We start from the raw sequence: 57671 nt of genomic DNA, 5'->3' as shown, positions 1-57671 counted from the left end.
TATGTGGACATCGAGGTCAAGCGCAGCAACCGCGTACGCAACCACATCAACCTGTATGACTTCCTGCTGAACGGCAACCTCAGCCTGTCGCAGTTCGCCGACGGCGACGTGATCGTGGTTGGCCCGCGCCAGCACACCGTCAGCGTGCAGGGCGAGGTGTTCAACAGCTATGACTTTGAGTTCCGTGACGGTTCGCTGCCGGTCAGCGAAGCGCTGAGCTGGGCACGCCCAAAACCGGGTGCCACCCATATGACCATCATCCGCCAGCAGGGCACCGTCAAGCGCAGCGAGTATTACCCGCTCAGCCAGGCGGGCGGCCGTGTGCTGCAGGATGGCGACCAGCTGATCGTCAGTGCCGACCGCTACGCCGGCACCATTCAGGTGCGTATTGAAGGTGCGCACTCCGGCGAACACGCCGTGGTGTTGCCGTACGGGGCGACCATGCGCCAGGTGCTGGCACAGATCCGCACCAACAGTATGTCGCAGCTCAATGCCATTCAGCTGTTCCGCCGCTCGGTGGCGGAGCGCCAGAAAGAGATGCTCAACCTGTCGTTGCAGAAGCTGGAAGAGGCGTCGCTCTCGGCCCAGTCCGCGACCTCTGAAGAGGCCAACCTGCGGATGCAGGAGGCGCAGCTGATCAGCCGCTTTGTGGCCAAGGCGCGCAATGTGGTGCCCAAGGGCGCGGTGGTACTCAATGAGAACACCCTCGACCAGGTGATCCTGGAAGATGGTGACATCATCAACATCCCGGAGCGCACCTCGCTGGTGATGGTGCACGGCGAAGTGCTGTTCCCGAATGCGGTGGCCTGGCAGAAAGGGCTGTCGCCGGATGACTACATCGCCAAGGTGGGGGGCTTCACCCAGAAAAAGGGCAACGCGAAGGTCATCGTTATCCATCAGAACGGCGAGGCGGACGACGCCGACAATGTTGACACCCTGCAACCGGGTGATGAGCTGATGGTGCTGCCGAAGTTTGAATCGAAGAGCATTGAAGTCACCCGCGGTATCTCGACCATCATTTACCAGATCGCCGTCGCCGCCAAAGTTATTTTGACGCTGTAAGGAGAGGGGATGATCGGCATCTTTTCGGCAGGTATTGCGCGTATTCCCCATCTCGGGCAACTCCTGCCGGAAGGGGTAGCCAGGCTGGCGTCCTACCGGCGGGTTCCGGCATCGGTCAGCGCCATTGCCGTCTGGGGGCATCGCCCCAGCGGGCATAAGGCAGTGGCCGTGGCCCGCCGCCGGGGGATGCCGGTCTGGCGGCTTGAGGATGGGTTTATCCGTTCACTCGGATTGGGTGTAGCCGGAAGCCCGCCGTACTCCATCGTGGTGGATCAGGCTGGCATCTATTACGATGCCGCCCAACCCAGCACACTGGAATACCTGATCCAGGATCAGGCGGGCAATGCGTTGCTGTATCCGCAGGCCAGTGAGGCAATGGAAACGATCACCCGGCTTGACCTCTCTAAATATAATCAGGCCCCGCCTTACTGTGGTGTGGTGCCGGACGGAGAGGTGGTGCTGATAGTCGATCAGACCTTTGGAGACAAGGCGGTAACGCATGGCGGGGCAGGGCCGGAGGATTTTATCCGGATGCTGGAGACGGCCCTGGAGGAGAATCCGGACGCGACAATTTGGGTCAAAGTCCATCCGGATGTCTTGCACGGTAAAAAAGCCGGCTATCTGGCTGAGGCTGCCCGCAAGGCAGCTGAACGGCACCCACGCGTTACGCTGCTGACCTGCAATGCCAGCCCATACTCTTTGCTGCAGTATGTCAGCCGGGTTTATGTGGTGACTTCCCAATATGGGTTTGAAGCGCTCATGGCCGGAAAAAACGTCACCTGTTTTGGGCTGCCATGGTATGCCGGTTGGGGGTTGACGGAAGATCGCCACCCCCAGGCTTCATCCCTGTCTCTGCGCCGAGGCCGGGCAACCCTGCCCGATCTGTTTGCCGCCGCCTACCTGCGTTACAGCCGCTACCTCGATCCGCAAAGCGGCAAAGCAGGCACGCTGAATGATTTACTGATGTGGCTGGGTATGGCGCGCGATCATTGCCGCGCACGGCAAGGAACGCTGGTGGCACCTGGCCTCTCTATGTGGAAACGGACCATTTTATCCCCCTTTTTGCAGACGCCGGATAATCAGCTGCGGTTCAGCCCATCGCTTAAAGGGGCCACAGCCGGGGTGGTGTGGGGCATCAAAGGGGAGCAGCAGTGGCAGAATGCCGGTTACGACGCAGCATTGCCGGTCTGGCGCATGGAGGATGGCTTCCTGCGTTCCGCCGGGCTGGGTTCCCATCTGCATCCACCCCTGTCGCTGGTATTGGATAAGTGCGGCATCTATTACGACGCTACCCGGCCAAGCGATTTGGAAACGTTGCTGAATCGCGGTGCGTTGACAGGCAGCCAGCATGAGCGGGCGGCCGCGCTCCGCCGACGCCTGCTGGCCGCCCGCCTGAGTAAATACAACCTGGGCGCCGCCTTTTCACGGCCGCCGGCGGCTGCCGGTAAGCGGCTGCTGTTGGTGCCGGGGCAGGTTGAGGATGATGCCTCGATCCTGACCGGCACCGTAGGGATCTGCAGCAACAGCGCATTACTGCGGACGGTACGGGAACGTAACCCGGACGCCTATATCCTCTATAAACCTCACCCGGATGTATTGGCCGGTAACCGTAAAGGTGCCATAGCCGCACAAGATGTGGCGCGCTGGGCTAATGAAATGGTGCTGGATGCCGATATTATCCACTGTATCCGGGCAGCAGATGAGGTACACACCCTGACATCACTGGCTGGCTTTGAAGCGCTGATGCACGGCAAGCCGGTGACCTGTTATGGCATTCCCTTCTATGCCGGCTGGGGATTAACGCAGGATGAATACCCGTGTTCGCGGCGTACACGCAAAATAACGCTGGATGAGCTGGTGTATCAGGCGCTGATCCGCTACCCCAGTTATATTCACCCGGCTACCGGCAAACCTATTACTGCGGAAGCCGCCGCAACTTATCTGGAAATGCTCCCGCGTGGAGAGATGTTTATTGCAAAAAGAAAATTCAGCAGCGCCATCAATGCGTATAAAAAGATAAAAATGCTGATTAAAGTCAAATTAAATTATAACGCCGCCCAACACCTTTAATTAATCTGGCCATGCCAATGATGCGGTACAGCTGAAGGCATGAATAATAAATAAGGTTCATAAATGGGGCCTGGCTTTTTCACGTTGGTGTATATGGAAAATAGCGCCGTCACTTTATTACTTTCTGGTAAGAAATACCTGCTGTTGCAAGGGCCAATGGGCCCATTTTTCAGTGATGTGGCACAGTGGCTGGAAACGCTCGGGCGGGAGACTGTCAATGTGGTATTTAATGGGGGAGATCAGTTTTATTGTCGCCAACGCACGGTGCTTCCTTATCGGGCCACCCCCAAAGAGTTTCCCGGCTGGCTGAAAGAGGTCTATCGTCATTATGATTTTGACACGATACTCTGCTTTGGTGATTGCCGCCCCTTGCACCGTGAAGCAAAACGTTGGGCACAGGCAAAAGGGATCCGTTTCCTGGCATTTGAAGAGGGCTACCTCCGGCCACACTTTATTACTGTAGAGCAAGGGGGCGTCAATGCCTTTTCCAGCATACCGCGTGAGGGAGAGTTCTACCGGCAGTTACCTCCCCAGATATCTATGGACGTCACCGATCTTTCCCCCTCTTTTTCATTGAGGATAGGGCATGCCATTACCTATTATTTGATGGGGAGCTGGCAGCGCAAGAATTTTCCACAATACCGGCACCATAAATCGTTTTCCCCAGTTTATGAGGGCCGTTGCTGGCTCAGGGCCGCCTGCCGGAAATATTGGTATGGATTCCGTCAACGGGATATTATGCCCAGGCTGCGCTCCACGCTTGATCAGCGATATTATCTGGCCATCCTCCAGGTTTATAATGACAGCCAGATCCGTCACCATAGCCCCTATCATGATGTACGCGACTATATCAATGATGTGATTTACTCTTTTGCCAAAAAAGCCCCGGCGGATCAGTCTCTGGTAATTAAACACCACCCGATGGATCGCGGCCACCGGCTTTATGGCCCGCTGATTCGCCGCCTGAGTGAACAGCACAAGGTCAGCCGACGGGTGTTTTACGTCCACGATCTGCCGATGCCGGAATTGCTGAATCATGCCAGAGGGGTGGTGACCATTAACAGCACAGCTGGGATTTCCGCACTTATTCATAATAAACCGCTTAAGGTGATGGGCAGGGCGCTTTATGACATACGCGGGCTGACGTTTCAGGGGCACCTGAACCAGTTCTGGGGATCAGATTTCAAACCGGATATGAAACTGTTTAAGCAGTTCCGCACCTATCTGCTGAATACTACCCAAATCAACGCAGTTTATTATGGGGAGAATTATCACTTCATCCCTGACAAACCCGCCCCAGGGGCTGACGCATTGGATTCGCAAAAGGAACAGCAAGAGACATTGTAGTCCTGACATGATGCGGAACCGACAAGAATAGGAGGCGCGCAATCTGTATGAAATGGGGAACGTGGCTGCCGGAAGGCAGCCACGTGAGGAACATCAGTTATTCTTTTCCAGTATCTTTAACCCACGCATTGAGCTGATTAACTCGGCATGGTAAAGCCGATCCCAGCTTTCCGCCGGGGCATTATCTGGGTAGTAGCGCAAAACCGATGACCAGGCATGGCTCGCTTCCTGCCAATCTCCTGCCAGTTGTGCCAGTTCCGCCCGTAATAGCCACTCGTCCAAATCGCCCGGCATACCGTTGTGGCTGCCTAACAGCAGAGCCAGGCCTTCTTCCGCCATGCCCAGCATCCGATAGGTATAAGCCAGCCGGTAATACGCCTGGGGTTCGTCGTCGAGTAACGCCATCCACACTTCTGCGGCCTTATTCCATAGCTTCAGGGCAATAAATGCTTCGCCTAACTCCGGTAAAAGCAAAGCATGCCGTGAGTGCTGTTCCGGTAACTGTGCGAGATAAGCGTGCAGTACGTCATGCTTTTTCTGATGACGCAGCGCTTGCAGATATGCCAATACCAGCGCACTGTCCTGCTGATCCACCGTCAAGCCAGTTTTCAGCACGGCGGCTTCCACTTCCTTCCAGCGCTTTTGCTGCGCGGCAATCAGTGCCAGCTCAATATCAGCGCTGATACCGGCGTTACCCTGGGTCTGACACTTTTTCAAGGCTTCCAGTGCCGGTGCAAACTCACCTTTTTCCCGGTTAAGGCGGCAACGAAGCAGATCGACCCGGCAGGCCATGCGCTCTTCTTCTGTAAAACCGGCCACGTGCGCGTCCAGTAATGTCAATGCATGGTCATGGTCACCTGCGGCAATAGCAGCCCAGACATCTGACATCACATTAAGCGCTGCCGTATCATAGTGCCGGCGCTGGTGACGGACAATTTTACGCAGTACAGCAACATCGCCTTGCTCAGCAACAGATTGCATATGTGCCAGCAGCTCTGGCGGAGTCAGAACCGGCAACACCTGCCAGCAGGCGGCAGCCTTTTGCCATTGGCGACAGGCCATATGCAGGTTTGCTTCCTCGCCGATCAGGATGTTGTTGCTTTCCCTCTCTTCAACGGTGAAGGCGTTCGCCAGATAGTGCAGGGCCTCGCCAATTTTTCCGCCCTCGCGCAGGGCCGTCAGCAGCGGAAGCCGGGCGTGTTGTCGCTGTTCTGCGCTACCTTGCTCCACCAGCTGTGACCAGCGTGCCGTAGCCAGCGCCCATTGCCGGTATTGGGATGCCTGCCGGGCATAGCTTTCAAGGATTTCTGTATCAATTGCACCCTCTGTCAACGGTTGGTCGAGGGCGACAATTGCGCGGTAGGTTCTGGCGCAGTTGCCGCCATCCCGGTGCGGGAACGTCTCTTCAATACGTTGCTGAATAGCAGGAAGGGTCAGGCCCCCGCGTGCCATCATGGTATCCAGTTCGGCCAGTACATCAGATTGTTCCGTGACAACCGGGCCAAACCCATTTTCCCGGTAGCTGAAATAGCCTTTTCGATAAGTGTGACCACCAGAAAAGACTTCATCTTCATCAAATTGATAATAAATTGAAGGCTTGCGCTGTACCGCCATATCAAATGCTACGGAGGAGTAATCCGTCAGCATAAATGTGGCCTGCTTAAAAAGTGTCTGAATAGCCATATCTGCATGGCCCATAACGCTGATGTAATCAGGTACCTGGAATTTCGGCAGGTAAGGGGTCAGGTTAGCATGAGGGAAAAATACCACCTGATAGCCATATTTTTTAGTGAGCTGCGCTAATTCTGGCGCATTGAGTAATGACATCCAGGCTTGGGCAAAACGGGTAGACATAAAATCAGGGTTAATCTCCCGCTCATGACCAGCACCATTGCCGGCACCTACAATGTTGGAGCGCCAGGTCGGCATAATCAGCAACATTTTTCCGTTAACTTTCTGATTATTTACCAATTGGTCATAACGGGGCAGACCGGACAATACGACTTCTTTTTTACCGTATTTATAAGGTGAACCTTCACCACAAACTGATAAATACTCCGCTTTAGAGGAGGTGACGAAACAGTCAATATGTTCTTTTTGATTCAGCCAGACTGAGAGGTCATCCTTAATTACACCATGTTGTAAGAAGATAAAGTGGCGGCCTGATAGCATTTTAGGCCCAAGGTAATTTACTACACACTGATCTGCATGAGAGCTGATGATTTTTGCACAACTCTTCAGGACTGCCTCATGCCGGGTGCTGCCAAATGCGACAAGATTAAACCCTTCCCGGTCTAATCGCGCCCAGTCGTGCGAATGCTCGCTGAGGGCAAAAATGATTTTTTGCTCAGGATGGTTATCCCGGATATAGCGATACAGATGCTCCGCATTGTCATCAGCCTGTGTTTCACGATCCATCAACAGCCAGTAGTCATCAAATTTACCTTTTTTCACGTAGTCCGGTTTTTGATCGCGAAAATGCTGGGTGATGAGGTTGCCTTTAAGCCCCTGTTGATGATGCTTACCGGCCAGCGAAAGGCGAGTAGGCACGTTATTGATCGTTATCTTCAGCAGGCTATTCTCTTCCAGCGGCACCCATAACCTGCGCTCTTGCACAAAAAGCCGCTCGCCAAAGGGGTGGTTCATGGTCTTAACGTAGTGGGGCACGCAATCTTTGCCATTGACCGAGATCGCTTCCAGTCCTGCTGCCCGGGTGAAATAACGTAGCTGGACCAGTTTTTTTGGTGCATCGTAAGATTCGATATACACAATCTGAAACGCGGGATCGCTATTTTTAAAGCAGCCCAGGATCCCTACCTTATGGAAGAACCAGCTCCCGGCCAGATCAAACTCCATAATAGTTTGGGTATCTATCCGCGAGTAGATCTCATCCACCAGCCGATAAAATTTCTTTTTCTGAGCCTCGGTAAGGAAATTAAGCGCATGAGGCTGAGAGTGCAGCCGCTTGATATACCAAATAAGATGGTAGGCCATGGTTAGCTGCACATGGTAAGGCACCGGCAGGCCTTTTTCCTGATAGCGGTTCAGGATGTCGAGGCACCCCTTTTCCAGAACTGCATCAAACAGACCGGGCTTTTCCCAGGAGGTGTCCAGGGTGGAGGTGCCGTCACCGCGTTTACGGTAGTAATAGCGGGCAGATTTTAAGAACCCGGCGCTGCCGGTGCCTACTGACATCAAATAGTGCGCAACGAAATGGGCGTCTTCAAAGCTGGGCTTAATCTCAGCATTAAACTGAAGCTGATGTTTAATAATATTGGCAGTGCGGAAAATCGCGGTACTGGCTGATAACTGCAGCTGTTTTTTCAGGGCATCGAGCGGGAAAAGCTTGTCCCCACCTGCAAAACGGTATTTCAGCGGATGGGTATCTTTGATCATGTTAGTCTCGTCAAAATAGAAGACGAAATTACATGCCATCATGTGCAGGTTACTGTTTGCATGGGCTGAGGCAAAGGCATCTGCTGCAAAGAAATACTCTTTATCGACAAAGTCATCCGGATCAATGAAAGTGACCCATTCGGTATTAACATGCTGCAGCCCAAGGTTGCGCGCTGAAGCTTGCCCGCCATTTTCTTTCCAGAGATAGGTAATATTTTTCGGGTACTTCGCCTGCCACCGCTTAATGATCTCTGCCGAATCATCGGTAGAGCCATCATCAACCAGCACCAAATGAATATGAGTTCTGAAGTCCAGCCGCTGCGCTATCAGGCTCTGGAAATACTCTTCCAGATAACGCCCTACGTTATAAATTGCCGACACTACTGTAAAGTGGTGTTTACCATCATATTTTTTAGGTTTTACCGCCGCGACTTTTTTATGTTGCTTTAGCAGCATATCAGAGAAAAAAAGCTTTGGATCACGGAAAAGTTTGCGTAGCTTTCTGTTAAACATGTTAATTCTCGTTTTCAATGTGGTACTGAAGTGCAGAATTCAATAAGGCGTGGTAATTGGCCAGCGGGGGCTTTTGGGTATTGAAATCATTGGCACAAAATGAGTGAGGAAGCAGACCAGTGCGCTTACCGGCGCGCAGGGCGCGGTAATGGCTGGTGGCCGCAGGGGAACGGATATTAAAGTAGTAACAAATATCACGTGCCGGTACTGCCTGCCCGTAGATATAGGTCAGCCAGGGAACCAGGAACGTTGCCAGATTCAAATCCTGATCGGTCCGGAATTTATTAGAAATAAACGCATCAATCTCCTTGCGATACAACCTCCAGCTCTCTTCAAACATGCTTTTACGTAATGGGATATAGGTGTGGACTAGGGGGGTGTCAATAAAGTGCTGGTGATGCGCAGCAAGCAACGTTTGACAATGCAACGAGGCTGACAGGGTAGGCGTGGAAATGCCCCTTTGTTGCATGGACTGCAAACTTTTCGATGAAACAAACAATGAGGCTATACCATTTCCCTTGAAGAAATGGCCGGCGGCTAAATTGCGCGCGACGAAGACGTCATCGTTGAAATAGATAAAGTGCTCGGCCAGGCCGGGAATACGGTGTAAATGCGCTTCAATAACATGGGAGTTAAAAGTCGGTAAGCAGGCTTCATCCATAATATCGCGATGATCAACAAGTGTGACCTGTGCAGAGGGTTTGAACCAGGCAGGCACCTGATTATCTGTCACGATAAAGATATTACGCACCCATGGAAGATGTTTCTGCACGCTTTTCAGAGAATAGTAGAGTTCGTCATGGTTACTGAAGCGTGCAGCATCCGTGGCATACCGTCCTACGTTAGTTCCTGCCTGACCTTTATGGTGCTGATAGCGTTGTTGCCATTGTGGATCGCTGTTATCTACCCAGGTGAATACCACATCAATGGGGAAATTAACCGCAATCAGGCTTTCCAGGGCATCATCATGCGCAATTAAAATACGCTCCTCTTCCTGAGGGCAATTAATCTCATTGCGCACAATCGGGTAACGCTTATTGAAATAATCCCGTAAAAAAAGTGAGGGACTTTTAACGAATTTTTTTAGCTTACGCATGTAGGCCCATTTCCCTGAGAGTAAAAAGCAAGCTTATGTCTTGCTGATGCCGCGGAGATAAAGAGAGCAGTGCTTCTTCTATTACAGCCCCTCTTCCAACTGATACACCGTGATGGCGTCATCCACGGAATCGTAATAGGTGACCTGATTATTCCGGCCGATCAGTAGCGCCACATCGCAGAACTCGCGCAGGCTGTTGAGGCTGTGGGAGACCATCAGAAAGCTGGATTCGGCATGGCGCGCCTTGAACAGCTCCGCGCACTTCTGTTTGAAGCGCGCATCACCCACGGCGGTGACTTCGTCCACCAGGTAGTAGTCAAAGCGGAAGGCCATGCTCAGGCCAAACCCCAGGCGGGATTTCATGCCGGAGGAGTAGGTTTTAATCGGCATGTCGAAATATTTGCCCAGCTCGGCAAATTCCTCCACGAACGCCACTTTTTCTTTCAGCTCTGAGGCCTGGGCATAGAGGCGCGCCACAAATTTCACATTTTCACGGCCGGTCAGGCTGCCCTGAAAACCGCCCGCCAGCCCGACCGGCCAGGAGATGCTTTTGCTGGTCACCACCCGGCCATGGTCCGGCCGGTCGATGCCGCCAATCATCCGCAACAGTGTGGATTTACCCGCCCCGTTGCGGCCCACCAGCGCCACGCTTTTGCCTTCCGGCAATACCACGTTCAGGTCTTTATAGACGTAATGGCGCCCGGCAGGGGTGCGGTAAGATTTGGTCAGGTTCTCAATGGTAATCATGATGTCAGCATGGCCTCTTCGCGTACCCGGTAAAGGGCCAGCCCGATAAACAGCACCACCAGCGTGCAGAGCGCCAGGTAGCCGAGGCTGACGCCGTCACTGACGTAACCGGGCATCACCGACTCACGGCACAGCTCCACCACATGCACCAGCGGGTTCCACAGCAAATAGGGCCAGTACTCTTTGGGAATGCTGTGCAGCGGGAACATCACGCAGGAGATGAAATAAAGCGGCTTGATCAGGATCGGCAGGAACTTCTCCGTCTCCGGGAAACTTTTGCCCACCACCATAAAAATCAGCCCGACGCCGGCAGCAAACAGCACCAGCAACAGCCAGGTGGCGATCAGGGTGATGAGTTGGGTAACGGCAAACTGTTCCCCTAATAACCCGACGCCCAGCATCAGCAACAGGTAGACCACGCCGTAAATCACCAGCTCCAGCCCGGCGCGCGCAACAATGGTGTCGATCGGTTTAACCGGGCGGTAATTAAACAGGCCCTGGTTGGCTTCTATCGCGCCGATGGAACGGTTGCTGATATTGCTGAAAATAAAGAAGGGAATAATGCCGTTGATCAGAAATACCGGGAAGGAAATATCCGGCATGGTGCGGTGCATGATGTAGCCGAATATCGTCAGCATAATCAGAATATGCGCTGCCGGCTCCAGCGCCGCCCACAGATACCCCAGGCGATACTTACCGAAACGTGTCTTTATCTCACGTAAAAACAGGGCCTTAACTGCCGCTTTTTGTACTTCCAGTCCACTACGGGCCATAAGGAGTCCATCTGGTCATAAAAAGTGTCCATGCGCTGCCCGCCCTGTGATAACCCATTACCCAGGACAAAGTGCGTGACAGTAAATCTCGTCACAGCCGGGCCGGAGAATGCACAGCCGTGCCGGTCAGAAGATAATAATTTGATTTAAGGTGATGTAATGCGCGGATAAAGGCACAGAAATCATAGTTATTTACGCGACGGCTTCTGGAAAAACAGCGGCAGCGAACCTGTTAATTTCCATCAATACACGTAAAGAAAGTGTGGCGCACGTTACAGGGTATGACCGAAAGGAGTAAAGCTGCTTTGCACTATCAATAAGGGTAAATTCATTCATAAACCCTATCAATTTAAGATAATTCTTAATAATTATTAAAAAAGCAATTTATTCAATAGGTTATAGAATGATGTTTCGCCAAAAAAAACAGGCAACCCAATGGGTTGCCTGTCTGGCCGGCCCGGAGGCCATCACGATCAAAGAACAGTTCTACAACGCCGTGGCGCGGCGCGAAACAGTTATTCGATGTTGGATTCAATGAACCACAGGAATTTGTCCAGGTCACGGGACGCGGCGGTCAGGATGTCAGCGGTGTCTTCGTCCTGCACCTGGGTAATCGCTTTACGGGTTTCGTTCGCGGTCACGGCATAGCGGTCAGCCAGCGCTTTGACATGTTCCTGCACGCTGTGGATATTGGTCGGGTAGCTTTTCAGCGGGGTCTGATCATTAACGATCTGTACGGTACCCAGCGCCACGCCGCCCAGCTGAACAACACGTTCTGCCAGCGTATCCTGATGGTCAGTGATGGTGGTACGGAAGCCGTCCAGCATCTCATGCACACCGATAAAGTTGCCGCCGCGCATGTTCCAGTGCGCCTGTTTGGTGATCAAAGAGAGATCAATAAATTGCGCGACCAGACGGTTCAGAATCTTGATGGTTTCAATTTTGACGTTTTCGTCTACGTCGTTACGCGTATAGAGGAGTTCAGAAGAATTCGTTTTTACCAGTTTAGCGGTACTCATAATAGTTATCCTCTTGATTGTCGGTTGCGGATTCAATACTGGGGTTAAGTATAGCAACCTTTTTAACGTCTGCCGGAAATGATTGCCCGTGGTAGCACCTATCACAGTAATAGGCTTCGGCATCCTCTCCTTTTCCAGCGTCATGATTTTTTCAGTGCAATCACGCTGCTGCTAATAAACCTAAGGGCGGCCAACAAAGAATTCAACCTCTTCGGGTACATATTTTTATAACTTTTTGTTTTTTCGTGGTATTAATTTTAAATGCCCGCCAGAAACATTATTTTTCTAAACGGCTGTTGAGAATAAAAATGACTGATTTTTAAGAATTGCCTTAAACGCAATAATGCCCGCGCCATTGTCAGAATAAATTCACTTCTGTGTAACAAAACATAACCATGCGTGCCCGGTAAATAAGGCACTGACAGGCAGGGGAAATAACCCGCCAGCCCGCAGACAGGCCGCGCATTATATTTTGCGGCGGGCGACCAGAAATAGCCGCGGGAAGGCCAGCAACACATTGCCGTCACGGCGTTTCGGGTAGGCCAGATCGATCTCTGACTGGTAGTGCTGAAGGAAGGTCTGTTGGCCCACGTGGTCCAGCGGTGCCAGGAACGGGCGCAGGCCGGTGGCGCGTACCCAGTCCACTACCGCTCCGGAGGAGGGCAAAATGTGGAAATAGGTGGTGCGCCAGAGATCCACGCTCTCGGCCAGCGGGGCCAGCAGGTCGTAATAGTCGCCGGGGGACAGAATGCTGACCCGGACAGCGGCCGCATCGCCAATCTTCGCCTTCCACGGCTCCCGCGCCGCGACTTCACGCATCAGGCGGTGGGTCGGTTCGTTGCGGTTATCCGGCATCTGCACCGCCAGCGTGCCGCCCGGGGCCAGGTGGCCCATCAGGCGCGGCAGCAGGGTCTGGTGGTCAGGCAGCCATTGCAGCGATGCATTGGCGTAGATCAGGTCTTGCGGCGCGGCGGGTTGCCACTGGGCGATATCCGCCTGTTCAAAGGCGCAGCCGGGCAGGCGGGTGCGCGCGCTCTCCAGCATGGTGCCGGAGGTATCAATGCCGGTGAGGGCCGCTTGCGGAAAGCGCTGTTTCAGCAGCTCGGTGGAGTTGCCGGGCCCGCAGCCCAAATCGGTGATATGGCGGGCGCTCTGGCCTGTGACCCGCGCCAGCAGCTCCTGGGCGGGCCGGGTACGTTCTGCTTCAAACTGGCGGTAAAGCTCAGGGTTCCAATCCGGCATAGTGATCTCCTGTTAATAGAGGTAGGTGTCTTAACAAGCGTAGATCGCTTTCACCGGATCAGCGCCGGGCGGTCAGCGTCGCCCCGGCAGAGGCGCAGATAATCGCGCTCAGCGCCAGCCACTGGATCACACTCAGGTGCTCATTCAGGAACAGCATGCCGGAAAAGGCGGCCAGCGCCGGTTCCAGGCTCATCAGCGTACCAAAGGTGCGGGCGGGCATTCTGGTCAGCGCCACCATCTCCAGCGAGTAGGGCAGGGCGCTGGAGAGAACCGCCAGCGCCAGGGCCAGCGGAAGCAATGACGGGGCGAACAGCGCGCTGCCGCTGGCGATAATGCCGATCGGGCAGTAGATGAGTGCGCCAATCAGTGACCCAAGCGCCACGGTGGCCGGGCCGTTGTGGCTGCCGGCGCGCTGCCCGGCCAGAATATAGAACGCCCAGCAGGCCCCGGCCCCGAGCGCCAGCAGGGCACCTTTAAGGTCAACGCTGCCCAGCGCATGGCCGAGCGGCAGCAGGAACCACAGCCCCAGCACCGCCAGCAGCACCCAGAGGAAATCCACCGCCCGCCGCGAGCCACAAATCGCCAGCGCCAGCGGCCCGGTGAACTCCAGCGCCACCGCCACGCCCAGCGGCACGGTGCGGATCGCCTGGTAGAACAAAAAGTTCATGGTGCCGAGCGCCAGCCCATAACAGAGCAGCGGCAGCCGGTTACCGGCGTGCAGCCGCATCCGCCAGGGCTTGAAGATCACAAACAGGATAATGGTCGCCAGCCCCAGGCGCAGCGCGGTAATGCCCGCCGCGCCGACCAGCGGAAACAGCGATTTGGCCAACGCCGCGCCGCCCTGGATAGAGACCATCGAGACCAGCAGCAGGCCAACCGGCAGCAGCATTGAAGCCGGCCCGGCGGCAGACGTAATAGAAGCAGGGGATTTCATCGCATTCCTTTTCAAATCCACAGGATACCCGGTCAGTGGGCAGGTCGGCTCAGTGTAAGGGAGGGCGGGCACAGCGTGAAGTGTAAAAATACGTCAATTGAATGTTAAACAGCCGTTTACAGTTTGGGAAAAATCGCATGAATGCTGACCAAATTTTTAGGAATTATCTGTATTGGCTAAAAAGTTCAATAAGATTGCCTTATAATTTGATGGCAAAAAAAGGCTTTCAAATTAATTGGATAGAACCGATTGGAAATTTCCTGTTACACCATAACACGGCTTAGACACCTTATCTCAGGCAGAGTTTCCGCCAGATCTTTGTTATATTTTTGTCGTGAAGGTAATTAATTTTCTCATTTGAGGTGGTTATGAAAAAAATTGCATGTCTTTCCGCTCTGGCTTGTGTACTGGCTGTTGGCGCAACTAACGCATTCGCTGGCGACAGCACCGTAACTGCTGGTTACGCACAGGGCGACGCTCAAGGCGTAGCGAACAAAGCTAACGGTTTCAACCTGAAATACCGTTACGATTTCGATAACACCAACCCGCTGGGCGTGATCGGCTCTTTCACTTACATCGAGCATGACGACACCGCTTCCGACGTATACCGCAAAGGCCAATATTACGGCATCACCGCTGGTCCGGTTTACCGTCTGAACGACTGGGCGAGCATCTACGGCGTGATCGGTGTGGGCTACGGCAAATTCGACAACAACGTGGTGAACGCCGCGACTGCTGACAACCGTGACAAGCAATCCACCAGCGATTACGGCTTCTCCTACGGTGCCGGTCTGCAGTTCAACCCGATCGAAAACGTTGCTCTGGACGTGTCCTACGAGCAGAGCCGCATCCGTAACGTTGACGTCGGCACCTGGATCGCCGGTGTAGGTTACCGCTTCTAAGGCATCTTTGCCGAAGCACCTCAGCGCATTATTCGCTGTGTCTAAGAAAAATCCGCCTCCGGGCGGATTTTTTGTTTCTGCTGTTTATTGCCTGCCCGCGTCAGATGCCGCTGAACCAATTGTAGCCCTGATCTTCCCAGTAGCCGCCGGGGTAGTCGTTGGTAACGCTGATGGCCGCGATATGTTTGGCATTCTTGAAGCCGAGTTTGGTCGGCATCCGTAACCGCAGCGGGAAACCGTAATCATCCGCCAGCGCCTCACCGCCAAAATCGAGTGCCAGCAGCGTCTGCGGGTGCAGTGCAGTGGCCATGTCGATGCTGGTGTAGTAGCGGTCTGCACAGTGGAACCCCACAAACTTCGCCCGCGTATCGGCCCCGATGCGTTGCAGGAAGGTGCGCAGCGGCACGCCGCCCCACTGGCCGATGGCGCTCCACCCTTCTATGCAGATAAGCCGGGTAATCTGGCTGGCCTGCGGCAGGGCCTTCAGGCGGTCCAGCGTCCAGGGGGTTTTATCCTGCACCCGCCCGCTGACCTCCAGTTTCCAGGTCGCCAGATCCACCGCCGGTACATTGTACTCCGGGTAGTAGGCGTTGAACGGGAACGGCCGGGTGATCTCCGCCGGGGTGTAGGTCTGCGCCAATTTCTGGCCGTGGAACAGCCACGCCTGCACCCGGTCGTTCCAGCGCGACATCGACCACAATACCTTGTCCACGCTGTCGCCGTCCTGCAAATTGCAGCCGGTCAGCATCGACACCGCCCCCAGCGTCAGACCGCCGCGCAGCAGCATCCGGCGTTGCAGGTTTACCAGCTGTTTACGCTGGTCAGGTTCCAGCACCAGCCTGCGCTCTTTTTTACTCATCACTCGGCTCCTTGCCGCCGGTAATCATCGCCGGCAGGGTTTTCGGCACCAGCAGCACCATCAGGACATGGACCACCACAAACAGCACGATGCCGCTCATGGCGTAAAAGTGGACGTAACGCGTCCAGCCGAAGCCGCCGAGCAACGCCACCAGCCCGCTGAACTGCACCGGCTTCCAAATCGCGAGGCCGGAAAGCACCAGCAGCGCCCCGAGCAGCAGTACGCCGAGGTACATCGCTTTCTGCACCGCGTTGTACTGCCCCAGCCGGTGCGGCAGCCGGAACGTCAGCGCCTGCCGGGTGTCCTGCCATACCGCACGCGGTGACAGCGGGAAGAAGCGGCGGCGGAAGTGGCCCCTGGCAGCACCCCACAGCAGGTAAACCAGCGCGTTGGCGGCCAGCAGCCACATCACCGCCAGGTGCCAGGCGATGGCCCCGCCAAGCCAGCCGCCCAGCGTGGCGGCGGGCGGGAAGGTGAAGCCAAACAGCGGCGAGGCGTTGTAGATGCCCCAGCCGCTCATCACCATGCAGACCATGGCAAACACATTCAGCCAGTGGCACAGGCGCACCAGCCAGGGGTGCACCGGGCGGGAAACGGAAACGGCCATGATGTTCTCCTCAGCCGGATTACATCGGCGGCACGGTGCCGTCTTTCCCGGCGGCAATACCGCGCGCCACCAGTTTGCCCTGTGCATCTTTCATGGCGAACAGCACCACATGGGCACCCGGTTTCAGCAGGCTGCGGTCGCCCGGTGCAATGGTCACCACCGGCACATCATCCGGTACCAGTACGGTTTTCTGCTCATTGTGGTAGGTCACGGTCAGGGTACGGCCATTGGCCTGCACCAGCTTGCCCACGGTGCCGTTGGTCATGGTGTTGACCTTGCCGTCTGCGGATTCAAACGGGTTAAAGCCTTCCCCGGAGCCGCGCAGGCTCGGGGCGAACACATGCACTTCCAGCGCTTTCAGGCTGCCGTCCGGCTGCGGTACGGCGGCGGTGCCGATAAAGCTGTCCGGCTGGATGTCACTGAGTTTGCCGGTCGCGACACTGTTCACTTTGGTCTGGTCAGTCAGCCCGACGTTCAGCGTGCCGCCGCGGCGGTCAGTCAGGGTCAGGTCGTGGTCGCTGACCTGCGTCAGCGTGCCGCGCACCGGCTTGATGATGTCATTGGCCGGGGCAGCGTGGGCGGCGCTGCCGAGCAGCAGCGAGGCGAGCAGGGCGGACGTCAGGCGGGCGGTATTAAAACGGGACAGGACAGACATGGTGACTTCTCCTTGGCAATCGCGGTGGCCGGGTGGCCGCCGTTCGGTAGTTCATCCTGCCAAGTTAACCGGCACCGGCAGATGACCGCAGCATGACAATATTGTCATCAAATGCCGGGCGGCAAACTGATAGAATTGAATGATTAAACCGTGGGTATACATACAATGCGCATATTGGTTGTAGAAGATGACACCAGCACCGGGGACTACCTGAAAAAAGGGCTAACCGAGGCGGGCTACTGCGTGGATCTGGCACGCAACGGCACCGACGGCCTGTTTCTGGCGCTGGAGCAAAGTTTTGACGCTATCGTGCTTGACGTGATGCTGCCGGGGCTGAACGGCTGGCAGGTCATGGAAGTGCTGCGTAAAAAGCATGAGGTGCCGGTGCTGTTCCTGACCGCGCGTGACGCGGTGCAGGATCGCATCCGCGGGCTGGAGCTGGGGGCGGATGACTACCTGATCAAGCCGTTCTCCTTTACCGAGCTGCTGCTGCGGCTGCGCACCCTGTTGCGGCGCGGCACCGTGCGCGAGGCGGATTTCTATACGCTGGCCGACCTGGAAGTGGATGTGCTGCGCCGCCGGGTAACGCGGCAGGAGCAGCTGATCACCCTGACCAACAAAGAGTTTATGTTGCTGCACCTGCTGCTGCGCCGCGAGGGCGAAGTGCTGTCGCGCACGCTGATCGCCTCACAGGTGTGGGACATGAACTTTGACAGTGACACCAACGTGGTGGACGTGGCGGTGAAACGGCTGCGCGCCAAAATCGACCGAGACTGGGAACCCAAGCTGATCCATACAGTGCGCGGCATCGGTTATGTGTGCGAGGTGCGGCCATGAGGCCGGTCTCCCTGACGCTGCGCAGCACGCTGCTGTTTGCGCTGGTGGCCTCATTAGTGCTCAGTGCGGTGGGCGTGTGGCTCTATGGCCAGATGGCCCAGGAGCTGGCGCGGCGCAGTGAGTATCAGGTGATCGGCCGGGTGCAGTATTTCCGCCACCTGCTGGCAGACGATTTCCCGCTGCCGCAGCTCAGCCAGAACCCGGGGCTGTTTGAGAACATGATGGGCAACGAGCGCGACGTGATCCGCTTCCGGCTGCATCAGGGCGCGACGCTGATCAACGTCAACCCGTCGCACCTCACGCTGCCGCCGGTGGCGTCGCTGCCGGCTGACCGGCCGCTGGCGCTGTCGGCGGTACACGCGGTGGTCACGCCCGATGGCGTGCCGGTGCGCTACCTGGTGGCGGACGTGCGGCTGGCGGATGGGCGGATGCTGGAGATCACCGCCGCGCACCTGATGGTCAACGAGCAGCACCTGCTGGCCGCATTCCGCTGGCGGCTGGTGGGCGCGGTGCTGGGGGCGTTCACGCTGATTGCGATGCTGGGCTATCTGGTGCTGCGGCGGGGGCTGCGGCCGCTGCGGCGCATGGCGCGTGAGATGGCGGCGATCCACCCGGCCAGCCTCAGCCACCGGCTGAGCGAGCAGGATGCGCCGCCGGAGCTGCGACAGATGACCCGCGCCTTCAATGCGATGCTGGACCGGCTGGACGAGGGCTACCAGCGGCTGACGCAGTTCTCTGCCGATCTGGCGCATGAGATCCGCACGCCGGTCAACGCGCTGATGGGCCATTGCCAGGTGGCGCTCTACCAGCCGCGCAGCGCCGCCGAGTATGAGACGCTGCTGGCGAATAATATGGAGGAGCTGGAGCGCATCTCGCGCATGGTGGAAAACATCCTGTTCCTGGCGCGCGCCAGCCATGCGCAGTCGGTGGTGAAGCCGGTGGCGCTGGCCCTGTCGCAGGAGACGCAACGCATCTGTGACTACTTCGAAGGAGTGGCCGCCGAGCGCGGCATGACGCTGAGCTGCCACGGGGACGCGCAGATCACCGCTGATGCGATGATGGTACAGCGCGCCCTGAGCAACCTGGTGGCGAACGCCATCCGCTACGGCGAGCCGGAGAGCGACATTGCGCTGACCATCGCACCGCAGGCGGGCGGGGTGGCGCTGCACGTTGATAACTGCGGCGCGCCGATCCCCCCGGTGCAGCAGGCAAAGCTGTTTGACCGCTTCTACCGTGCCGACGCCGCCCGCAGTGACGGCGCGGCCAACGGCCTGGGGCTGGCGATTGTCCGCGCGATCATGGATCTGCATCAGGGCCGCGTCACCCCGGATTGCAGCACACCGGGCCGGGTACGCTTTACGCTCTGGTTTCCGGCTTAACCCTAAGAATGCACTGAATTTTCAGGTGGATGGCCCGGGAGGTTGGCAAAAGCGCGCGCGTTGTCATATATCTTAAACATTACTGCGCGCACGTGCGGGGTACAGAACAACCACCACCCTCCGGTCACAGGTCACCATGCAACGTTTCAGATCGCTTTCCCAACAGCAGGTCATGCTGTTTATCGCCTTTTATGTCGGGGTGATCCTTAACGCCCCGGTGTTCTGGCGGCGCTTTACCCAGGTGCCGCAGGATACGCCGCTGGCGCTGGCTGCCGAGATGCTGGCGGCCTTTTCGCTGGTCTATTTTCTCTGTCTGCTGTTTTCGTTTACCGGGCGCTGGCTGTTCCGGCTGCTCACCACCATTGTGATCCTCGCCTCGGCCGCCGCCAGCTATTACATGGCGGTGTTTAATGTTGATATCGGCTACGGCATTCTGGCGGCGGTGATGACCACCGACCTCGACCTGTCGAAAGCCTCCATCGGCTACCACTTCCTGCTGTGGATCGCCGTGGCCGGGCTGCCGCCGCTGGCGGTGCTCTGGCTCAGCCGCCTGCCGGGCGGCGACTTGCGCCCGGTAAGCCGCCGCCTGCTGCTGCGCAAAACCGGCGTGCTGCTCACGGCGGCGCTGTTCTGCTGGCTGCCGCTGAAGCTGATGGGCGAGGTGCTGGAAGTGGACGGCAACCCCACAATGGCCGCCCAGTATGATGACACGGTGGCAGGCACCTATCTGCCCTCCAACTGGCTTTCGGCGCTCGGGCTGTTTGCCTACAGCGCCTATACCCAGCCGGAGGAGCTGAATAACCTGTTCGACCCGTCTAAGCACTTTACTTACCTGCCGCCCAAAGATGCCGATGACATCGACGTGGTGTTTGTGATTGGCGAAAGCGCCCGCCGCGACCACTTCGGCCTCTACGGCTATGGGCGTGACACCACGCCGAACCTGTCGCGCGAGAAGAATCTGGTGGCGTTACAGGGCACCTCGTGCGACACCTCCACCAAGCTTTCGCTGCGCTGTATGTTTGTGCGCATCGGCGGCACCACGGATGACCCGTCCCGTACGCTGAAAGAGATGAACGTCTTCTCGGTGCTGAAACGCCAGGGCTTCAGCTCCGAACTGTTCGCGATGCAGACCGAGGACTGGTTCTACAGCAAGACGCTGGCCGACCGCTATGTGCTGCGTGATGACATCGAAACCCAGGCGCGCAATGCCGGTAAACCGATTGGCGACATGCTGCTGGTGGGGCAGATGCAGGGCTCGCTGCAACGCCACCCGCACGGCCGCCACCTGATTATCCTGCATACCAAAGGGTCGCATTACCTCTACTCCGAGCGCTACCCGCGCAGCTTTGCCCGCTGGCAGCCGGAGTGCATGGGCATTGACGAAGCCTGCTCGACCCAGAGCATGATCAACGCCTATGACAACAGCGTGCTCTACACCGACGCCTTCCTGAAACAGGTGATTGATCAGGTGCGTAACCGTAAGGCGATTGTGTTTTACGCCTCCGACCACGGCGAGTCGATCTCCGACAACATCCACTTCCACAGCACCCCGCGTGACCGTGCGCCGCCGGAGCAGCGCACTATCCCGATCATGGTCTGGGCCTCAGACGCGTTCCTGGCCGAACCGGCCCACCGCGCCGCCTTTACGCAGCTGCAACGCATGGCGGCGGAGAAAAAACCGGCGTTCCACGGCAAGCTGTTTGACAGCGTACTGGGCTGCATCGGCTTTACCTCGCCGGACGGCGGCCTGCTGGACGGGCGCAACTGGTGCCATACCCCGCCGCCCTGATTAAAATTTCACGACAACGCCCGGCGGAAATCGATAACATAGGTGAATAACCAGAATCGTGACTATTTTTAGCCTGGATACGCGAGCAGCGTGCCCAGGCTTTTACAGCAAGGGAACAGAATTAAGTATGGATAAAATACGGATGCTGTTCAGCGGGCTGACGGTGGTGATGACCGTGCTGACGCTGCTGCCGTTTTGCCGTTGCCAAGCGTGGTGGGTGCGGGTATGGGATTTCCCGCGGTTGCAGATGGCGGCGACCGCCGTCGCGCTGCTGGTGGCGGAACTCTGCCTGCTGCCGGGCAGTGGCGGGCCGGTGCTGGCCGGCATCCCGGCCGGTGACCTCACGGTACTGTTGTCGCTGGCATGCGCGCTCTATCAGGCGCACTGGATAATCCCCTATACCCGGCTCTGGCCGGTGCAGGTCAAGCGCTCGCGCCTGCATAACCGCCCGACCCTGAAAATCCTCACCGCCAATGTGCTGATGACCAACCGCAACGCCGCCGCCCTGAAGGCGCTGGTGCGGGAACATCAGCCCGATGTGCTGGTGGCGCTGGAAACTGACAGCTGGTGGCAGGCCGAACTGGATGGGCTGGCGCGCGGCAACACCGGCGCGCCGTACACGTTTCAGCTGAAATGCCCGCAGGATAACCTCTACGGGATGCACGTCTATTCACGGCTGCCGATGAAAGACGCAATGATCCAGTACCTGGTGGCGGACGGGATCCCGTCGATGCATTTCCGGGTAGAGCTGGATTCCGGCGATGAAGTGGTGATGCACTGCCTGCACCCGATGCCGCCCAGCCCGACGGAGGATGACCAGTCCACCAACCGTGACGGTGAACTGGTGGCGGTGGGGCACTGCGCCGCCCGCGCCCGCTACCCGACGATCGTCACCGGCGATCTGAATGACGTGGCGTGGTCACGCACCACGCGGTTGTTTATGAAAGTCAGCGGGCTGCTCGACCCGCGCCGCGGCCGCGGCATGTTTAACACCTTCCACGCCGGTATCCCCTGTTTGCGCTGGCCGCTGGACCATGTATTCCACAGCCGCGATTTTACGCTGGTACGGATGCAGCGCCTGCCGTACATCGGCTCTGACCATTTCCCGATCCTGGCGGAACTGGCGCTGAACCCGCGCGTTGGCCGGTTGCAGCAGCCGATTGAACTGGCGGCCGGTGACCGGCTGGAAGCGCGGGAGAAAATGGCCTCCGCCGGAATTGTCAGCCGCCAGGTACACAGCGCGGAGAACTGATCCGCGCGGTATGCCGCGTTACGCCTGATTGGCGGTGTGGATGATGTTCAGCACGGTGCTGAGGTCATTGGCGTCAATCTGGCCGGGCGCGGAGGCTTCGCCCACCATGCCGAAGGTGAGCGCCGAGCCGGTGAGTTCCCCCGCCAGCCGTGACACCACCCCGGTGCCGTTCATCGCCATGGTGAGCAGCGGACGCTCCGCGTAGCGGCTGTACACCTCCCAGGTGGCGCTCATCAGCCGCAGCACATCGCCGGAGTCGTGCGGCATGGCGGCGATCTTCAGCACGTCCGCCCCCAGCGACTGCTGGCGGCGCAGCCGCGTGATGATCTCCTCCGTCGGCGGCGTCTTCTGGAAGTCATGGCTCGACATCACCACCGCAATGTTGGCCTTGTGCGCCAGCGCCACCAGTTCTTTCACCAGCGCCTCGCGGCGGAACATCTCCACGTCCAGCAGGTCGGCTTTGCCGTGGGCGATAATCTCCCGGTAGAGCGTGGCGTAGTCGTCATCGCTGATGGCGCGGTTGCCGCCCTCCGCCTTGGTGCGAAAGGTCACCAGCAGCGCCTGCTGGGGCAGCAACGCATAGGCATCGCGGGTGAGGGCGGCGATCGCAGCGTTGTCCGGCGCATCGCTCAGGGTGTCGATGCGCAGCTCCACCACCTGAATCGCCGGGTTACCGGCATATTTTTTCACCATCGCCAGCGCGTCATCCGCGTTTTTGGCGGTGGTGGGCACAATCAGTTTCGGCTTGCCTTCGCCAATCACGATGTTTTTGATGGTGAGGGTTTTGATGTGGTTATTCGCAGGCGGCATCAGGGCGCTCTCCTTTTCAGCAGTGTGGCCGGGGGGCGCCGCCGCAGCGGTGCGCATGACCAGTGTACCCGCCACCAGCGCAGCCCCGGACATCATAAATTCACGGCGTTTCATCACTTCGTTCTCCTGTTTCCTTGTCAAAAATCTCTCTTTGCAACGGTCTTTTAAATAAAGGCGCACGCCTTAAGTGTATAAGCGGAAGGGAAAAAGTGGGGGCTTACCCCGCCTCTTCCAGATAAACCCGGCGCACCGCCGCGCCGCCGGCCAGCAGCATCAGTACGGACATCGCCGTCAGGAACCAGAACGACAGGCTCCAGTTATTGCCGTGGTGCAGGTGGCCGAACAAAAACGGCCCGGCTGCGGCAAAGACGTAGCCGATCCCCTGGGTGAACGAGGAGAGCGAGGCCGCACCGCCTACCGTATGGGTGCGCAGGTTAATCAGCTGGAAGGTCGCGGGGATGGTCATCAGCCCCGGTGCGGCTACCACGGCCCAGAGCCACGCCGCCTGCGGCAGGTAGAGAAAGCCCATGTAGCTGATGATTTGCAGCAGGCCACCGGCGGCCACCACCAGATAGGGTTTTTTCATCCGCCCCAGCCAGAGCGGGATCAGGATTGAGTGGACAATGCCGACAATGTTGTAGACGAACAGCATGTCACCGGCCGTGGCGGCCGTAATCCCGCGCTGCACCAGGTAGGTCGGCAGCCAGTTGAGCATGGCGTACATGCTCATCATGCTGACGCCAAACAGGATCACCAGTGACCAGGCCACCGGCCAGCGCCACAGGGCGATGTGCGGCGCAGCCGGCGGCGTACCGGGCGCGGTGCCGGCCGCCGGGTGGTCATGGCGGTGGCGGAACACCTGCCAGAGCCACGGCAGCGCGGCCAGCAGCGCGGTCAGTGACCAGAGCGCGACATTGGCACGCCAGCCGTCGCTTTGGGTGATCGGCACCGCAATGGCGGAGGGCAGCCCGGCGGAGACCGCGATCATCACCGCGTACACGGCCGTCAGGCCGCCGATGTGATCCGGGAAATATTTCTTGATGGTCGGCTGCACCAGCACATTACCGAAGCCCATGCCCGCCAGCGCCAGCACGCTGTAGAGCATAAAGGCGGTGAAGCTGTGGCTGAAACTGCGCAGGCCAATGCCGGCGCACACCATCAGCATGGCGAGCACTAAAGCGCCCTCATAGCCGAGGCGGCGCGACACCAGCGCCGTCAGCGAGCCGAACAGCGCAAACGACAGCAGCGGCAGCACCCCCAGCACCCCGGCGTTAAAGCCGTGGATGTCCGGGGCAATCACGTTGTAGATGGCGCTGAGCGAGGTGACGGCCGCCCGCAGGTTCAGGGAGACCAGCACAATACCGATCAGCACCAGCAGGCGGCCGGTGGGAAGGTGGTGTGCCGGGGTGGAACGGGGCGCGGCCTGCGGCGCGGCGGCCTGCCAGGAACGGGGAAGCTGGGCCATGAGCGTGACCTCCGGTTAATGGGCAAGGGTGTCAGGGGTGGAGAGGCAGACCGCCCGCAGCGCCTGCATCGCTTCACGCGCGGTGCGCGCCGGGTCTTGCGCCCTCAGGTCATCATTAAACACTTCCAGCCCCAGCGGGCCGCGGTAACCGCCCGCCTGTAACCGTTGCAACAGGGCGGAAATCGGGTAGTTGCCCTGGCCGGGCAGCAGGCGGTGGTGGCGTGCGGTGTCGATCAGGGTGTCCGGGGTGGGGTCGGAGGCCAGGTCGGAGAGCTGAACCAGGTAGATTTTGTCCATCGGGATGCCGTCGAGGTCGGCCAGGGTACGGTGGCGGACAAAAATGTGGAACGCATCGATCACCAGCCCCAGGTTGGGTTCATTCACCTGCTGCACCATGTTCCAGGCATCGGCGGTGGTGTTTATCAGGGTGCTCCACGCCATGCCCTCATAGGCAACGCGCAGCCCGCGGCGGCCCGCCTCCCGCGCCAGCCAGCGCAGATCCTCTTCCACCCGCGCGGCAATGCAGCCGGGGTGGGTGCAGGCCGGGGCCAGCAGGGTGGTGGCCCCCACGCGTACCGCCGTGTCGAGCATCCGCTGCGCCTCGGCGCGTTTTGCGTCACGCAGCCCGTCTGGCGCGCCGTCAAAATCCAGCAGCACCTGATAGTCAGTCAGCGTCAGGGCTTCCGCCTCCAGGGCGGCCGCGATCGCGGCGGCGTCACCGCCCACGGCCTCGACATCCTGACGCCACAGCTCTACCTGATCGAACCCGGCCTGATGGGCGGCCCTGAGTTTCTCCTCCGGCGAACCGCCAAGGATAATGGTATTGATAAACAGCGGGTTAGTGATACGCATACTCATACTCCTGATGTGGGCGCGCCTCACCTGCGGCGCGGTGATAATAAAGGCGTACGGCGTCGGGATGGCCGGGGGCTATCCTGCGTCAGAAAGGGTAAGCAGGCGCGGCGGGAGGTGCCGCGCCGGGGGAATCAGGGTGGGGAGAAGCCGGGGTGCGGCAGTGACGCCGGGTAAGCACATAGGGTGCCGCACAGCGGGCGGCGGTCAGCAGGCGTTATCAGCGTCATGATGCAGGCTCCTCAGGATTTGAAACCGGGAATAAAGCGCGAAACATCCACCTCTTTGAACTGCGAGCGCTGGAACTGATCTTTCAGTTTGAACGGCACGGTGCAGTCAAAAATGGTTTTGCAGGAGATGCCGGTATCCTGAAGCAACGGGTTGAACGCCGGTGACTGCGACGGGTCAAGCGGGTGGCAGCGCACGCCGGGAATGAACACCGTGCTGACGTCACCCTGGTAGCGGGTCTGCATCGCCCACAGCACGTCGTTGGTGTCGAAGATATCGACATCCTCATCCACCAGGATCACATGCTTCAGCTCCCCGAAGGCGGCGAACGCCAGCAACGCCGCCTGCCGCTGCCGCCCCTCATCGGAGAGGGCGGCTTTTTTGAACTGCATCACCGCCAGGTATTTGCCGCCGCCGGAAGAGTGGGCGTAGACGTTGAGCAGGCGGCCCGGCATGGCGCGTTCCACCATCTCCAGAATGCTCGCCTCGGTCGGGATACCGGCCATGTTGACGTGCTCTTCGCTGGGGCCGATCACCGTTTGCAGGATCGGGTTTTTGCGGTGGGTGATCGCTTTGACTTTGATCACCGGCACCGCCGCTTTGGCCTCGCCGGTGTAGCCGGGGAACTCCGGCATCGCTTTGCCGGTGTTGGTGTTCTGGTCTTCCCGCACCCGGTAGTCCGGCACCAGCTCGCCTTCAATCACAATTTCGGCGTTGGCAATGGCGCGGGCATCCACCGAGAGGCATTTCACCAGCTCCACCGCCTGATTGCGCAGGCTGCCGGCCACCGCCAGCTCATCGTAGCCCTGCGGGGTGGTCGGCGGCTCAAAGCAGGCCCCGATCTCAATCGCCGGGTCAACGCCGATGCTGATAGAGATCGGCAGCGCTTTCCCGGCCGCCTCCGCTTTCTGGCGGAAGGTGTCCAGGTGGCGGCCCGGCACAAAATACATGGAGATTTCATCCGGCCCCTGGATGCAGAGGCGGTGGATGGTGACGTCAGACTCGCCGGTTTCCGGGTCAGAGGCGTAGCACATGCCCATGGTGAAGTAAGGCCCGGCATCCTCTTCGGTGTTGGTCGGGGCAGGCAGCAGTTTGCGCACATCAAAGCCCGGCTCCCCGGCGCGGTAGACCACCTCCTGGCACGGGGCCTTGTCATTGGCGATAACCACCGGCGGGATCGGGTTATTCACTGAGTCTTTGAGCAGGAACCCGAGTTTCTCCGGGTCGGCACCCAGCAAGCGGCCAACGCGCTGGCGGGAGGCCAGCAGGCCAATCAGCACCCGCACGTCGTCGTACCCTTTGACCTTGTTAAACATCATCGCCGGGCCGGTGCGGGTCGGCCGTTTTACCGTGCCGCCTGCGCCGACATAGCGGTAGACGCCGCTGATTTCGGCATTCGGGTCAGCTTCCACATCGGTGCTGATCAGTTCATCGGGGTAGCGTGCCAGCAGGGCGAGGGCGGAGCGCAGGTCATAGACCGTGCCGCGTTCCAGCGTAGATTTTATCATGGTGTTCAACCTTCTTTCAGGGTGTGGTTCACTTAGCCCTAAGCATAGGCAGCAAAAAAAGCGGGGGGTAATACTGTTTACTCCCCCCGCCCTATACCAGAAAGGTTGTAACCGGCCTCTATCCATGATGATCTGCATCAATGCATTCCGCACGGTGCGGCGGCTATTCAGGGAGGGAGTATGGATCTTAAAAGGTTGCGTTACTTTTGTGTGATTGTGGAACAGGGTTCGATCAGTAAAGCATCACGGATACTGAATATTTCCCAGCCGCCGCTGAGCAAACGCCTGCAGGAGCTGGAAGAGGAAGTCGGCACCGCGCTGGTGACCCGTAACGGCAGCGGCATCAAAACCACCGAGGCCGGCATGGTGCTTTACCTGCGCGCCTGCGACATCCTGCGCAGCGTGGAAGAGGCGCGCAGTGAGGCTCTCCAGGCCGCCCGCCCCAAAGCGCAGGTGCTGCGCATCGGCATCTCTTACCTTTATCAGTGTTACTTCAGCCCGCTGGTGGCGACCTTCTGCCAGAAGCTGGGCGGGGTGAAGATCGAGACGGTGATCTCCGATTCCAGCACGCTGGAAACGATGCTCAGCGAGCGGCGCATCGACGTGGCGCTGATCCAGCAGCCGCAGCCGCTGGCGGGTTATGAGTGCGTCAGCCTGCCGCCGATCAAGGTGGTGGCGGTAATTTCACGCAAGCTGCTGGCGGCCCCGCCCGGCGCGCATATTCTGCTGACGGAGGTGGGGCAGCTGCCGCTGATCCTGTTGCGGCGCATCCACGGCGAGGGGACGTTTGAGTTTATCTCTGCCCAGTTGCGTAAGCTGGGGGTACAGCCGAACATCATTATCTCCGGCAATGAGCCGCGCATCGTGTTCGATATGCTGTCACAGGGGATTGAGGCCGCCTCGCTGATGCCTGCCTCTGAGGTGCCGGAGCAGGTGAAAAACTTCTGCTATGTGGTAGACATCTACCCCACGCCCAATGTGTTTTTCCCCTCTTTCGTCAAGCTGGCCGCCACCCCGCAACAGCCGGAGCTGATGAATATTTTGCTGCATTATCAGTGTGCGGTAACGGCGGGGTAAGACTCTGCCCGATTACCCTTGTTTTTTAAGGGAGGCGATAAATTCTGATACCGGGGCCGTATCCTCTTGCTCGCTTTCTGCGGCCTTAAGAATTCTTAATTGTTCCAGCAGATGTTTCTTCTGTTCTGCCTGCGCAAAACGATTAAGCAGATCCCGCACCATTGGCTGATAACCCACGTCATAACGTTGGGCAATCTCCTTAAGTTCACGAATTAACGCTTTGGGCAGACGGATCGAAATGGCCTGAAGCCCCAGTTGATCATCAACCTCGGAGGCCGCCTTATCAGAGATGACATGGACATGCTCTTCAGAAGCGCCCAGTTCACGGTTATCCCATTTGTCACTGTCTGCTAAGAACGCATTGAAATCATCGCTCATTGCTTATTCCTCTTCTTTTTATAACGTCAGGTGATGGCAGGCTGCCGGAACAGCCTGTGAGTAATCAATGGCAACAGCGTCAGTAGCCATGTTTTTGATAAATATCTTCTTCAACCCGGTTGGGCTCATAAGCTGTTTTCAGCACAGGGCCAGAGGGGTTGCCCGGCCCTCGCGGGACAAAACAGATCTTTAATTTCCTGCCGCTGTTCGTTTCAGCGATAAACCACAGCGTCGGGGGAAGGGTCTGATTCTTCTCGCGCGTGTCTTTAAGGTAATGACCATCGCGGTTCAAAAAACACTCATGAACTTCCTTTTCAGAGACACCATGTTTTTGAAGCAGTTTTTCTAAAATACCCGGGTGAATTTTAATCTGCATAAGTGACTGACGCCTCCTTGCCTATGTCCTTACTCTTTTTATTGTATATACATATCGGCTATTCATCAATCTGCTATTTTGATGATAAAACTCAACTATTAATTAATTTTTTAAGCACCATCTATTTTTGTATATACAAAAATATGTTGCCAGCGCGTGACTTACCAAACCTCAGAAAGCCGTGTGAGACATAAAAAAACCGGCTTGCGCCGGTTTTTGCTGTCAGGTCGGGAAGGTGAGCACCGCCCCGGGGGCCTCGCGGTGGAGGTGCAGGAAGTGCAGGTGACGCTCGTACTGGTCGAGGATGTCGTTGATGATCTGCTCTTTGCTGTAGTCCATCAGGTCATTGCCCTGGGTGCCTTCCAGCAGGTAGGTCTCCAGCCGGTAGTAGTGTGACTTGCCGGCGCGGGCGCGGTAGGTAAACGCCGGCACCGAGTAGCGTTGCGGCCAGATCTGGTAGACGAAGTTCTGCTCCTCGCCCAGGCGTACCAGCAGCTCCAGGTGACTCAGGCGCTCCTCGCCCTGCGGCGGCAGCTCGCTGAATTCCACTTTCGCGCCGCGCACCGCCAGTTCGCGTGCCACTTCTTCCATCGCCGGTCGGCAGACGTTGTCCAGCATCTTCTGGGTATAGGTCGCACCCGGGTGGTTCATCACCCGCGTCAGCCGCTGTTTCCAGTTCAGCACGCCATCGCGCGACACCGGGGCCGGGGCGTTCTGCAACGCACTCGCTTTGCGGTAATCCTCGACTTTCAGTGATTTATACAGCCCGGCCATCACAAAGAAGATCACGAAACTAAACGGCAGGCCCATGATCACCGTGGTGTTCTGCAACGCCGAGACCCCGCCGGTCAGCAACATGCCCAGCGTCAGCAGACCAATCGCCACCGACCAGAACACCCGCAGCCAGTTCGGTGCGTCGTTGTTGATGTCCGCCAGCCGTGAGGTGAAGTTGCCGAGCACCAGCGAGCCGGAATCCGCTGAGGTCACGTAGAACAGCAGGCCGGTGATGGTCGCCACCGAGGCGCTCAGGCGGAACGCCGGGTACTGCGCCAGCAGGCTGTAGAAGCCGCGCTCCGGGTATTCCATCACCTCATGGGCGAAGGCCAGGTTGCCGTGCAAAATCTGGTAAAGCGCGCTGTTGCCGAAAATCGAGAGCCACAGCAGGGTAAACACAAACGGGATGATCAGCGTGCCGCACACAAACTGGCGGATGGTGCGCCCGCGTGAAATCCGCGCCAGGAACAGCCCGACAAACGGCGACCACGCCACCCACCAGGCCCAGAAGAACAGCGTCCAGCTGTTCATCCACTGCGTCGGACGGTCGAAGGCGAAGCTGTTGAGCGTCATGCCCATAAAGCGGTTGATGTAGTCGCCGACGTTCAGCACCAGCGCATTCAGCAGGAACTCGGTGTCACCGGCAAACAGCAGGAACAGAATCAGCCCCAGCGCCAGCAGCACGTTCAGCTCCGACAGGAAGCGGATGCCCTTGTTCACGCCGGAGGTCACGGAGACCGTGGCCATGATCACCGACAGCAGAATCAGCGCCGCCTGCACCGTGAGGTTTTCCGGGATATGGAACAGCACTTTCAGCCCGTAGTTGAGCTGCACCACGCCAATCCCCAGCGTGGTGGCGATGCCGAAAATGGTGCCGACCACCGCCGCGATGTCCACCGTGTGGCCGATCGGGCCGTTGATGCGCTTGCCGAAAATCGGGTAGAGCGCGGAACGGATGGTCAGCGGCAGGTTATAGCGGTAGCTGAAGTAGGCCAGCGCGATGCCCATCAGCGCATACATCGACCAGCCGGTCAGGCCGTAGTGGAACAGCGTCCAGACCATCGCCTGCCGTGCCGCTTCCAGCGTCTGCCCCTGGCCTTCCGGCGGCATCATGTATTGCGTCACCGGCTCCGCCACGGAGAAGAACATCAGGTCGATGCCGATCCCGGCGGCAAACAGCATTGCCGCCCAGCTCATCATGCTGAATTCCGGTTTGGACTGCTCCGGCCCGAGCTTGATGTCACCGTACCGCGAACCGGCGATAAAGATCACAAACACGATGTAGAGGGTGGCCGCCAGCAGGTAGTACCAGCCGAAGGTGGCCGATACCCAGTTCAGGGTGGCGGTGATCCAGCGGCCGGACTCATTGGTAAAGAAAATGGTCATCAGCGAGAAGGCCAGGATCAGGCCGGCTGACGTGAAGAACACGACAGGGTTTAACCGGTCGGCCTGCGGTTTAACGTCTTCGGGTGTACTCATGCTTTCCCCATGGTGGTTTCAAACGGGATCTGAGGGGCAACAGAAGCGCGCTTAGCGCATATCAAAGGGCGAATTGACTGCCTGAAAAAACGCCTGTTACAGGGCATCCGCTGAGACCGCTTGCCGTTGCAACCTGTCAGATCAAAAAGCTAAATGTTTGCGCCAGGTCAAAAAATATGCCGCAAATCAACGATTTCTATCCTTAATTTACACAATCCCATAACGTTGCGGTAATAAAATATATGCATTTTTAATTGAACGTTCAATCAAAAAAAAGTTTAATAGGGGCCAACAGCGCGCCGCAGCCGGATGCATTGCCCGGTTCTGACGCGAGTCGTTCTGGCTTTTTACCCGGAGAGGGAACCATGCCGAAGGTAGGAATGCAGCCGATCAGGCGGCAGCAATTGATCGAGGCCACGCTGGCCGCGGTGAATGAGGTGGGGATGCATGAGGCATCCATTTCGCAGATTGCCCGGCGTGCCGGGGTATCGAACGGCATTATCAGCCACTACTTCCGTGACAAGAACGGGCTGCTGGAAGCCACCATGCGCTACCTGATAAGCCACCTCGGGGAGGCGGTGCGCCAGCGGCTGCGGCCGTTGCAGGGGCAGGATGCCCGGCTCCGCCTGCGGGCGATTGCGGAAGGGAATTTTGACGAAAGCCAGACCAACAGCGCAGCGATGAAAACCTGGCTGGCTTTCTGGGTCAGCAGTATGCACAGCCCGCAATTGAAACGTTTACAACGGGTTAACAGCCGCCGGCTGTTTTCCAATTTATCTGCCGAGTTCCGCCGCAGCCTGCCGAAAGCGCAGGCGCGCCGTGCCGCCAACGGGCTGGCAGGCATGATCGATGGCCTCTGGTTGCGCAGCGCCCTGAGCGGCGACAGCTTTGACCGCCGGGAAGCGCTGGAGATCACGTTTGATTATATCGACCAGCTGCTGAGCGCCCCGGCCCGCGACTGACGGCACGCGTAACCGGCACCACACAGAGCAACAGATAGGAGAGAAGAATGTCCCGCTATGGCTTGCAAAAACTCTATATCAACGGCACCTATACCGATTGTGCCGACGGCGAGACCTTTGATGCCGTCAACCCGGCCAATGGCGAGGTGATCGCTCAGGTTCAGGCCGCCACCGCCGCCGACGTGGATCGCGCCGTCGCGGCCGCCGCCAAAGGGCAGAAAGTGTGGGCGGCAATGACCGCCATGCAGCGTTCGCGCATTCTGCGCCGCGCCGTGGATATCCTGCGTGAGCGCAACGACGAACTGGCGGCGATTGAAACCGCCGACACCGGCAAACCGCTGTCAGAAACCACCACGGTGGACATCGTGACCGGCGCGGACGTGCTGGAGTACTACGCCGGGCTTATCCCGGCCATCGAGGGGCAGCAGATCCCGCTGCGTGACAGCGCCTTCGTCTATACCCGCCGCGAACCGCTGGGAGTGGTGGCCGGTATCGGTGCCTGGAATTACCCGATCCAGATCGCGCTGTGGAAATCCGCCCCGGCGCTGGCCGTCGGTAATGCGATGATCTTCAAGCCGAGTGAAGTCACCTCGCTGACGGCGCTGAAACTGGCGGAGATCTACACCGAGGCGGGCGTGCCGGACGGCGTGTTCAACGTGCTGCCGGGCAGCGGCCGCCAGGTCGGCCAGGCGCTGACGGAACACCCCGGCATCGCCAAAGTCTCCTTTACCGGCGGCGTGGTGAGCGGCAAGAAAGTGATGGCAAACGCGGCCGGTTCCACCCTGAAAGAGGTGACCATGGAGCTGGGCGGCAAGTCACCGCTGATCGTGTTTGACGACGCCGACCTCGACCGCGCGGCGGACATCGCCATGATGGCCAACTTCTACAGCTCAGGCCAGGTCTGCACCAACGGCACCCGCGTCTTTGTGCCGGAAAGCCTGAAAGCCGCGTTTGAGGAGAAAATCCTGGCGCGTGTGCAGCGCATCCGCATCGGCCAGCCGACCCAGCCGGACGTCAACTTCGGCCCGCTGGTGAGCTTCGCCCACATGGAAAATGTGCTGCGCTTTATCGAAAACGGCAAAAAATCGGGCGCGCGGCTGCTGGCCGGTGGTGAACGCCTCACTGACGGCGTGCTGGCGCAGGGCGCCTGGGTCGCCCCGACGGTGTTCAGCGACTGCACCGACGACATGGAGATTGTGCAGGAAGAGATCTTCGGGCCGGTGATGAGCATCCTCACCTACCAGACGGAAGAGGAAGTCATCGCCCGCGCCAACAACACCACCTTCGGCCTGGCGGCCGGGCTGGTAACCCGCGACCTGACCCGCGCGCACCGCGTCATCCACCAGCTGGAAGCCGGTATCTGCTGGATCAACACCTGGGGCGAATCCCCGGCGGAGATGCCGGTCGGCGGCTACAAGCACTCCGGCGTCGGCCGTGAGAACGGCCTCGGCACGCTGGAACACTACACGCAGATCAAATCGGTCGAAGTGGAACTGGGCGAATTCAGCTCGGTGTTCTGACCGTTCACGACATCTTGTCAGGGGCAGCAGGCCCAGGCTTGCCGCTGATTATGCGGGGACGATTTTTCCCCGCCGGCCGCCGCCTTCCGGCGGCCCGATGCCCCGACCCACAGCAATAACATTGAGGAGACATTCAATGGAATACGATTACATCATCATCGGGGCCGGTTCCGCAGGTAACGTCCTGGCTACCCGCCTGACCGAAGACCCGGGTGTCACCGTACTGCTGCTGGAAGCCGGTGGCCCGGATCACCGCCTCGATTTCCGCACCCAGATGCCCGCTGCGCTGGCCTTCCCATTACAGGGCAAACGCTATAACTGGGCCTATGAAACCGACCCGGAGCCGCACATGAACAACCGCCGCATGGAGTGCGGGCGCGGCAAAGGGCTGGGCGGCTCGTCTTTGATCAACGGCATGTGTTACATCCGCGGCAACGCGATGGATTTCGACAACTGGGCGAAAGCGCCGGGGCTTTCGAACTGGAGCTACCTCGACTGCCTGCCGTACTTCCGCAAAGCGGAAACCCGTGACATCGGCCCCAATGACTACCACGGCGGCGACGGCCCGGTCAGCGTGGCCACGCCGAAAACCGGCAACAACCCGCTGTTCCACGCGATGGTGGAAGCCGGTGTGCAGGCCGGTTACCCGCGCACCGACGACCTGAACGGCTACCAGCAGGAAGGGTTCGGGCCGATGGATCGCACCGTGACGCCGAACGGCCGCCGCGCCAGCACCGCGCGCGGTTACCTCGATCAGGCGAAATCGCGCAGCAACCTGACCATCCTGACCCACGCCACCACCGACCGCATCCTGTTCGACGGCAAGCGCGCGGTGGGCGTCAGCTATTTCCACCAGGATGAGTACAACGCGAAAACCGCGCGCGCCAGCCGCGAAGTGCTGCTGTGCAGCGGGGCGATCGCCTCGCCGCAGATCCTGCAACGTTCCGGCGTCGGCCCGGCCGCGCTGCTGAACAGCCTCGACATCCCGGTGGTGCATGACCTGCCGGGCGTGGGTGAGAATTTGCAGGATCACCTGGAGATGTACCTCCAGTACAGCTGCACCCAGCCGGTGTCGCTCTACCCGGCGTTGCAGATGCACAACCAGCCGAAGATCGGCGCGGAGTGGCTGTTTAAAGGCACCGGCGTCGGCGCCAGCAACCAGTTCGAGGCGGGCGGCTTTATCCGCAGCCGCGAGGAGTTCGAATGGCCGAACATCCAGTACCACTTCCTGCCGGTGGCGATTAACTACAACGGCAGTAACGCGGTGAAAGAGCACGGTTTCCAGGCACACGTCGGCTCCATGCGATCGCCGAGCCGCGGCCGCGTGCAGGTGAAATCCAAAGATCCGCGCCAGCACCCGAGCATCCTGTTCAACTACATGTCCAGCGAGCAGGACTGGCACGAGTTCCGCGACGCGATCCGCATTACCCGTGAGATCATGGCGCAACCGGCGCTCGACCCGTACCGTGGGCGCGAAATCAGCCCCGGCGCGCATGTGCAGAGCGATGAAGAGCTGGATGCCTTTATCCGTGAACATGCTGAAACCGCCTTCCACCCGTGCGGCTCCTGCAAGATGGGCAATGACGAGATGGCGGTGGTAGACGGCGAAGGCCGGGTACACGGCATGAACGGCCTGCGGGTGGTGGATGCGTCCATCATGCCGCAGATCATCACCGGTAACCTGAACGCCACCACCATCATGATCGCCGAGAAGATGGCCGACGCCATTCGCGGCCGCCAGCCGCTGCCGCGCAGCACCGCCGGCTACTATGTGGCCGGTGATGCCCCGGTACGCACTGAGCCGCTGAAGAAAACCGCCTGATTCTGATGCTGTTGCCGTACAAAAGCTGCCCCCGGGCAGCTTTTTTTATCGCCTGCTGCTATACGTTTCATATATACTTCGTATATGTTTTATAGCAGGTGAACGGTATGGGCATTATCAAAATCTCTGACCTTATGCATGACGAACTGCGCGCCGCCAGCGACATCTACTGCCGCTCGATCAACGCGCAGGCGGAATACTGGCTGCGCATCGGCCGGCTGGCGGAGCGCAACCCCGGCCTGACCTACAGCGAGATCATCACCCTTTTGCACGCGCCTGACCAGGCCAACGGAACACTGACCACCAAGGAGCATTCATGAACAACATTATGCTGCACTCCGCTGCGGATATTGAACAGGCGCGCACTGCCGGCCATCTGGCGGCGGAAGTGCTGGCGATGATCGGCGAGTATGTTAAACCGGGCGTGACCACTGACGAGCTGGATGCCATCTGCTACCGCTATATCGTGGACAAGCTCCACTGCACCCCGGCCAACATCGGCTACCACGGCTACCCAAAAACCATCTGCACCTCGGTCAACCATGTGGTGTGCCACGGCATTCCGACTGATAAGCGGGCGCTGAAAGAGGGCGATATCGTCAACATCGACGTGGCGCTGATCAAAGATGGCTGGTACGGCGACACCAGCCGCATGTATTTCGTCGGGGAGCCGTCGATCCGCGCCAGATTGCTGGTGGAGACCACCTATAACGCCATGGTGGCGGGCATCCGCGTGGTCAAACCGGGCGCGACCCTGGGTGACATCGGCTATGCCATCCAGAGTGTGGCGCATGAGAAGGGCTTCTCGGTGGTGCGCGAGTATTGCGGGCATGGGGTCGGCACCGAATACCACACCGATCCGCAGGTGCTGCATTATGGCCGCGCAGGCGAGGGGATGCCGCTGAAAGCCGGGATGATCTTTACCATCGAACCGATGATCAACGCCGGGAAAGCGCCGACCAGCACCCTGGCCGATGGCTGGACGGTGGTCACGCGTGACCGTTCGCTGTCCGCGCAGTGGGAGCACACCGTGGCCGTGACCGAAACCGGGTTTGACCTGCTGACCCCATGGCCGGACGGCTACGGGGACTACGCGCCGATCTGACCCGGCTTCATCTGCAAAAAAGTGCAAAAAAAAAGGCCTGTCCGCAGACAGGCCTGATGTATGGCAACGAACTTACTTGGCGTAGGCTTCGGTGGAGATGGTGATCTGTACGTCATCGCCCACGGCCGGCACATATTTATCGACCTTGAAGTCAGAACGTTTGATGGTGGTGGTGGCATCAAAACCGATTGCCTGTTTCTTCACCATCGGGTGCTCGCCCTGTTTGTTCAGCACGGCGTGCAGTACCACCGGCTTGGTGATGCCTTTCAGGGTCAGGTTACCTTCCACGTCATACTTGTTGTCGCCGGTAGCGGTGACTTTGGTGCTGTGGAAGGTGGCCGTCGGGTATTTCGCGACGTCGAAGTACTCTGCGCCTTTGAACTCGCTGGTCAGGGCGGCGACATGGGTATCGATGCTGCTGACCGGGATGCTGACATCCACTTTAGACTGCGCCAGGTTTTGCGCGTCAAACGCGATGTTGCCGGTGACGTTGGACAGGTCAGCGGTCGGGTGTGAAAAACCGAAGTGGGTCCAGGAGACCACCACGGAGGTATGGCCGGGGTCCATCGCATAGTGCTGGGTGGCGGCGGCTGAGACCTGAGAGTAGAGGCCGATGCTCATGATCACCGGAAGCCATACTTTTTTCATAACTGACATGGGTTGCGTCCTTTTCGTTGAATAACGTTCGTTTACGACTTCCTGCAGTCTGCTGCACTCCCCCCGATCCCGCCAGCTAATATATTTGACCGGTATATTCAAAAAATTTTACCAATTGGCCGGGTCAATGCTTGCCGGCACCCAGGCATAAAAAAACCGCCCGCAGGCGGTTTGGGTCACGGGCAGCAGATTATTTGAAAGAAATCTGGCTGCTGATCTGTTTAACCAACGCGTCATGCGCAGGCTTGTCGTTGGAAACAGTCATCATCTGTACGTTGATCACCTGCGTGCCCTGCTGGGTCAGCAAGGTGGTGTTGAGCGCGTGCTTATCCTGTTGCTTCAGCGCGGCGTCCAGATGGAGGAAGGCGTGATCGGCCAGCGTAATCACCTCTTTTTTGCTCACCTTCACGGTGGAGTACTGCTTTTCATAGGCTTTCAACAGATCCGGGAGCGCCTGTTCCAGAGAGGCTTTTGCCTGCTCATCCTTCACCGGCGCAACACCGTTTATGGTGACCACGGTGATCATCTGGCGGGTTTCAGGATTCACAAAAATGCGGGTACGGGACGCGGATTTCTCATTCACTGCCGGGGATTTGTCAGTGAAACCTTGCGGGATTTTCATCGCGAACGACGGGGCTGCCTGGGCCGGGGTTTCGGCTGCCGGTGCGGCCTTGGCATTGGTCGCCGGTGCGGCTTTCGCATCAGCCGCCGGGGCGGTTTTCACGTCAGCTTTCGCGTCAGCGGCCGGAGCCGTGTTGGTTTCTGCCGGTTTGGCCGGGGTGGTTGTGGTTTTGTCTGCGGCGTTATCACACGCAGTTAACCCGGTCAGCATCAGCGCCACCAGGGAGTATTTCATAAACGGAGTCATGGTATAAATTCCTAAGGTAAAGTAGCCGGCGAAATATACACAGGTCATGACAGGAGGCGAATACAATCTGATTTCACTCTGGCTACATTGTTAAGTTATTGTTTAAATGATTGAAAGACGGTAAGGCAGGCGTTGCGTGCCCGCACGGAGACTCCGGCGATGAGTGGCGATGCGGTTGTAATATAAACAGTGTGAATTATTAGTTGGGGAAACATTATGTCGGACCTAAGGTGGCAGGATCTGCACCACAGCGAACTCACCACCGCCCAGCTTTACGCCGTGCTGGCGTTGCGCTGCGAGGTGTTTGTGGTGGAACAACAGTGCGCGTATCTGGACGTGGATGGGCAAGACCTGAGCGGCGAGACGCGCCACCTGATCGGCTGGCAGGCGGGGAAACCGGCCGCCTATGCGCGGCTGCTGAAACATGATGACGTGGCGATTGGCCGGGTCATCGTGGCGCCCGCCGCACGCGGGCAGCGGCTCGGCATCACATTGATGGAACAGGCGCTGGCCGCCTGCGCGCGCCACTGGCCGCAGGCGGGCGTAATGCTCTCGGCGCAGGCGCACCTCCAGCCGTTTTACCGCTCGCTGGGGTTCCAGCCCAGCTCCGCGGTGTATGACGAAGACGGCATCCCGCATATCTATATGCGGCTGGTGCGCTGATCTCAGCGATCCCAGTAGGGCGGGTTACCCATCTTCTCTACCAGAAAATCCACCACCGCCCGCACATTGCGTGACGGCAACCGGCTGCGCGGGTAGAGCGCGGCCAGCGTGGACGGCTCCAGCGTAATTGACGCCTGATAGTCCGGCAGCAGCCGCACCAGCCGCCCCTGGTGCAGCGCCTCGCCAATCAGCCAGCTGGGGAACAGCACCAGCCCGAGGCCGTCCAGCGCCGCCTGCGTCAGGGTTTCGGCATTGTTGCCGGTCAGCGGGCCGCGCAGGCTGTAGGCGTGCCATGGCTGTTCACCCTCACGCGCACGGAAAAACCAGCGCTGCGGCCCGGACGAGCCTTTAAACACCAGGCAGTGGTGCGCGTGCAGATCCTCCGGGGTGCGCGGCGTACCAAACCGCGCCAGATAGGCCGGGCTGGCCGCCAGCCGGTAACGCAGGCGCGCCAGCGGCCGGGCGTGCATGCTGGAGTCATTCAGCACGCCGATGCGGATCAACAGATCGGCCGCAGTGTGCAGCGGGTCAACATAGTCGTCGGTTTGCGTCAGCTCGACGTTGAGCTTCGGGTAGCGCTCCGCCAGCGCTGCCAGCCAGGGGGCGAGGTGCCGCTGGCCGAACACCACCGGCGCGTTGATGCGCACCAGCCCGCCCGGCAGCTGTTCACGCTCCTGTAAGGTACGCGCCGCCTCATCTGCTTGCTCCAGCATCCGCCGGGCGTAGTGGCTGAACGCCAGCCCCGCTTCCGTCGGGGCCAGTGCGCGGGTGTTGCGGTAGAGCAACTGGGTGTGCAGCTGCTGCTCAAGCTGCTGGATCACCCGTGAAACGGAGGAGGGCGCGACACCCGCGCGGCGCGCCACCTCGGAGAAACTCCCTTCATCCAGCACCGCCACAAACAGGCGCAAAGCCCGCAGGGAAACTGCGTCGAAATCATTCATCTGTGCATTATCCGCAAAACTCTTTTCGCTATTATCCGGTTTTTCGCAATAGCGCGCCACGGTATAGTCCGCCTCCGCCCGGCTGGGCGGCCTGTTTTTGCATTCACTTGCTGACACCTTTCTTTTAACAACAAAAAAGGCAACGTATGAATTTGTTACTGATCCCGCTGGTGATCCTCGGCGGCATGGGGCTGTCGGTGGAGGCCGGGTTGCTCGGCCCGCTGGGCGGCGAAGTCGGCCATCTCTGGGCCACCCTGAGCATCTTTGGCGTCGGCAGCGCCCTGACGCTGCTGCTGGTGCTGTTTTTCGGCCCGCGCAACGCACCTTCTTTTACTGCCCAGCCCGGCTGGCAGCTGCTCGGCGGCATCCTCGGGCCGGTGTATGTGGTGGTGCTGACGCTGACCACGCCGGTGATCGGGCTGGCGATGACCATGATCGCGATTCTCTCCGGCCAGGTCGCCAAAAGTGTGCTGATTGATCACTACGGCTGGTTCGGCGGCGCGAAGAAGAAAATCGGCAGGGAACGCCTGCTGGCGCTGCTGTTCATTATTGCGGCACTGTGGCTGATTGCCCGGGGATAAACGATGACTGAAATTATTATGGTTGTGCTGGCGATCATCGCCGGGGCCGCGCTGAGCGTACAGGCGGCGATTAACGGGCAGCTCGGCGCACGCGTCGGGGTGCTGAAAAGCGCCTTCCTCACCTTCAGCCTGGGTGCGCTGGTGACGATGCTGCTGATCCTGTTCTTTGAAAGTGCCCACCCGCAGACGCTGATGACAGTGCCGAAATGGCAGCTGGCCGGTGCGCTGTTCGGCGTGCCCTACATCATCATCATGGTGACGGCGGTGCCGCGCGTGGGCACGGCGGTCGCGACGGTGGCGGTGATCCTCGGCCAACTGGCGATGAGCATCCTGATCGACAGCTTCGGCTGGCTGGATAACCCGGAAATTCCGCTCAGTGGGAGCCGCCTGGCGGCGGTGGCGTGCCTGGCCGTGGCGTTGGTGCTGATTTATCGGAGTAATAGGAAGGGGGAGTAGCGAGTTTTCCCCCTGCCGGGGGGCGGTGACGTGGAAAGTTTCGGTTGTTCAGCATTGCTGGCTGCTTGGCTTTTCGAGCCTCAACCGAGCAGGGCGCGCCGGTGCGCTCGCCCTGCACCCGCGCACTTTCGGTGCCCTGGCTGAATCATTGCACGCTCCCGCGTGTAGTATTCGCCCCATCCATGGGGCTCACCCCTCCGGGGCAACGCTTCGCGTTGTTCAAATTGGCTCCCGGCCAATTTGTCCTCCTTCAGCCTTCGGGCTAATCGGGCCGGTACAGACACGCTCCCAGCGTGGCTGTACCTCTCGCGGACATCCCTGTCCGCTCACCCGCCCCTGCGTCTTCGTCGGCAATAATTTTAATGCCCCCACCAGACTGCAAACCTTTTGGTATGTAAGGAAAGGGTAGGGGGCGGCGGTTAAAAAACCATCGCTTGTTACCGGTAAGGCTGATTTTCCTAAGTAACCGATTGCGCAACCGTTAAAAATCCGTATCTTTACCGCCGTTAACGATATGTGAGCAAGATCACGAAACAAATGCATAACAATGCAACTCAAATTGACATTTGTTGACACAATCGCGTATTAAGTTACGAAATCATGACACTTAAGAATGTTCTGAAGATCCGGGGGTAAACCGGTAGCGGAATGTTTTATAGCGATGATCGTTAATGACGCTGCCGCAGGTTGTATTGGTGAAACATCGCCGCCCGGCAGGGAAACGCCCCCCTTCACGCACTGGTAACCACAATGAAAAATCGTCTTTTCGCCGCGGGCGCGTTGATCGCCCTCTCTTACAGCGCTACCGCTTTGGCTGAATCCAATGTCGGGTCCAGCGATCAGGGGGAGTACCTCTCCGACTGGTGGAAACAGAGCGTCAACGTGGTGGGCAGCTACCACACCCGCTTCGGGCCGCAGCTGAATAACGATCTCTACCTGGAATATGAAGCCTTCGCCCATAAAGACTGGTTCGACTTCTACGGCTATGTGGACGTGCCGAAATTCTTCGGCGCCGGTAACAGCAACGATGTCGGCATCTGGAACAAAAACGGCTCACCGCTGTTTATGGAGATCGAACCGCGCTTCTCCATCGACAAACTCACCGGCACCGACCTGAGCTTCGGGCCGTTCAAAGAGTGGTACTTCGCCAACAACTATATCTTTGACATGGGCCCGGACAGCGATAACCGCCAGAATACCTGGTACATGGGCCTCGGCACCGACATCGACACCCATACCCCGCTGAACCTCTCCCTGAACGTCTACGCCAAATACCAGTGGGAAAACTACAGCGCCGCCAACGAAAACAGCTGGGACGGCTACCGCTTCAAGGTGAAATACTTCCTGCCGCTGGGCGACCTGTGGGGCGGCCACTTCAGCTACATCGGCTTCACCAACTTCGACTGGGGCTCTGACCTCAACGAAAACGGCAACAAGTCCCGCACCAGCAACTCCATCGCCTCCAGCCATATTCTGGCGTTGAACTACGCCCACTGGCACTACTCCGTGGTGGCGCGTTACTTCCATAACGGCGGCCAATGGCAGGACGGTACCGAGCTGAACTTCGGCAAAGGCAACTTTGACGTCAAGTCCACCGGCTGGGGCTACTACGCGGTCATCGGCTACAGCTTCTGATCCCGCGCTCCCCTGCTCGCACAACCCGGCTCCGGCCGGGTTTTCTGTTTTTTGCGCGAAAAACAACCAAAACGATGCGCGACCCCGCCCGCCGGTTATGGCATAATGCGCGCCTCATCACATTCCCAGACAAGAGCGAGCGTTGTGTTAAGTACTAACAACATCACCATGCAATTCGGCAGCAAGCCGCTGTTCGAAAATATTTCCGTCAAATTTGGCGGCGGCAACCGTTACGGCCTGATCGGCGCCAACGGCTGCGGCAAATCCACCTTTATGAAAATCCTCGGCGGCGATCTGGTGCCGAGCGGCGGCAACGTGTTCCTTGATCCGAACGAACGCCTGGGTAAATTGCGCCAGGACCAGTTCGCATACGAGAATTTCTCCGTGCTGGACACCGTGATCATGGGCCACGACGAACTGTGGCAGGTGAAAGAAGAGCGCGACCGCATCTACGCCATGGCCGAGATGAGCGAAGAGGACGGCTACAAAGTGGCTGATCTGGAAGTGGCCTACGGCGAAATGGACGGCTACACCGCCGAAGCCCGCGCCGGCGAACTGCTGCTGGGCGTCGGCATTCCGGTAGAACAGCATTACGGCCCGATGAGTGAAATCGCCCCCGGCTTCAAGCTGCGTGTGCTGCTGGCACAGGCGCTGTTCTCCAACCCGGAAATCCTGCTGCTCGACGAACCGACCAACAACCTGGACATCGACACCATCCGTTGGCTGGAGCAGGTGCTGAACGAACGTAACAGCACCATGATCATCATTTCGCACGACCGTCACTTCCTGAACATGGTCTGCACCCACATGGCCGACCTGGACTACGGCGAGCTGCGCGTTTACCCGGGCAACTATGATGAGTACATGACCGCCGCCACCCAGGCGCGCGAGCGTCTGCTCTCTGACAACGCCAAGAAAAAGGCGCAGATTGCCGAGCTGCAATCCTTCGTCAGCCGCTTCAGCGCCAACGCCTCCAAATCCAAGCAGGCGACCTCGCGCGCCCGCCAGATTGACAAAATCCAGCTGGATGAGGTCAAAGCCTCCAGCCGCCAGAACCCGTACATCCGCTTCGATCAGGACAAAAAACTGTTCCGTAACGCGCTGGAAGTGCAGGAGCTGGCCAAAGGGTACGACGAGGGGCTGCTGTTTAAGAACCTCAACCTGATGGTGGAAGTGGGCGAGAAAGTCGCGGTGCTGGGTGCCAACGGCATCGGTAAAACCACCCTGCTGAAAACGCTGGTGGGCGACATCGAGGCCAACGCCGGGACGGTGAAGTGGTCTGAGAACGCCAACATCGGCTACTACGCGCAGGACCACGCGGAAGATTTCGACGTCGACATGACCGTTTTCGACTGGATGAGCCAGTGGAAGCAGGAAAAAGATGACGAGCAGGCGGTGCGCGGCATCCTCGGCCGTCTGCTGTTCGGCCAGGACGACATCAAGAAAAAGGTCAAGGTGCTCTCCGGGGGCGAGAAGGGCCGTATGCTGTTCGGCAAGCTGATGATGCGCAAACCGAACGTGCTGATCATGGACGAACCCACCAACCACCTCGACATGGAGTCGATTGAGTCCCTGAACATGGCGCTGGAGATGTACGAAGGCACGCTGATCTTCGTCTCCCATGACCGTGAGTTCGTCAGCTCGCTGGCGACCCGCGTGCTGGAGATCACCCCGAACAAGGTGATCGACTTCGGCGGCACCTACGAAGACTACCTGCGCAGCCAGGGCATCTACGCCTGATTCTACGCGCGCACAAAAAAGCCGGGCAGATGCCCGGCTTTTTTTATGGCGGCGATTCAGGCCCGGCTTTTTCATGCCGGCCATTCAAGCCCGGCTTACGCGCGCCACACCTTGCTCTCCACGCCCTCCACCCACAGGCGGCGGGTTTCGCCCGGCGGCAGGGTCAGGGCGATCTCTTGCCAGGCGGGCTGGTAAGTGCCTTTGCGCTGGAAGGTGAGGTGGATCTCAGTGGCGGTGCAGGCCATTTCCCATGTCAGCCACAGCGCCTCACCTTGCTGGTAGCCCCAGGATTCGCCGTCATCCTCAAACAGCATGCCGTGGGAGACGCCTTCACCGCGTAACGGGTAGAGCTTCAGCTCACGCACGCTGTCGGCCTGCGCGTCCACATGGGTGATACGTGCGCTATGCGGCAGGGCGGCCCCGGCGCGCACCAGCAGCGGCAGCCGCTCCAGCGGCGCGTCCAGCGTCACCTGTTGGCCGCCGCTGAACCACTGGCCGCTGTGGTAGTCATACCAGCCACTGTGGTTGTCCGGCAGCCACAGGCTGCGCTGCCGCTCGCCCGGCTCTACCACGCTCGCCACCAGCAGATCGCGCCCCAGCAGGAACTCGTCACACTCCAGGAAGGTTTCGGCGTCATGCTCATGGTCAAGGAACGTCGGCCGCAGCATCGGCTCATCGTCCGCGTGCGCCTGCCACAGCAGGGTGTAGAAGTAGGGCAGCAGGCGGTAGCGCAGCTCAATCGCCTCGCGGATCGCCGGGGTCACCGCCGGGTACATCCACGGCTCGTTGACGGTGTGATCGTCATTCCAGGAGTGGATGGTAAAACGCGGATGCATCACGCCGTTCTGCACCCAGCGCACAAACAGCTCGGCGTCCGGTTTGTCGCCGGAAAAGCCGCCGACGTCATGGCCGACGTTGTACAGCCCCGACAGGCTCATGCCGACGCCCATGCGGGTGTTGTAACGCAACGTTTCCCAGTTGGTGCGGTTGTCGCCGCTCCAGGTCTGCACGTAGCGCTGCATCCCGGCGCAGCCGGAACGGGAGATCAGGTAGGGGCGTTTTTCCGGCGCGAACGCCTGTTGCGCTTCCATCGAGGCACGCATCATCAGCAGCGGCATCACCGGGCGGATATGTTTAATCGCGATCTCGCGGCCGAAGCCGTGGCAGCGCGCTTCGCCATCCCACACTTCATATTCGTTGTTGTCATTCCAGGTCGAGTCGATGCCCTTTTCCAGCAGTTGCCCGGTGACGCCCTGTTGCCACCAGGCCACAGTCGCCGGGTTGGTGAAATCAAGGTGCGAACCTTCGTCATCCCAGAAGCTGGAGCGCTCCGGGCTGGCCTGCTCTGAATCCCGGATAAACAGCCCGCGCTCTGCCACCTCCTGGTAGCGCGGGTGATCCTGCAACAGGCACGGTTTGATGTTGGCCGCCAGCTTCAGCCCGGCGTCATGGAACGCCTGGGTCATCACTTCCGGTTGCGGCACTTTGTCGTAGTTCCAGTTGAACACGTAGCGCTTGTTGTTGATCGAGGTGTAGCCGGAGGAGAGCTGGAACGAGTCGCACGGGATCGCCTGCTCGCGGCAAAGGCGGATAAAGTGCATCAGCTGCTGCTGGGCGTCCGTCGCGTCGGTGTAGTGCATGGTGGAGCCGCTGTAGCCCAGGCTCCATTTCGGGCCGAACAGCGTTTTGCCGGTGAGCCGCACAAAGGCTTTGGTGACATCCAGCACCTGCGGGCCGAGGAACAGGTAGTAGTCGATGTCGCCCGCTTCCGCCTGCCAGCGGCGGTAAGGGGCGTGGTAGTTGTCGATCTCATTGCCCAGATCGAGCCAGCAACTGCTGAGATTGTCATAAAACAGGCCGAAACTGACGTCCGGCCGCCGGGTGATGGTAAAGGGAATATGCTTGTAGAGCGGGTCGGTGGAGGCGGCGTTGTAGCCCATGGCGTCCAGGTTGCGCATCTCGTAACGTTTGCCGGTGCGCTGCAACGGGCCGGCTTTTTCGCCCAGCCCGTAATAGGCCTCTTCTTTAAAGCGGCGCTGATAGTGCGCCACGCCGTCGCCGTGGGCGTTGAGCAGGTAGGCGCTGGTCGGGCGGTCACTGGCCAGCAGTTGCCATGCACCGGCCTGATCCCGGTAGTGCCACTCCAGCCACAGCGGCTGGTGCACCGTCACGCGCAATTTTTCCGTGCTGATGCAGAGCCGCCCGTCCTGCTCCTCCAGGGTGAAGCCCGGCAGGGCAAAGCCCGCCACGCTCTCCCGCGCGCGGCCTTCCCACGGCACATCGCCGTCCGGGGCGATGCTCCAGGTGCGGTCCAGCGCCAGCTGGTTACGGCGTTTGATCAGCACGCGGAACAGGCCCGTGTCCAGCACATAGAGGCAGAGGCGGTGGCTGCCGTCGACGGCTAATTCCACGTGGCGATCGTCAGCGGTCAGCAGCGACCAGTGTTTCAGCGTTTTCATCGTTACATTCCCTTTCAGGCACGCGCGGTGCGGCGTTCAGCAATAAAAGCGATCAGGAAGACCGCGCCAATCAGGTCAAAGAAGCCCATGGCAATAAACAGTGGGTTGAAGCCAATCTGGTCAGCGGTGACGCCGATCAGCAGTGAGAACAGGAAGCTGGCGATCCAGGCGGCCGAGCCGCGCATGCCGTTCACCGTGGCCATCTGCCCGCGGTCGAAGGAGTCCACCACCAGTGCGCTCAGCATGCAGGAGATGATCTGGTGGCCGAAACCACCGACTGAAATCAGCGCAATGGCGACATACGGATCTTGTGTGGTGGCCACCAGCGCCAGGGAGAGCATCAGGAATGCGCCGGTGACGGAACTGGCGACCACCGAGTTGGTACGGGTGCAGCCAAACACGCGGACGTAGAGCTTCGTCAGGTAGCCGCTCGCCACGCTGCCGAGGTCGGCGGCCAGGAACGGCAGCCAGGCGAACATGGCGATCTGTTTGAGGTCCATGCCGCGCTCATTGGCGAGGTAGAGCGGCACCCAGAAGCTCAGCACCGCCCACGCTGGTTCCGCCATAAACGCCGGGATGGCGATGCCGTAGAAGCGTTTGTTTTTCGCCACGGTTTTCAGCGCGGTCAAAAACGGCAGCTTCACCGCCGGCGGCTCGTTATCCTGCTTGATGAACGCCAGCTCACTTTTGCTCAGGCGCGGGTGCTGCTCCGGGTTGTGGTAGAACAGCCACCAGAGCAGCGCTGGAGGCGCAGGCTGCCCGCCGGTAAACATAAACGCCCCTTGCCAGCCAAACGACACGTGGGCGAAGTAGACGATCGGCGGTGCCAGCATCGCGCCGATGGAGAACCCCACGCCCGCCCAGCCCGCCGCCACCGGACGCTCTTTTTTCGGGAACCATTCGCCGATGGTTTTGGCGTTGGCCGGGGTGGCGGCCGCTTCCGCTCCGCCCATAAAGAAGCGCAGGATCGCCAGGTGCAACCAGCTGCCTGCCCCGGCGTGCAGCATACAGACCACTGCCCAGATCACGGCACAGATTAAAAAGCCGAGCTTCAGGCCGATCACATCAATCAGCCAGCCGCAGATCGGCTGGAACAGGGTATAGGCGAGCTGGAATGCGCCGACGATCCAGGAGTATTGCTCCGTGGTGATACCGAGGCTGGTTTTCAGTTCCGGCGCGAGGATGCCGAGGGAGTTGCGGGTAATGTAGTTGATGGTGACGCCGAGCAGAAACAGCACCAGCACCCACCAGCGCAGGTGGCGGAACGTGCGTTTCGCCGTAACGGCGGCGACATCCTGGTTTATGCCATGACTCATTCTTATTCTCCACGTAGGGGCGGTGACAATCGGAATTGGTATAACAGCATTTGATAAAGGCGTTTTTTTATTTATTTGAATAATAAGGTTTTTATAGTTGTTATCGGACCTTTCCGGGCGAAAGGTGTTCGACAGATTGAGCCTAATCGAGTTATAAACTGACCAACAGCGGATTTTCTGCAAAGTTTTTCACCAGGTGGAAAAACAGAGGCCGAGGCGGGCGGAGAAGCAGATAAACACAGGCGTAAAGCGCGGTGAAAATTTTTTCATCGGCAAATCAGGCGCAGATCACAAAATGGATAAAAAGCTCAAAATCACCGAGATCGCCGCGCAGACCGGCCTCTCGATAAGCACCGTGTCGCGGGTGCTGGCCGGCAAAGCCAACACCAGCGACGCGGCGCGGCAAAAAGTGCTGGCCTGTGCGCAGGCGCAGGGCGTGTTGCAGGGGATGGCGGCCGGGCGGTTATTGATCAACAGCCTGGTGGTGTTTGCGCCGCAACGGGCGTTTGATGAACGATCAGACGTGTTCTATTACCGGGTGATGCAGGGCATCAGCCAGGCGCTGGCCGCACATGAAGTGCGGCTGCGCTACTGCCCGCTGGAAGAACTGGACAGCGATGCCAACCTGTTTCTGAGCAAAATGCATGACGCCGCAACGGAAGCCGCGATCCTGATCGGCATTGATGAGCCGCACATCCACGATCTGGCGGCGGACATCGGCAAGCCCTGTGTGCTGGTCAACTGCCGTGACCGCAAAATGCGCCTGCCGGGCGTCGCCCCGGATCACCGGCTGATTGGCGAATACGCCGCCGCGTACCTGTTTGAGCAGGGGCATAAGGCGGTGGTGAATCTGCTCTGTTTGCGGCGCTACACCATGGAGCTGCGGCTGGCGGGCATCCGTGACGCCTGGGAGGCGCATAACCTGCCGTTTGATGAGGCACAGCACCTGATCAGCGCCCAGAGTTTCAGTGCCAGGGAGAGCGAGCAGTTAATCAGCGATTTTCTGGCAGCCACCCCGCGCGCCCACCTGCCGAGCGCGCTGCTGGTGGGCGGGGATTTCATGGCGGCCGGGGCAGTGAGCGCGTTGCAGAAAGCGGGGCTGCGGGTGCCGCAGGACATCTCGGTGATGAGCATCGACGGCTTTAACCTGGCGGCCATTCACGATGTGCCGCTCACCTCGCTGCACGTCCCGCGGGATGCGCTGGGCAGCGAGGCGGTGCATCTGCTGCAACAGCGGCTGATCCGCCCGCAGGCCCCGGTCGGGAACCTGCTGCTGAACGGCACACTGGTAGTGCGGGACTCGGTGCGTCGCATCCGCCCGCATAAAGCCCACACCGCCGTGCGCAACGAGGGGCTGTATGATGAATGAGGGGATCAGGCGGGCTTTTTAAACTGTCGGGGATCTCTTCTGTTCCGTAACCGGGCTACGAGCAGCGCTACCAGCCACACGATCGCCACCAGCATCACACCTGATTCGGCCGTATGGTAGCGCGGGATATTATGCGTCAATGCCAGATGAAACAGGCTGGCCGTGGCGGCCAGCAGGCTAAAGGCCCAGTAGCGGGTGAGACAGAGCGCAAACAGGGCAAATGTCAGGAGAATGCTCAGAACTGGATACCCGCTGAAGCCCATGCCGCGCCAGGCAAATAATGGCAGCGTGGCCAGATAGCTGCTGACCAGGTGCCCATTAAGCGGCGTGATATCGGCAAACCTCAGCCGTCCGGCTTCCATCTCTTCTCCGGCAGCATAACCCTGGTAGAAATACTGGATACGCTGTTGCCACGGGGCAGGCGGCTGATCTTCGTCAAAGGGAGTACAGGGAACCCGTTCTGTGCCCATGTCAAAGCAGGTTTCCCGGTTAAGACGTTCGCAACGGCCGTGACGCAGAAAATCTGGTGCAGAAATGCCCAGTACATGCCCAGCCGCCGGGCGCAGATCAGGATGGGAAAATGCATAGGCCATACAGCGGTATTCACTGCCGCTGGGGGCAATCGTCAACATCAGCCGTACCGCTGCCACTGTTTTACCGCGTTCGGCAATGGTGTAGTGATCAAACAATACGGCATTGCGCACCATCCAGGGTGTGACCACTAACAGGAAGACCGCGGCAGTTATCGCAGCGTGACGCCGGTATCGCCATGCCAGTATCAGTAGCGGCACCAGAGGGATGTAGAGGAACTGCGCTTTGGTTAACGCCAGTAACCCCAGCGTCAGGCCAGCAGCCAGCGCAGTACCTGGCCTGGGCTGTTGCTGTAGCCGGAACAGCAGCAGGGAGGCAATGAACAACAGCAAGGCCGCCAGTGCCTCATTGTTATAGTAATTGAATAACCGGGGCGTTGTATAAAAAACAATCAGAGAAAGCGCCAGACCTAGTATGGCGTAAGGCAGGCTGCGTAACTGACGATGAATCAGGCTACACACGGCAGTGATTAACAGTGCATAAAGCGCCAGGTTAATCTGTTTAAACAGCAGTGCATGTTGGCTGGCGAGCACCTCTGCCGGTATGGAGGCATGGCCTGTCAGCCACAGCAGCCCTGCTGTCAGGGCCGGCCATGCCGGTTCACGTACCATGTCCGGCAGGGACGCAGGGGTGCTGGAAAAAACGCCGTGCTGCACTAAATTGACGGCAATACTCAGATTCTGATAACCGTCTGCCACGATAGGGCTCGCAGTCAGCCGTGGGTGCAATACCAGCAGGCTGATAACAAAACAGGCGAGTGACCAGAACCAGCGGGTTAGCGTGTCACGTTTATTTTTCATGGTAATCAACCTGATAAATGGCATAGCCATCAATAGCAGCCAGCCGGTTCAGGCTGAATCCGGTCGCCTTTCCTGCTGGGGACAACAACCCGGCAGGTTGCAGGGCGGCGTTAACAATAACCACCTGCACATGGAAACGCCGCATCTCCGGTTCCAGCGCGGCAAGGTAAGGTTGTGGTGAGTTAATGGCGTTAAACAGGCGCATCCGCGCGGCGAACTCTTCAGGCGGCAGGATGGTTTGCAGCATCACCGGGTAGGTATGGCCCGGCATCACCAGCCCAAAATCAGGTTTTAATAACGGGACAAACGCTGCAATGGGGCTGTCGGCCAGCAGGTTACCGTGCAGATGCAGCGTATCGAGTTGTGCCATCAGGCGCACCGCCGTCTGATATTGGGGCGGCAATTTGGCAGCCGGCCAGCCGAGTTGTGTGCCGTTATCGGCTGACAGTGTCCAGCGCCCGCCCAACAGGAAAGCCAGTAATACCGTACAGCCCAGCACTGCACCGGGCAGAAAGCGGCCTCTGCCGGCAATGGCCGCTGCCAGGGCGGTACTGACAAGCAGCGGAACCGGCGCGGCCCAGGCCAGCCGCCAGCTCATATTACGTGCGGAGACCTGAGCCAGCAGATCGGCGAACCAGGGGTTCAGGATCATCAGCAAGGTCGTCACGGTAAACAGCAGGTAGCTCAGCGTACCGCGGCGCCAGGCCAGCACGCTGCAACCGAGCAATAACGCCAACAGTGACAGCGCATCACGTCGCGCCAGCCCTAATGAGGCGTTAATGGGCAGGTAAGTCCCGACTTCCGCGAGTGAAATGCCGGAGGTATTGATGAACTTCAGCCAGAAAACAAAGATAGCCGGGTAAATCAGCGCGATGCCCAGGAAGAACCCACAGCGAATCATGTGTTTCAATGGTTTATCCAGGGCGCAGGCCGCCACCAGGACAGTGGTAAATACCGTCAGTACCAGCCCTGATGACGAGACGCCCAGCGTCATAATATGCACCGCAGCCAGCGGCAGGGTGCGTAACAGCGTAGGCCGGTTCAGCAACAGCAAACCGGTAATGGCCGTTAAGGGCGTGGTCAGGGCAATCAGCAGCGCTTTGCCTTGAAATAACCGGACAAATACCCGGTTGCCGTACGCGATATGCGATTCCCCCCAGGCAAACAGCAGCAGTACACACAGGGCCGTGGCGAAAATGGCCTCATTACGCGGCAGAAATAACCGGCTGAATAAAAAGGCAACGGCTACCGTCAGCGCCGCACTGACACCCGGCACCAGCAGGTAATAAACAGTGAACAACGGCAGGTGGCTCCAGGTGGCGAGCCAGGCGATAAAGGTTTCATAAGAAGCAATACGGTAGGGGGCAAAACGGAAATGGGGGTAGACCGACCCCAGCGTGGTATCAAATGTGAGCGGTGCCAACATAGGGTGGCGCAAGGTCTGATCGGCCAGCTGGATGAAATGGGAATCATCATAATCAGAGCGGTAAGCCATTAACGTCAGGATAACCGCTGTCACCATAATGCCGGCCAGCGCACCATTCTGCCAGGCACGGGCCGGCAGCAATGGATCGTCCGTCAGGGCAGCCGCAGGCAGGCGTCGTTTGGTCAGCGCGATCAACAGCAGGCCGATGACCCCGGCACAAAAACGCCAGCGATAGTCGGGCACCCAGAACAACACCAGCGCGGTCACCAGAAGAATCACAATTCCGGCCAGGCTGGGTGCCTGCCGGGCCGGCAGCGCCGGGCGTGCATGCAGGTAAAACGTGCTGAACAGGTATGCGCCCCAGGCCGCCAAGGCCAGCGTCACGGGCAGCGCATAGAGGAAGCCACGGCTCAGTTGCTGCCAGGGCAATCCGCCAAAGGTGGCGGCATGCAGGGCCACAGTCCAGATGATAAAAGGCAAAGCGATAAAGGTGACACCGAAGGCCATCCAGCGCTCGGGCAGCAGAGCCGTGCGCAGTGTAACAGCGTGCGTCATGCAGGTCGTATCCTTTGAGGTGAACAATAGAGGCCGGTAACCACAAAAAACAGCACATCTCCGGCCACAGTAATCAGGCGCCCGGCCAGCACGGCCATCACGACATCCGGATCGGTGACGACCCCTTTTAACAGGAAAATCAGCACCATTTCGCGGATGCCTACCCCGGCCGGGGCGCCGGGCGTGACCAGGCCCGCCAGCCAGGCAAGCACATAAGCCCCGCACAATGACGGTAATAAAGGCAGCAACGGTGCCGGAGAAGGCACAATGATGCCCACCAGTACGGCGCAAAACAGCAACCCGGCAATCAGTAAAAACAGGCTGTAATAAAGCAGCGCGGAGTACAGCAAGGCGGCGCGCTCAGGGGGGCTGATTCGCCGCAACAACACAGAGGCCACTAACCAGACCGCCAGGGCCAGCAGGGCAGCAGTAACAGGCGTCAGCCACGGCAGCAACAGCGGCAGCGCCAGCAACCCGCACAGCACGCCTCCTGCACAGAGCAGGGCCAGCTCCCAGACTGTCGATTTAGCCAGCGCCCCACCGGGCAGGCCGGCGGCCATACCCAGGGCCTGACGGCCGGCGAAATGGAAGATATTGCCCGGCAGGTACTTGGCGAGTTGCGTGACGCCATAGATGCCAATCACCCAGCGTGGGCGGCAGGGCTGGTGAAAACAGGCCAACAGTTGCCCCCAGCCGACGGCCAGCAGCAGGTTGGCGGCACCGTAGGCCAGTGCAGCCGCGGCCATGCCCAGCCAGGCCGCGGGGCCAAACCGTGCCGGGTCCAATTGGCTGCCGTAGTGCCATAAGCGCTGAGCGACAAACAGGATACCGAGCAGAGCGAGCACCGTGCCTGCCCAGTTCAGGGTACGTTTTAAGGCGGAATTCATCGGCGTGGCGTACAGAGCAACATGGTCCAGGGCAGCGGGCGTTTGACTTCTTCGACCTCAAAATAGCGTGAGACTAACCGGATGAAATCCCGCTGTGACCAGTTTTGCAAATGGCCGGGTGTATTACCGAACTGCCCAAGGTATTTGCCGCGGGCCATATTCAGGACACGCCATAAAGGTTCGCGCGGCACACTGATAATCAGGTGGCGGGACACAATACGTTGCAAAGCCTGCAACCCGGCTTCCGGGTCTTCCAGATGTTCCAGGACTTCACAACAGACAACCAAATCCGCGCTGTCCTGCGGGGCCTGCACATCATAAATACTGCGGGCCGTAAACAGGGAGTCCGCGTGCCCTTGCTCAGCGGCATTCTGTTGCGCCAGGGCAATCACCTGGGTGGAGAAATCACACCCCCGGGCATCAATCCCCTGTTGTTGCCAGCGCAATACCCAATAACCTTCACCACACCCAATCTCATGAATGGAACGTGGTGCAGCGCGGGTTACCAGGTCAGTCAGCGCACCCTCAAACCCCGCCATCATCCACTTCACCACCGGGTTGGAGGAGCCGTATTTATCAAAAGTGTTGCCGATAACAATGCCGTTTTCCTGACTGCCGCCGGCGATTTTAATGCCCATAGTGGTTCCTGTTTTCATGACGTGTTTCCGGAGTAACCGGAAGGGGCGAATCCAGCGTCTCATCCTGCACATTCGCCGGGCGCACCGGTGGCGCGCTATCCTGGGTATGTAACTGGGTTTTGTAGCGGATATCCTCCAGCAGCTTACGGTTAGCCGCCAGCAAGTCAGCCACGAACGCGATCAATAGCGTCTGGAAACCCATACCAAGCAGGGTGGCGGCCAGAATCAGCGACTGGACATAACCCTGGCCTTCCCCTTGTACGAAGTGCCACAAAAAACGCAGACCGATTAAAAAACCAATACCAAACAGCAGCATGCCAATGACGCTGAAAAACCGGAAGGGACGATAAATAATGAAAATGCGGACAATGGTAATGATGCTGCGCTTAATGTAGGAGGCCATGCTTTTTACCAGCCGGGAGGGGCGCAAATCCTCATTTACCCGGATCGGCACTGACATAATGGCCATATTCTTCTGTCCGGCCTGGATGATGGTCTCCAGCGTATAGGTGTAATCATTGAAAACAATCAGACGTTGCGCCGCCGTACGGCTGATGGCGCGAAAACCGCTGGGGGCATCCGGGATGTCGGTTTTGCTGGCGAGGCGCACCACCCAGCTGCCGAGTTTTTGCAGCCATTTTTTGCACAGTGAGAAATGCTCAATGGTGGCGATGGGGCGCGCGCCGATAACCATCTCAGCCTGGTGAGCCAGAACCGGGGCGGTCAGCAACGGGATATCCTGCGCCTCGTACTGATTGTCGGCATCCGTGTTGACAATCACATCCGCCCCCCGCGCCAGACAGGCATCCAGGCCGGTCATAAAGGCACGGGCCAGCCCCTGATTGCCGGTATGGCGGATAATATGGTCAACCCCATTTTCCTGCGCCACGCGGCAGGTCTCATCCTGGCTGCCGTCATCAATAATCAGCCACTCCACGCTATCAAAACCGGCTACCTGCCGGGGCAGGTGAGAGAGCGCTAAAGCAAGCGTACCTGCTTCGTTATAACAGGGTATCTGGATAATCAGTTTCAACGGAATTCCTCTGGCCTGTAATAAGTGCACGGGAAATCGGACGTTTTACTCGGTTATGCTTCAACGTTATTGATCGCGCTCAAGCATAGAGGAGCCGGGATGAAAAATGAACTGATCAGGCTGATTTTTGTGCTTTTTTAGCGGGGGATGGCATCAGTTTTTGCTGCCGCACACCTCGCACTGTGGGTTTTTCGGCAGTTTCAGGGTGCGGAACTGGCAGGTCATGGCGTCGAACATCACCACCCGGTGGGTGGCCGGGGTGCCGTAACCGGTGAGCAGTTTGATCGCTTCCATCGCCTGTAAACTACCGATCGTCCCGACCAGCGGTGCCATCACGCCCGCCTCAACGCAGGTCAGGGCGTTCTCACCGAATAACCGGCTCAGGCAGCGGTAGCAGGGCTCATCCGGCTGGTAGGTGAAGACGCTGAGTTGCCCCTCCATGCGGATTGCCGCGCCGGAGACCAGCGGGGTGTGCGCGTGGAAGCAGGCGCGGTTAAGCTGGTCGCGGGTGGCGACATTGTCGCTGCAATCCAGCACCACATCCGCCTGCGCCACCAGCGCGGCCAGCGCGGCGTCATCCGGCTGCTGGTTAAGCGGGTGAAGCCGGACATGCGGGTTGATCGCCGTGAGCGCCTGCGCGGCCGAGTCCACTTTCGCCATGCCGATGCGCGCGTCGCTGTGCAGCGTCTGGCGTTGCAGGTTGGAGAGCGCCACGGTGTCGAAATCCACCAGCGTCAGGGTGCCGACGCCGGCCGCCGCCAGATATTGCGCAGCGGCACAGCCCAGCCCGCCGAGACCAATCACCAGCGCATGGCCGGCTTTCAGTTGCTCCTGGCCGTCAAAATCGAAACCGCGCAGCACAATCTGGCGGTTATAGCGCAGCGCTTCTTCATCACTCAGTTCCGGCAGCATGCTCAGTTCCCCAGCAGGTGGTTAAATAGCTGAACCGTGACGATTTCCCCTTCTGCCACTGACCCGCGTTCCCGCTCCAGCACAATAAAGCAGTTGGCCTGGGCAAAGGAGCTGAAGACGTGCGATCCCTGATGGCCGGTGGTGCGCACCGCCAGTTCGCCCTGTTCATTGGTAAACGCAATGCCGCGCTGGAAATCGAGCCGTCCCGGCTGTTTTTTCAGCGGGGTGGCAGCGCGCGCCTTGAGGCCTGGCGGCAACTGCCAGGCGGTATGGCCGGTGAGGCGGGCGATCAGCGGCTGCACCAGCTGGTAGAAGGTCAGCGCCGCAGAAACCGGGTTGCCCGGCAGGCCGCAGAACCAGGCGTTGCTGAGGCGGCCAAAGGCGAACGGTTTGCCCGGCTTGATCGCCAGTTTCCAGAAGCCGATTTCGCCCAGCTCCTCCAGCATTGTTTTGGTGTAATCCGCTTCGCCGACCGAGACGCCGCCGCTGCTGATCACCAGATCGGCCGCGGCATCCGCCTGCTGGAACGCTTTGCGCAGCGCCTGCGGGTCATCGGGGATGATGCCTAAATCCACCACGGTGCAGCCGAGCTGCTCCAGCATCAGCCGCACGCCGAAGCGGTTGGTGTCGTAGATCTGGCCCGGTTGCAGCGGGGTGCCCACCGGTTGCAGCTCATCGCCGGTGGAGAAGACCGCCACCGTCAGCGGCTCATACACCGCCACATCCGTCACGCCGAGCGACGCCAGCAGCGGCAGTTCGGCCGCGCCCAGCCGCACCCCGGCGCGCAGCACCACGGCACCCTGTTCAATATCTTCACCCGCCAGGCGGATGTTCTGCCCGGCCTTCACCGGGGCAGTAAAGCGCACGCCCTGTTCAGAGACCTCCGCCTGTTCCTGCATCACCACTGCCTCCGTCCCCGGCGGCACCGGTGCGCCGGTCATGATGCGCAGGCAGCTGTTGGCCGGCCACTCACCGTCGAACGGGTTACCGGCAAATGCCTTACCGGCGACCGGCAGCACACCGGTGGCCAGATCGGCCAGGCGCACGGCGTAACCGTCCATTGCGGAATTATCAAACGGCGGCACCTGCACCGGCGAGGTGACATCTGCCGCGGTGATGCGCCCGGCGGCGGTGGTCAGCGGCACACGGGTCGCGGCGCACTGGGTTGCGACCTGCGAGAGCATCTTCTCCAGGGCATCATCCAGCGAAAGCAGGCCGGAAACAGGGGGGTGTTGCGGGTGTTCTGAGGACATGAATGACTCCGTTGTACGGCAGCGCGGCCCGCCATCAGCAGGCCGGGGCAAAAATC

At 59.1% G+C, this 57671-nt stretch carries 49 protein-coding genes (1 of these 49 running past the window's edge); 20 read left to right on the top strand and 29 right to left on the bottom strand.

Annotated features, from left to right (window positions below; genetic code table 11):
* The 3 genes from CYR55_RS17685 to CYR55_RS17675 all read left to right on the top strand — a co-directional run.
* Positions 1-1062, top strand: the 3' portion of a protein-coding gene (locus CYR55_RS17685) for a polysaccharide biosynthesis/export family protein (RefSeq protein ID WP_101817720.1). The gene continues 612 nt to the left of window position 1, outside the view; the window shows 1062 of its 1674 coding nt (coding positions 613-1674); its start codon lies off the left edge, out of view; its stop codon occupies positions 1060-1062.
* A 9-nt stretch (positions 1063-1071) separates the two neighbouring features.
* Entirely contained in the window at positions 1072-3132 is a 2061-nt protein-coding gene (locus tag CYR55_RS17680) for a capsular polysaccharide biosynthesis protein (RefSeq protein ID WP_101817684.1), read from the top strand.
* 93 nt (positions 3133-3225) lie between these two features.
* Complete coding sequence (locus tag CYR55_RS17675; RefSeq protein WP_101817719.1) at positions 3226-4479, top strand: capsule biosynthesis protein; 1254 nt, start codon at positions 3226-3228, stop codon at positions 4477-4479.
* 93 nt (positions 4480-4572) lie between these two features.
* Here the strand turns inward: CYR55_RS17675 and CYR55_RS17670 are convergent, their stop codons facing one another.
* The 7 genes from CYR55_RS17670 to rhtA all read right to left on the bottom strand — a co-directional run bounded on the left by CYR55_RS17670 (position 4573) and on the right by rhtA (position 14199).
* Positions 4573-8388 (bottom strand): CDP-glycerol glycerophosphotransferase family protein, encoded by a 3816-nt coding sequence (locus tag CYR55_RS17670; RefSeq protein WP_101817683.1) that lies wholly within the window; start codon positions 8386-8388, stop codon positions 4573-4575.
* A 1-nt stretch (position 8389) separates the two neighbouring features.
* Complete coding sequence (locus tag CYR55_RS17665; protein ID WP_101817682.1) at positions 8390-9484, bottom strand: Stealth CR1 domain-containing protein; 1095 nt, start codon at positions 9482-9484, stop codon at positions 8390-8392.
* 81 nt (positions 9485-9565) lie between these two features.
* Positions 9566-10231, bottom strand: coding sequence for an ABC transporter ATP-binding protein (locus tag CYR55_RS17660; RefSeq protein WP_101817681.1), 666 nt, complete (start codon positions 10229-10231; stop codon positions 9566-9568).
* Positions 10228-11004, bottom strand: coding sequence for an ABC transporter permease (locus CYR55_RS17655; RefSeq protein WP_101817680.1), 777 nt, complete (start codon positions 11002-11004; stop codon positions 10228-10230). The genes CYR55_RS17660 and CYR55_RS17655 overlap by 4 nt, the downstream gene beginning before the upstream one ends.
* Before the next feature lie 515 nt (positions 11005-11519).
* Positions 11520-12023 carry a DNA starvation/stationary phase protection protein Dps gene (gene dps / locus CYR55_RS17650; RefSeq protein WP_101817679.1) on the bottom strand — a complete coding sequence of 168 codons (504 nt, stop codon included), beginning with the start codon at positions 12021-12023 and terminating at the stop codon, positions 11520-11522.
* Positions 12024-12488: 465 nt separating this feature from the next.
* The gene (tam, locus tag CYR55_RS17645; protein WP_101817678.1) at positions 12489-13265 is read right to left on the bottom strand and encodes a trans-aconitate 2-methyltransferase; all 777 of its coding nucleotides are present in this window, start codon (positions 13263-13265) and stop codon (positions 12489-12491) included.
* A 58-nt stretch (positions 13266-13323) separates the two neighbouring features.
* Entirely contained in the window at positions 13324-14199 is an 876-nt protein-coding gene (gene rhtA / locus CYR55_RS17640) for a threonine/homoserine exporter RhtA (protein WP_101817677.1), read from the bottom strand.
* A gap of 368 nt (positions 14200-14567) precedes the next feature.
* On the opposite strand from rhtA, the gene ompX reads away from it, so the two are divergent.
* Positions 14568-15101, top strand: a complete 534-nt coding sequence (ompX, locus tag CYR55_RS17635) for an outer membrane protein OmpX (protein WP_101817676.1) — start codon at positions 14568-14570, stop codon at positions 15099-15101.
* Between the two features lie 100 nt (positions 15102-15201).
* Here ompX and CYR55_RS17630 read toward each other — a convergent pair whose 3' ends face one another.
* Genes CYR55_RS17630 through CYR55_RS17620 form a run of 3 tightly spaced genes read right to left on the bottom strand, consistent with a single transcriptional unit; the run spans position 15202 to position 17222 of the window.
* On the bottom strand, positions 15202-15960 hold the full coding sequence (locus CYR55_RS17630; protein WP_101817675.1) for a molybdopterin-dependent oxidoreductase: 759 nt from the start codon (positions 15958-15960) through the stop codon (positions 15202-15204).
* Positions 15953-16567, bottom strand: coding sequence for a cytochrome b/b6 domain-containing protein (locus tag CYR55_RS17625; protein ID WP_101817674.1), 615 nt, complete (start codon positions 16565-16567; stop codon positions 15953-15955). Before CYR55_RS17625 ends, CYR55_RS17630 begins: the two co-directional genes overlap by 8 nt.
* A 19-nt stretch (positions 16568-16586) precedes the next feature.
* Positions 16587-17222 carry a hypothetical protein gene (locus CYR55_RS17620; protein ID WP_101817673.1) on the bottom strand — a complete coding sequence of 212 codons (636 nt, stop codon included), beginning with the start codon at positions 17220-17222 and terminating at the stop codon, positions 16587-16589.
* 165 nt (positions 17223-17387) lie between these two features.
* Here CYR55_RS17620 and CYR55_RS17615 point away from each other — a divergent pair, with 165 nt between their 5' ends.
* The 4 genes from CYR55_RS17615 (at position 17388) to CYR55_RS17600 (ending at position 22479) form a co-directional block, all read left to right on the top strand.
* Positions 17388-18059 carry a heavy metal response regulator transcription factor gene (locus CYR55_RS17615; RefSeq protein WP_101817672.1) on the top strand — a complete coding sequence of 224 codons (672 nt, stop codon included), beginning with the start codon at positions 17388-17390 and terminating at the stop codon, positions 18057-18059.
* Positions 18056-19438, top strand: coding sequence for a heavy metal sensor histidine kinase (locus CYR55_RS17610; protein WP_101817671.1), 1383 nt, complete (start codon positions 18056-18058; stop codon positions 19436-19438). Before CYR55_RS17615 ends, CYR55_RS17610 begins: the two co-directional genes overlap by 4 nt.
* 136 nt (positions 19439-19574) lie before the next feature.
* The gene (eptB, locus tag CYR55_RS17605; RefSeq protein WP_101817670.1) at positions 19575-21227 is read left to right on the top strand and encodes a kdo(2)-lipid A phosphoethanolamine 7''-transferase; all 1653 of its coding nucleotides are present in this window, start codon (positions 19575-19577) and stop codon (positions 21225-21227) included.
* Between the two features lie 127 nt (positions 21228-21354).
* Positions 21355-22479, top strand: a complete 1125-nt coding sequence (locus CYR55_RS17600; RefSeq protein ID WP_101817669.1) for an endonuclease/exonuclease/phosphatase family protein — start codon at positions 21355-21357, stop codon at positions 22477-22479.
* 18 nt (positions 22480-22497) lie between these two features.
* On the opposite strand, the gene aroD is transcribed toward CYR55_RS17600, so the two are convergent.
* The 4 genes from aroD to CYR55_RS17580 all read right to left on the bottom strand — a co-directional run bounded on the left by aroD (position 22498) and on the right by CYR55_RS17580 (position 27342).
* The gene (aroD, locus tag CYR55_RS17595) at positions 22498-23430 is read right to left on the bottom strand and encodes a type I 3-dehydroquinate dehydratase (RefSeq protein WP_241522180.1); all 933 of its coding nucleotides are present in this window, start codon (positions 23428-23430) and stop codon (positions 22498-22500) included.
* Positions 23431-23506: 76 nt separating this feature from the next.
* Positions 23507-24754 (bottom strand): MFS transporter, encoded by a 1248-nt coding sequence (locus CYR55_RS17590; RefSeq protein WP_101817667.1) that lies wholly within the window; start codon positions 24752-24754, stop codon positions 23507-23509.
* Between the two features lie 15 nt (positions 24755-24769).
* Positions 24770-25606 (bottom strand): sugar phosphate isomerase/epimerase family protein, encoded by an 837-nt coding sequence (locus tag CYR55_RS17585; RefSeq protein WP_101817666.1) that lies wholly within the window; start codon positions 25604-25606, stop codon positions 24770-24772.
* Positions 25607-25848: 242 nt separating this feature from the next.
* Positions 25849-27342 (bottom strand): UbiD family decarboxylase, encoded by a 1494-nt coding sequence (locus CYR55_RS17580; protein WP_101817718.1) that lies wholly within the window; start codon positions 27340-27342, stop codon positions 25849-25851.
* A gap of 180 nt (positions 27343-27522) precedes the next feature.
* Between CYR55_RS17580 and CYR55_RS17575 the strand changes: the two genes are divergently transcribed.
* Complete coding sequence (locus CYR55_RS17575) at positions 27523-28419, top strand: LysR family transcriptional regulator (RefSeq protein ID WP_101817665.1); 897 nt, start codon at positions 27523-27525, stop codon at positions 28417-28419.
* A gap of 12 nt (positions 28420-28431) precedes the next feature.
* Here CYR55_RS17575 and CYR55_RS17570 read toward each other — a convergent pair whose 3' ends face one another.
* From CYR55_RS17570 to CYR55_RS17560, 3 genes are all read right to left on the bottom strand, one after another.
* A complete protein-coding gene (locus CYR55_RS17570; RefSeq protein WP_101817664.1) occupies positions 28432-28797 on the bottom strand; it encodes a hypothetical protein in 366 nt (121 codons plus the stop codon).
* A 79-nt stretch (positions 28798-28876) separates the two neighbouring features.
* Entirely contained in the window at positions 28877-29173 is a 297-nt protein-coding gene (locus tag CYR55_RS17565; protein ID WP_101817663.1) for a BrnT family toxin, read from the bottom strand.
* A gap of 222 nt (positions 29174-29395) precedes the next feature.
* Positions 29396-31426 (bottom strand): choline transporter, encoded by a 2031-nt coding sequence (locus CYR55_RS17560; RefSeq protein ID WP_101817662.1) that lies wholly within the window; start codon positions 31424-31426, stop codon positions 29396-29398.
* Positions 31427-31791: 365 nt separating this feature from the next.
* On the opposite strand from CYR55_RS17560, the gene betI reads away from it, so the two are divergent.
* From betI to map, 5 genes are all read left to right on the top strand, one after another.
* The gene (gene betI / locus CYR55_RS17555; protein ID WP_101817661.1) at positions 31792-32388 is read left to right on the top strand and encodes a transcriptional regulator BetI; all 597 of its coding nucleotides are present in this window, start codon (positions 31792-31794) and stop codon (positions 32386-32388) included.
* Between the two features lie 47 nt (positions 32389-32435).
* Positions 32436-33908: a betaine-aldehyde dehydrogenase gene (gene betB, locus CYR55_RS17550; protein WP_101817660.1), complete on the top strand. Its 1473-nt coding sequence runs from the start codon at positions 32436-32438 to the stop codon at positions 33906-33908.
* 136 nt (positions 33909-34044) lie between these two features.
* A complete protein-coding gene (gene betA, locus CYR55_RS17545) occupies positions 34045-35730 on the top strand; it encodes a choline dehydrogenase (protein ID WP_101817659.1) in 1686 nt (561 codons plus the stop codon).
* A 107-nt stretch (positions 35731-35837) separates the two neighbouring features.
* On the top strand, positions 35838-36050 hold the full coding sequence (locus tag CYR55_RS17540; protein ID WP_101817658.1) for a ParD-like family protein: 213 nt from the start codon (positions 35838-35840) through the stop codon (positions 36048-36050).
* On the top strand, positions 36047-36835 hold the full coding sequence (gene map / locus CYR55_RS17535) for a type I methionyl aminopeptidase (RefSeq protein ID WP_101817657.1): 789 nt from the start codon (positions 36047-36049) through the stop codon (positions 36833-36835). Before CYR55_RS17540 ends, map begins: the two co-directional genes overlap by 4 nt.
* A 72-nt stretch (positions 36836-36907) precedes the next feature.
* Here the strand turns inward: map and CYR55_RS17530 are convergent, their stop codons facing one another.
* Together CYR55_RS17530 and CYR55_RS23785 are read right to left on the bottom strand one after the other, a co-directional pair.
* A complete protein-coding gene (locus CYR55_RS17530) occupies positions 36908-37492 on the bottom strand; it encodes a YceI family protein (RefSeq protein ID WP_101817656.1) in 585 nt (194 codons plus the stop codon).
* A gap of 190 nt (positions 37493-37682) precedes the next feature.
* Positions 37683-38360, bottom strand: coding sequence for a DcrB-related protein (locus CYR55_RS23785; RefSeq protein WP_146001000.1), 678 nt, complete (start codon positions 38358-38360; stop codon positions 37683-37685).
* Positions 38361-38576: 216 nt separating this feature from the next.
* Here CYR55_RS23785 and CYR55_RS17520 point away from each other — a divergent pair, with 216 nt between their 5' ends.
* Positions 38577-39023, top strand: a complete 447-nt coding sequence (locus CYR55_RS17520; RefSeq protein ID WP_101817655.1) for a GNAT family N-acetyltransferase — start codon at positions 38577-38579, stop codon at positions 39021-39023.
* 2 nt (positions 39024-39025) lie between these two features.
* Here CYR55_RS17520 and CYR55_RS17515 read toward each other — a convergent pair whose 3' ends face one another.
* Positions 39026-39964, bottom strand: a complete 939-nt coding sequence (locus CYR55_RS17515; protein WP_101817717.1) for a LysR family transcriptional regulator — start codon at positions 39962-39964, stop codon at positions 39026-39028.
* A 146-nt stretch (positions 39965-40110) separates the two neighbouring features.
* Here CYR55_RS17515 and CYR55_RS17510 point away from each other — a divergent pair, with 146 nt between their 5' ends.
* The 4 genes from CYR55_RS17510 (at position 40111) to CYR55_RS23775 (ending at position 44376) form a co-directional block, all read left to right on the top strand.
* Positions 40111-40545 carry a DMT family transporter gene (locus CYR55_RS17510; protein WP_101817654.1) on the top strand — a complete coding sequence of 145 codons (435 nt, stop codon included), beginning with the start codon at positions 40111-40113 and terminating at the stop codon, positions 40543-40545.
* Between the two features lie 3 nt (positions 40546-40548).
* Entirely contained in the window at positions 40549-41001 is a 453-nt protein-coding gene (locus CYR55_RS17505; RefSeq protein WP_101817653.1) for a DMT family transporter, read from the top strand.
* Between the two features lie 750 nt (positions 41002-41751).
* On the top strand, positions 41752-42636 hold the full coding sequence (locus CYR55_RS23780; protein WP_101817652.1) for a nucleoside-specific channel-forming protein Tsx: 885 nt from the start codon (positions 41752-41754) through the stop codon (positions 42634-42636).
* 144 nt (positions 42637-42780) lie between these two features.
* Entirely contained in the window at positions 42781-44376 is a 1596-nt protein-coding gene (locus CYR55_RS23775; RefSeq protein WP_101817651.1) for an ABC-F family ATPase, read from the top strand.
* Between the two features lie 95 nt (positions 44377-44471).
* Here CYR55_RS23775 and CYR55_RS17490 read toward each other — a convergent pair whose 3' ends face one another.
* Positions 44472-46835 (bottom strand): glycoside hydrolase family 31 protein, encoded by a 2364-nt coding sequence (locus tag CYR55_RS17490; RefSeq protein ID WP_101817650.1) that lies wholly within the window; start codon positions 46833-46835, stop codon positions 44472-44474.
* A gap of 14 nt (positions 46836-46849) precedes the next feature.
* Positions 46850-48151, bottom strand: a complete 1302-nt coding sequence (locus CYR55_RS17485; protein WP_101817649.1) for an MFS transporter — start codon at positions 48149-48151, stop codon at positions 46850-46852.
* A 295-nt stretch (positions 48152-48446) separates the two neighbouring features.
* Here CYR55_RS17485 and CYR55_RS17480 point away from each other — a divergent pair, with 295 nt between their 5' ends.
* Positions 48447-49520, top strand: coding sequence for a LacI family DNA-binding transcriptional regulator (locus tag CYR55_RS17480; protein ID WP_101817648.1), 1074 nt, complete (start codon positions 48447-48449; stop codon positions 49518-49520).
* A 5-nt stretch (positions 49521-49525) separates the two neighbouring features.
* Here the strand turns inward: CYR55_RS17480 and CYR55_RS17475 are convergent, their stop codons facing one another.
* The 7 genes from CYR55_RS17475 to moeA all read right to left on the bottom strand — a co-directional run bounded on the left by CYR55_RS17475 (position 49526) and on the right by moeA (position 57615).
* Positions 49526-50911: a hypothetical protein gene (locus CYR55_RS17475; RefSeq protein WP_101817647.1), complete on the bottom strand. Its 1386-nt coding sequence runs from the start codon at positions 50909-50911 to the stop codon at positions 49526-49528.
* Positions 50901-52892 (bottom strand): hypothetical protein, encoded by a 1992-nt coding sequence (locus tag CYR55_RS17470; RefSeq protein ID WP_101817646.1) that lies wholly within the window; start codon positions 52890-52892, stop codon positions 50901-50903. The genes CYR55_RS17475 and CYR55_RS17470 overlap by 11 nt, the downstream gene beginning before the upstream one ends.
* Complete coding sequence (locus CYR55_RS17465; protein ID WP_101817645.1) at positions 52889-53779, bottom strand: hypothetical protein; 891 nt, start codon at positions 53777-53779, stop codon at positions 52889-52891. Before CYR55_RS17465 ends, CYR55_RS17470 begins: the two co-directional genes overlap by 4 nt.
* Positions 53776-54417: a class I SAM-dependent methyltransferase gene (locus tag CYR55_RS17460; protein WP_241522179.1), complete on the bottom strand. Its 642-nt coding sequence runs from the start codon at positions 54415-54417 to the stop codon at positions 53776-53778. The genes CYR55_RS17465 and CYR55_RS17460 overlap by 4 nt, the downstream gene beginning before the upstream one ends.
* On the bottom strand, positions 54407-55450 hold the full coding sequence (locus CYR55_RS17455) for a glycosyltransferase family 2 protein (protein WP_101817644.1): 1044 nt from the start codon (positions 55448-55450) through the stop codon (positions 54407-54409). Before CYR55_RS17455 ends, CYR55_RS17460 begins: the two co-directional genes overlap by 11 nt.
* 153 nt (positions 55451-55603) lie before the next feature.
* Complete coding sequence (gene moeB / locus CYR55_RS17450) at positions 55604-56362, bottom strand: molybdopterin-synthase adenylyltransferase MoeB (RefSeq protein ID WP_101817643.1); 759 nt, start codon at positions 56360-56362, stop codon at positions 55604-55606.
* Between the two features lie 2 nt (positions 56363-56364).
* Positions 56365-57615 (bottom strand): molybdopterin molybdotransferase MoeA, encoded by a 1251-nt coding sequence (moeA, locus tag CYR55_RS17445; RefSeq protein WP_101817642.1) that lies wholly within the window; start codon positions 57613-57615, stop codon positions 56365-56367.
* Positions 57616-57671 lie beyond the last annotated feature (56 nt).

The sequence above is a fragment of the Chimaeribacter californicus genome, assembly GCF_002858675.1.
GTDB lineage: Bacteria > Pseudomonadota > Gammaproteobacteria > Enterobacterales > Enterobacteriaceae > Chimaeribacter > Chimaeribacter californicus.
Note: the sequence above shows the minus strand (reverse complement) of the source record. Positions and strands in the feature narration are given on the sequence as shown.

Coding starts and splice junctions, on each gene's coding strand:
- CYR55_RS17680 (WP_101817684.1), top strand. CDS start 1,072: ATGATCGGCATCTTTTCGGCAGGTATTGCGCGTATTCCCCATCTCGGG.
- CYR55_RS17675 (WP_101817719.1), top strand. CDS start 3,226: ATGGAAAATAGCGCCGTCACTTTATTACTTTCTGGTAAGAAATACCTG.
- CYR55_RS17670 (WP_101817683.1), bottom strand. CDS start 8,388: ATGTTTAACAGAAAGCTACGCAAACTTTTCCGTGATCCAAAGCTTTTT.
- CYR55_RS17665 (WP_101817682.1), bottom strand. CDS start 9,484: ATGCGTAAGCTAAAAAAATTCGTTAAAAGTCCCTCACTTTTTTTACGG.
- CYR55_RS17660 (WP_101817681.1), bottom strand. CDS start 10,231: ATGATTACCATTGAGAACCTGACCAAATCTTACCGCACCCCTGCCGGG.
- CYR55_RS17655 (WP_101817680.1), bottom strand. CDS start 11,004: ATGGCCCGTAGTGGACTGGAAGTACAAAAAGCGGCAGTTAAGGCCCTG.
- dps (WP_101817679.1), bottom strand. CDS start 12,023: ATGAGTACCGCTAAACTGGTAAAAACGAATTCTTCTGAACTCCTCTAT.
- tam (WP_101817678.1), bottom strand. CDS start 13,265: ATGCCGGATTGGAACCCTGAGCTTTACCGCCAGTTTGAAGCAGAACGT.
- rhtA (WP_101817677.1), bottom strand. CDS start 14,199: ATGAAATCCCCTGCTTCTATTACGTCTGCCGCCGGGCCGGCTTCAATG.
- ompX (WP_101817676.1), top strand. CDS start 14,568: ATGAAAAAAATTGCATGTCTTTCCGCTCTGGCTTGTGTACTGGCTGTT.
- CYR55_RS17630 (WP_101817675.1), bottom strand. CDS start 15,960: ATGAGTAAAAAAGAGCGCAGGCTGGTGCTGGAACCTGACCAGCGTAAA.
- CYR55_RS17625 (WP_101817674.1), bottom strand. CDS start 16,567: ATGGCCGTTTCCGTTTCCCGCCCGGTGCACCCCTGGCTGGTGCGCCTG.
- CYR55_RS17620 (WP_101817673.1), bottom strand. CDS start 17,222: ATGTCTGTCCTGTCCCGTTTTAATACCGCCCGCCTGACGTCCGCCCTG.
- CYR55_RS17615 (WP_101817672.1), top strand. CDS start 17,388: ATGCGCATATTGGTTGTAGAAGATGACACCAGCACCGGGGACTACCTG.
- CYR55_RS17610 (WP_101817671.1), top strand. CDS start 18,056: ATGAGGCCGGTCTCCCTGACGCTGCGCAGCACGCTGCTGTTTGCGCTG.
- eptB (WP_101817670.1), top strand. CDS start 19,575: ATGCAACGTTTCAGATCGCTTTCCCAACAGCAGGTCATGCTGTTTATC.
- CYR55_RS17600 (WP_101817669.1), top strand. CDS start 21,355: ATGGATAAAATACGGATGCTGTTCAGCGGGCTGACGGTGGTGATGACC.
- CYR55_RS17590 (WP_101817667.1), bottom strand. CDS start 24,754: ATGGCCCAGCTTCCCCGTTCCTGGCAGGCCGCCGCGCCGCAGGCCGCG.
- CYR55_RS17585 (WP_101817666.1), bottom strand. CDS start 25,606: ATGCGTATCACTAACCCGCTGTTTATCAATACCATTATCCTTGGCGGT.
- CYR55_RS17580 (WP_101817718.1), bottom strand. CDS start 27,342: ATGATAAAATCTACGCTGGAACGCGGCACGGTCTATGACCTGCGCTCC.
- CYR55_RS17575 (WP_101817665.1), top strand. CDS start 27,523: ATGGATCTTAAAAGGTTGCGTTACTTTTGTGTGATTGTGGAACAGGGT.
- CYR55_RS17570 (WP_101817664.1), bottom strand. CDS start 28,797: ATGAGCGATGATTTCAATGCGTTCTTAGCAGACAGTGACAAATGGGAT.
- CYR55_RS17565 (WP_101817663.1), bottom strand. CDS start 29,173: ATGCAGATTAAAATTCACCCGGGTATTTTAGAAAAACTGCTTCAAAAA.
- CYR55_RS17560 (WP_101817662.1), bottom strand. CDS start 31,426: ATGAGTACACCCGAAGACGTTAAACCGCAGGCCGACCGGTTAAACCCT.
- betI (WP_101817661.1), top strand. CDS start 31,792: ATGCCGAAGGTAGGAATGCAGCCGATCAGGCGGCAGCAATTGATCGAG.
- betB (WP_101817660.1), top strand. CDS start 32,436: ATGTCCCGCTATGGCTTGCAAAAACTCTATATCAACGGCACCTATACC.
- betA (WP_101817659.1), top strand. CDS start 34,045: ATGGAATACGATTACATCATCATCGGGGCCGGTTCCGCAGGTAACGTC.
- CYR55_RS17540 (WP_101817658.1), top strand. CDS start 35,838: ATGGGCATTATCAAAATCTCTGACCTTATGCATGACGAACTGCGCGCC.
- map (WP_101817657.1), top strand. CDS start 36,047: ATGAACAACATTATGCTGCACTCCGCTGCGGATATTGAACAGGCGCGC.
- CYR55_RS17530 (WP_101817656.1), bottom strand. CDS start 37,492: ATGTCAGTTATGAAAAAAGTATGGCTTCCGGTGATCATGAGCATCGGC.
- CYR55_RS23785 (WP_146001000.1), bottom strand. CDS start 38,360: ATGACTCCGTTTATGAAATACTCCCTGGTGGCGCTGATGCTGACCGGG.
- CYR55_RS17520 (WP_101817655.1), top strand. CDS start 38,577: ATGTCGGACCTAAGGTGGCAGGATCTGCACCACAGCGAACTCACCACC.
- CYR55_RS17515 (WP_101817717.1), bottom strand. CDS start 39,964: ATGAATGATTTCGACGCAGTTTCCCTGCGGGCTTTGCGCCTGTTTGTG.
- CYR55_RS17510 (WP_101817654.1), top strand. CDS start 40,111: ATGAATTTGTTACTGATCCCGCTGGTGATCCTCGGCGGCATGGGGCTG.
- CYR55_RS17505 (WP_101817653.1), top strand. CDS start 40,549: ATGACTGAAATTATTATGGTTGTGCTGGCGATCATCGCCGGGGCCGCG.
- CYR55_RS23780 (WP_101817652.1), top strand. CDS start 41,752: ATGAAAAATCGTCTTTTCGCCGCGGGCGCGTTGATCGCCCTCTCTTAC.
- CYR55_RS17490 (WP_101817650.1), bottom strand. CDS start 46,835: ATGAAAACGCTGAAACACTGGTCGCTGCTGACCGCTGACGATCGCCAC.
- CYR55_RS17485 (WP_101817649.1), bottom strand. CDS start 48,151: ATGAGTCATGGCATAAACCAGGATGTCGCCGCCGTTACGGCGAAACGC.
- CYR55_RS17480 (WP_101817648.1), top strand. CDS start 48,447: ATGGATAAAAAGCTCAAAATCACCGAGATCGCCGCGCAGACCGGCCTC.
- CYR55_RS17475 (WP_101817647.1), bottom strand. CDS start 50,911: ATGAAAAATAAACGTGACACGCTAACCCGCTGGTTCTGGTCACTCGCC.
- CYR55_RS17470 (WP_101817646.1), bottom strand. CDS start 52,892: ATGACGCACGCTGTTACACTGCGCACGGCTCTGCTGCCCGAGCGCTGG.
- CYR55_RS17465 (WP_101817645.1), bottom strand. CDS start 53,779: ATGAATTCCGCCTTAAAACGTACCCTGAACTGGGCAGGCACGGTGCTC.
- CYR55_RS17460 (WP_241522179.1), bottom strand. CDS start 54,417: ATGGGCATTAAAATCGCCGGCGGCAGTCAGGAAAACGGCATTGTTATC.
- moeB (WP_101817643.1), bottom strand. CDS start 56,362: ATGCTGCCGGAACTGAGTGATGAAGAAGCGCTGCGCTATAACCGCCAG.
- moeA (WP_101817642.1), bottom strand. CDS start 57,615: ATGTCCTCAGAACACCCGCAACACCCCCCTGTTTCCGGCCTGCTTTCG.